Source organism: Streptomyces sp. NPDC025651 (assembly GCF_055558735.1).
This window is the reverse complement of the sequence record NZ_JBVHLZ010000003.1, coordinates 749,217-804,956: the sequence shown is the minus strand read 5'-3', so window position 1 is coordinate 804,956 and position 55,740 is coordinate 749,217. Positions and strand designations below refer to the sequence as shown.

Below are 55,740 nucleotides of genomic sequence, written 5' to 3'. Positions count from 1 at the left end.
GTAGCCCCGCAGTCGCTCTATGGCGGTGTGGATGCGGGGCTGGTCACCGATGAAGCCGATGCGGCGGTGGCCGTGCGCGATGAGGTGCGCGACGCCGTCCCGCGCCCCGCCGAAGCTGTCGGAGAGCACCACGTCGGCGTCGATCTTCCCGGCGGGCCGGTCGACGAAGACGGTGGCGACACCGGCGGCGATCTCCGGTTCCAGATAGCGGTGGTCGTCACCCGCGGGGATCACCACGAGGCCGTCGACGCGCCGCGCGCACAGCGCGAGCACCAACTCCTGCTCGCGGTCCGGGTCCTCGGCGCTCGACCCGTTGATGAGCAGCGCGCCGTGCGCGCGGGCGACCTCCTCGACGGCGCGGCTCAGCGGGCCGTAGAAGGGGTCGGCCAGGTCTTCCAGGACGAGGCCGATGCTGGCGGTGCGGCCCTTGCGCAGCACGCGGGCGCTGTCGTTGCGGCGGAAGCCGAGGGCCTCGATGGCCTCCTGGACACGGCGTTCGGTGTCGGGCGTGACGCCCGGCTCGCCGTTGACGACCCGCGAGACCGTCTTCAGGCCGACTCCCGCGCGCGCGGCGACGTCCTTCATGGTCGGACGGTTGCCGTAACGGTTCTCGGGTCGTCGGGCGGCGGTCTCGGCCACGGTGCGCTGTCCTGTCCTGTCGTCGACGCGGGTCACTCATCGGCGTTTCTGGTCTGTCGAGGGTCACGCCAAGGGTCTTCCCTCGGCCTTCCCCCGCGCTTCCCCGGGACCCGTCATGAGCATGTGGCGTCGAGCATAGGGCCTGGACAACGTTGTCAGATGCAAGGAAGACTGTCCTTCGCACTCTCCGGCCTGCCGATACACCAGGAGAACCGACACAGATGCACATGGACCTCGTCGCCGCACTCGACATCGGCGGCACCAAGATCGCCGGAGCCCTGGTGGACGGCCACGGCCGGATCCTCCTGCGCGCCCAGCGGCCGACGCCCGCGCGCGAGGACGGCGACGTCGTGATGCGCGCGGTCGAGGAGGTCCTCGCTGAGCTGACGGCCAGTGAGCTGTGGGCCCGTACGACCGCCGTGGGCATCGGCAGTGCGGGCCCCGTCGACGCGTCGGCGGGCACGGTCAGCCCGGTCAACGTCCCCGGCTGGCGCGGCTATCCGCTGGTGGCGCGGGTCCGCGCGGTGACCGGTGGGCTCCCCGTCGAACTGGTCGGCGACGGCGTGGCGATGACGGCGGCCGAACACTGGCAGGGCGCGGCCCGCGGCCACGACAGCGCGCTGTGCATGGTGGTCTCGACGGGCGTCGGCGGTGGCCTTGTCCTCGGCGGCAAACTGCACCCGGGCCCCACGGGCAACGCCGGTCACATCGGGCACATCAGCGTGGATCTGGACGGCGACGCCTGCCCGTGCGGGGCACGCGGCTGCGTCGAGCGGATAGCCAGCGGCCCGAACATCGCGCGCCGCGCCCTGGAGCGCGGCTGGGTCCCGGGGCCCGACGGTGACGCGTCGGCGGCCGCGGTGGCCACCGCCGCCCGTGCGGGCGACCCGGTCGCCCTCGCCTCCTTCGAACGCGCGGCCCAGGCCCTGGCCGCCGGAATCGCGGCCACGGCCACGCTCGTCGAGATCGACATCGCCGTGATCGGCGGGGGAGTGGCGAAGTCCGGCGACATCCTGTTCACCCCGCTCCGCCGCGCCCTGCGCGAGTACGCGACGCTCTCCTTCACCCGCCGCCTGACGGTGGCCCCCGCCCTGATGGGCACGGACGCGGGCCTGGTGGGAGCGGCGGCGGCAGCGCTGGGCGGCGGGCGGAGCGCGGCGGTGGAGCTGGGGTCCGCGGTGGGGGGCTGAGGGGGTTCCGGGCGCCGCGCCCCTCGTCCTGGATCGCACGCGGCAAGCGAGCCCCCGGTGGACCGGCCCGGGGCAAGTGGGCATTGCCCCGGGCCGGTTGTCAGCGCGTGACAGCCGTCCCGGCCGCCGTCACCCGTGCGACCGCGTCCGGCGCCGGGACCGCCGGCGTGACGGCACGTGACGTCAGGACCGCTGGCGCAACGACACCTGGCGCGCAACGACACCAGGCGTCAGGGCCGCCGACGTACCGGCCTTCGGCGTCACGACCGCTCGCGTGACGACTGCCGGTGTCGGGACCGTCGACGTCACGGCCGTCGACGTCGCGGCCGTCGGCGTCAGCACGTCAGCGTCGCCTCCCCCCAGTCCGCATGGTCGGCGTAGATGCCGTCGCCGCCGTCGGTGACGACGAGGCGTACGACCTGGGCGCCGGTCACGTCCGCGGAGAGAGGCTGCGCCGGCATGGCGTTGGTGAGCACGCCGGTCGACGCCACCTTCTTGTCGTCCGCCCACACCTCGAACGCGACCGTGCCGTCCGCGCGCGTCTCGTCGTCGACACCGACCTCGGCGGTGACCTTCTCGCACGCCCGGCCCGCGTAGTAGGCCACGGAGCTCTCCGCGTGCGCGCCGAGCCCCTTCGCGTACACCTTCTCGCCGATGGTGATCGGCCTGCCGTCACCGGCCGCGCCCTCGCCGTTGCTGGTGTTCCGCTCGACGGGCCCCCAGCCGTTGGTCATCGACAGCCACGGCAGGTCGCCGAGCCCCGAGGCGCCCGCGGGCGGGGCGACGGCCACGCGTACGGACAGCGGCAGGACGTTCTCGGCGCGTACGCCGGTGGGTGAGCGGTACGTCGACTTCAGCGTCAGGTCGTACGTCCCCGGTGCCGTGCCCGCGGGTGCGGTGATCTGCCACGACGTGCGCAGGGACGTGCCGGTCGGGAGCGACCGCGCGGTGGTCGGCGAGGTCGCCCTGACCCGCCAGCCGTCGGGGGCGGTCAGCGAGGCGGTCACCTGGCGGGCGGCGGCGCGGCCGAGGTTGGTGACCGACGTGGTGACCGGTGTGGCCTTGCCCGCCTCGAAGAAGTCGCCGCCGTCCAGGCCGAGTTCGACCGCAGGCGGGTACGTGCTCCACTTGCCGTCGGCCGACACGCGCAGCAGCACGGTGCCGTGCGCGGGGACGGTCGCCGAGATGCCGCCCGCGGTCTGGTAGCTCTTGTGCCGCCACAGGTCGCGCAGCGAGTACCCGGCGGCGTCGGGCAGGCCGACGGCCTTGGCGGTGGTGGCGATGCGCTGCGCGCGGTCGGTCTCGTTGAAGAGTGCGACGGCGCGGCTGCCGTCCTTCATCTCCTTGGAGACGACCCAGCGCCCGTTCTCCGACGACACGACCTCGCCCTGCTTGCCGAGCGCGTCCTGGTCGACCGCGATGACTTCTTCGTTGCCGAGGATCTCGAAGGTCTCCGGGGAGGCCTTGCGCAGGTCGGACCCGATCAGCAGCGGCGCCGCCATGATCGACCACATGGAGAAGTGCGTGCGGTACTCGGTGTCCGTCATGCCGCCGTTGCCGACCTCGAGCATGTCCGGGTCGTTCCAGTGGCCGGGCCCCGCGTACTTCGCGAGCGGCAGGTTGCGCTTCATGATCGACACCATGGAGCCCCAGTTGTCACTGATGTCACCGGTGGTGCGCCACAGATGGCCGACGTCGGCCGCCCACTCCCATGGCTTGTTCTCGCCCCATTCGCAGATGCTGTACACGATGGGCCTGCCGGTGGTCTCCGAGGCGGCCTTCAGCGCGTCGCGCATCGCGATGTACCGCTGCTTGGCGTCCACGCCCTGGTTGTTGCAGTTGTCGTACTTGAGGTAGTCGACGCCCCAGTCCGCGAACTGCTGTGCGTCGCTGCGCTCATGGCCGAGCGCGCCGGGGAACCCGGCCTCGTTGCAGGTCTTGGTCCCCGCGCTGGTGTAGATGCCGAGCTTCAGGCCCTTGGCGTGGACGTAGTCGGCAACTGCCTTGATTCCATTGGGGAATCGCTTCGGATCGGGCACCAACTTGCCGTTGGCGTCGCGCTCGGGCAGCGCCCAGCAGTCGTCGAGGTTGACGTACTCGTAGCCGGCCTTCTTGAGGCCCTTCTCCACGAAGATGTCGGCGATCCCCTTGATCATCGCCTCGTCGAACTCGGCCCTGCAGTGGGTGGAGTTCCAGTTGTTGAAGCCCATGGGCGGGGTGAGGGCGAGCCCGTCGGGAAGTTTCACGTCGGGCTCGGCGGCGGCGCGGTCACCGGCTGTGCCGTCGGCGGCCGCGCGGTCGGCGGTGGCGCGGCCGTCGGCACCGGACTCACCGGCAGAGGCCGGGGCGGCCAGTCCACCGGCACATAACAAAGCAGTGGCCAACGATCCGACCACTCTTCGGTGGATCGTGCGGGATGGGAGATGACGCATCGTTACGTTCCTCCGTATTCGCGGAAGATGAGGGGTTTGCGCGTACGCGTCACAGCTGCGCGCTCACGGTAGGGCGTGTTGGACTCTGTTGGAAGAGGAGCGGTAACGGTTCGGACGCCCGGTGTCGGACCCCTTGACGGCGGTGCCTCTTGGGAGTGAGATCCAACCCTCGCGTTCGGTTGTGTTCGGTTGCACCCCGAGGAGGGGGACATGGCACAGTCATCGTTCAGCGGTCCGGTCGCGCCGAAAGGCATGACAGGACATCGGATGTCCCGACGGAATCTCCTGCGCGGCGCGACCGTCGGAGCGGGGGCGGTCACCCTTCCCGCGCTGCTCAGCGCCTGTGGCGAGAAGCCGGGTGGCAACAAGAACGAAGTCACCATGGGCTCCAACGCCTCGGACGCGGTGCCGAAGAAGGCGTTCCAGGACGCCTTCGACGCGTACAAGAAGAAGACCGGCAAGACCGTCGAGGTCCACACCACAGAGCACAACGAATTCCAGCAGAACATCACGCGCTATCTGCGGGCCACACCGGATGACGTCTTCATGTGGTTCGCCGGATACCGCATGCAGTACTTCGCGGAGAGGGATCTGCTGACCGACATCAGTGATGTGTGGAAGGGCTTCAGCGGCTTCTCCGAGGCGCTGAAGGACCAGTCCACCCACGAGGGCAAGCAGTACTTCGTTCCGTACTACTACTATCCGTGGGCCGTCTTCCACCGCAAGAGTCTCTTCGAGAAACAGGGGTACGAACAGGCCAAGACCTGGGACGAGTTCATCGCCCTCGCCAAGAAGATGCACAAGGACGGGATTCCGGTCGCCTTCTGCGACAAGGACGGCTGGCCCGCGATGGGCACCTTCGACTACATCAACCTTCGCCTGAACGGATACGAATTCCACAAGAGCCTGATGGCGGGCGACGAGGCCTGGACCGACACCAAGGTCAAGAAGGTCTTCGACCTGTGGCGCGAACTCATGCCGTACTACCAAAAGGGCGCCCTCGGTCGTACCTGGGAGGAGGCAGGGCAGGGCCTGCAGCGGCGCAAGACGGGCATGGCCGTCTTCGGGATGCCGCACCCGGGCCAGCAGTTCCCCGCGGACGAGCGCGACGACATCGACTTCTTCGCCTTCCCCGAGATCGATCCCGCGTACGGTCAGGACGCGGTGGAGGCGCCGATCGACGGATTCCTGATCGCCAGGAAGGCCAAGAACATCGACGCGGCCAAGGACCTCCTGAAATGGCTCGGAACCCCCGAGGCCGAGGACGTCTATCTGGCCGGCGACCCGAACAACGTCGCGGTCAACGACGGCGCCGACACCTCCAAGTACAGCCCGCTGCAGAAGAAGTCGGCCGAGCTGGTCTCGGGCGCCAAGCAGATCTCGCAGTTCCTCGACCGGGACACCCGCCCCGACTTCGCGCAGACCGTCATGATCAAGGCCCTGCAGGACTTCATCGACGACCCGAAGAACGTCGACGGCCTGGTCAACAGCATCGAACGGCAGAAGAAGGACATCTTCGCGCAGGACGCCGGCTGACCATGGGCGCACCGCGTACCGCACCGACGAAACGCACCGAGCAGTCGCCGCCGCGTACCGGGCAGGGTCGGCGCGGCGCGAAGCGAAAAGGACGGCGGGGCGGCCCGGCCCGCTTCACACGCCGCGACGTACTCGTCCTCGGCCTGCTCCTTGGCCTTCCGATCCTGATCGAGGCGGTGGTGATCTGGGGCCCGACACTGGCCTCGATCGGACTGTCCTTCACCTCATGGGACGGCATCGGTGACATTCACTGGGTGGGCGGAAAGAACTACGAGAGCCTCGTCGAGAACTATCCCGCCTTTTGGCCGGCCGTCCGCCACAACCTCCTCTGGACAGCCTTCCTCGGCCTGGTGGCAACGCCGTTCGGCCTCTTCCTCGCGGTCCTCATCGACCGCGGCGTGCGGTTCAGCCGCTTCTACCAGTCCGTGCTCTACATGCCGGTGGTGCTCTCGCTCGCCGTGGTCGGCTTCATGGCGCAACTGCTCCTCGGCACCGACCAGGGTGTCATCAACACCCTTCTGGGCAACGAAAAGGACCCCGTCGACTGGCTCGGCAATTCCGACCTCAACATCTGGATGATGATGATCGCCGCGAGCTGGCGGCACACCGGCTACGTGATGATCCTCTATCTCGCCGGTCTGAAATCCGTGGACCCCGCCCTCAAGGAGGCGGCCGCGATCGACGGCGCGAACACCCGGCAGACCTTCTTCCGCGTCGTGTTCCCGACGCTGCGTCCCGTCAATGTCATCGTCGGGGTGATCACGGTCATCGAGGCGCTGCGCGCCTTCGACATCGTGTACGCGGTGAACAAGGGCCGCAACGGCCTGGAGCTGCTCTCCGTCCTCATCACCGACAACATCATCGGCGAGGCGAGCCGCATCGGATTCGGCTCGGCCATCGCGGTCGTCCTGCTCACCGTATCCCTGGGATTCATCGTGACGTTCCTGGTCCAAGAGCTGCGAGGTGCGCGCGACCGATGACGGCAGACCTGCGCACGGCATCCCCGGACCGCCGCCCGCCCACCAAGCCCCCGACATCCGAGCGGCCTCGACGCCCGCCCCGCCGCGGCAGGTTCGGCGTACCGCTCTTCCTCTCCGCGGTCTCCCTCGCCTTCCTGGCGCCGCTTCTCCTCGCCGTCTACGCGTCGCTGCGTCCGTACGAGGAGACGGCAGAGCACGGCTACTTCTCCTGGCCCGACCGGCTCTCCTTCGACTACTACCGCGAGGCCTACACCGAATCCGGTATGGGCAAGTACTTCACGAATACGCTCCTGATCGCCGTGCCCGCGGTGATCGTGACGCTGTTCCTCGCGTCGTTCGTGGCGTTCGCGGTGTCGCGGCTGAGGATCCGCGGCGGAATGCTCCTCCTGATGCTCTTCACGGCGGGCAACCTGCTGCCTCCCCAGGTTCTCGTGACCCCGCTGTACGCCCTCTTCCTGAAGATCCCGCTGCCCTGGTGGATGTCCGACTCGCTCACCCTTTACGACTCCTTCTGGGCGCTGATCCTCGTCAACGTCGGTTTCCAGATCGGCTTCTGCGTCTTCGTCCTCTCCAACTTCATGCGGACGCTCCCGAAGGAGATCCTGGAAGCGGCGATCGTGGACGGCGCGGGAGTCTGGACCCAGTTCTGGCGCGTCACGCTCCCTTTGTGCCGCCCGGCGCTCGCGGCCCTGGCCACGCTCGAATTCACCTGGATCTACAACGACTTTCTCTGGGCCCTGATCTTCATCTCGAACCCGGAAAAGCTCCCGATCACGTCCTCGCTGAACAACCTCAGGGGCCAGTTCTTCACCGACCACAACCTGCTGGCGGCGGGCTCGGTCCTGGTGGCGCTCCCCACGGTCCTGGTGTTCCTGCTGCTGCAGAGGCACTTCATCGCGGGGCTCACCCTGGGGGCGGGGAAGGGGTGACGAGCCGCTGTCTCGGTCGTACGAGCGGATGTCGTTTCGCGGATGCGGGCTCGACCCGCGCCCTCCCATGACGCCGCCGCGGCAACCTCATCTCCGGCTCTGAACCCGCTCGTTCGACGTATCGCCGTGCCCCGCGGCCGCCGCGGGCGTACCGGTCGTCGGGCTCGTCCGGGCGCCCTGGCACCTCGACGGCGACCACGTGCGCGACGGCGACCTCACCCCTGCCGCCGGTGTCATCAGAGCGAATCGCCCTGCCTGCGCCGCATCTTGGCCGACATGACCGCGGAGCAGACACGACCGAGGAGTACGCGCGTCAGGTCGGCCACGCCGACCTGATCAGGGAGTCGGTGGACCGCCTCACGGGCGAGGGCCCGCCGGGCTGACGCCGTCTGCCGTGTACCGCGGCTGCGTACGGGGGCTCATGCGCGGGCGTATGCGTACGGGGAGCCGCCCGGCGCACCACGCGCCGAGCCGCCCCCCTCGGGCCCCAAGTCCCGGGCCCAGCCCCCTCAAGCCCTCGCAGGCCTGATCCGATGCGCCGTGAGAATCCCCGCCGCGGCCAGCGCCCCGGTCAGCGTGAACGTCGCCGTCAGCGCGACCGACACCGACGAGCCGTGCGCGTCGGACAGGGCGACCGCCGCGCCCCCGAGACCACTGAGGACGGCGACCGCCAGGGTCTGTGCCAGCTGCATCGAGCCGCTCGCCTCGCCCTGCCGGTCGGCCGGAGCCTGCTCCATGGCGTCGGTGGTCGCGGCGTTGAAGGCCACGCCCATGCCCGCGCCGCCGATCGCCCAGCCCGCCACGGCGGTCAGCGCGGGCGTCGCGTCGACCAGGACGCCCAGGGCCATCACCGCGATCCCCGCGAGCAGCACCGCGAACCCCACGGCGATCGGCACCGCCCTGGACCGGCCGCTCCACCGGCTGTCGGCCCTGCCCTGCCAGGCCGCCCCGAGCACCCATGTGATCGCGCCGGCCGACAGACCGAGCCCGGCCTCCGTGGCGCTCAACTCGCGCAGTTCGACCAGGCCGAGGGGCAGGAAGGCCTCGCTCCCGAAGTAGGCGCCGCACAGCAGGAAGCGCAGGACGACACCCGTCGGAACGCCGCGCCGGACGGTGAGCGTGCCCGTCGGCGTGACCGAGCGCAGCGCCGGCACGGCCACGGCGCCGCCGACGAGAACGAGCGCGACCAGCAAGGGGAGTTGACGCAGTTCGAGCCCTGCGAGCAGGACTCCGGTACCGGCGGCGAGCAGCACGCTGCGGGCCACGGGCGTGGCCCACCACGGCCCGTCACTCTGGGGCGCGGGCCGGTCGGGACCGCCGAGCCGGCGCAGTGGGGGCAGCGTGAGGACGCCGGCCAGGACGACCAGCGGAAGCAGCAGCACGAACACGCCGCGCCAGGAGACGTGGTCCGAGATCAGGGCGGCGATCGTCGGACCGATCAGGGACGGGACGGTCCAGCCGCCCGACACGAGCGCGAACATCCGGGCGCGCAGCCGCTGCGGGTAGGCGAGCGCGATCGCGGTGTACGCGAGCGCCATGACGGCGCCGACGCCGAGCCCCTGCAGGAAGCGCCCGGCGAGGAACAGGGGCCAGTTCGCCGCGGAGCCGGCCACCGCGCACCCGACGGCGAAGACGGCGAGGCCGAGTGCCAACGGCCGTGCGGGGCCGCGCCGGTCGGCGGCGCGGCCTGCGGCGACGGTGCCGATGAGGTTGGCCAGCATCAGCGCGGACAGGCCCCAACCGTAGGCGCCCAGGCCGCCGAGTCTGCCCGCGATCTCCGGCAGGACGGTGGCCACGCCCATCGACTCGAAGGCGACGAGGCCGACCGAGAGGACGATGCCCCAGGTCAGCGCGGCGTAGGGCGCGCGGAACACGCTGTCGCGGGCGCTTTGGCGGGCAACGCCGGGAGCGCCCTTGTGCACGCTCTCGGTGTCCTCGTCGCTCTCGGCGCGCGCATCGCTCCCCTCGACGTTCTCGCGTACGGCTGTGGGCTCGGTGAGCACATGGTCGGCGGCCGACTCCTGCTCGGACAAGGCAGCCCCTCCTTATGTTTCGATCCGGAACGGAACGAAATCACATGCTACCTATACTGCTCTCCATGGCAACCCCCGACTCCGCTTCCCGTGCCGCCCGCCCGGCGGGGCGCCCTCGCGACAGCCGGCTGGACGAGGCGATCCTGACGGCGACGCAGGAGTTGCTGGAGGAGGGCGGCTATCCCGGCCTGACCATGGAGGCGGTGGCGCGGCGCGCGGGCACGACGAAGCCGGCGATCAGGCGCCGCTGGCCGTCGCGTCAGCACCTGGTCATCGCGGCCCTGGCCGACACGATGGGCACGGCGCCGACGCCCGACACCGGGTGCACGCACTGCGATCTGATCGAGGGCATCGACACCCTCAGCCGTGCCTTCGGCGGCAGCCTCGGCCGCCGTACGCTGCCCGCGCTGATGGCCGAGCTGGCCGACGACCCCGAGCTGGACCGCGTCTTCACCGAGACGATCTTCCATCCCCGGCGGGTCACCACCGAGGCGGCGCTGCGGCGCGGCATCGAGCGGGGCGACATCCGTCCCGACGCCGACATCGACCTGCTCCTGGACATGCTCGGCGCCACGACGTACCACCGGGTCCTCTTCGGGCACCTGCCCGTCACGGACTCACTCGCCCATGACGTGGTGATGACGGTCATGGGCGGTGCGGCGACGCCGAGTTGGCGCGACCACTACCAGCGCCACCACAAGCCCGCGAAGCCCCGAAGGCGCCCGCTGCGTACGGGCTGACGCAGCGGCGGGGCCCTGCGGGTCAGTCCTCGATGCCCCGGTCGTCACCTGATGCGAGCATCGCCGCTCCCAACGTCGGTGCCGGTGACAGGACCGGGGTGAGGCTCGTGATACGCAGAATGCGCAGCGTCAGCGGGTGTGCGCAGACGACGCGGAGCCGGCCGCCTCGGGCTCTCACCCGCCGGTGGACGCGCATCAGCAAGGAGACCCCGGAACAGTCGAAGAAGGCGACCCGGCTGAGGTCGACGACCACGACCGGCTCCGGGCCCGCGGCCACGGCGTCCAGCAGCGACACCAGCCGCTGGTAGGCGACGAGGTCGATCTCGCCGTGCAGTTCGACGACGACTGCGTGGTCGAGTCCGTACACCCGCAGAGGTTGATCGGAGTGTTCGCCCACGTTCTCGGTCAGTTGGTCCTGCTGCATCCATCCCCCCAGCGCCGACGCCGACGCACCCCAGGAGGGGTGCGGTGCAACGGGAGTGCCAGTCGTAAGAGGTCGCCGGGGGCTGGGGCGCCTGTCGGGTCACGCTAGCGGGCACCGGCGCACTCTGGAGTGCGGGAACGATTCACGGAAGTGCCTCGCCACACGTTGGGGTGAATATGGGGCAATCCTCTTGACAGTTTCCAGGGTCATTCCCTTGGAGTTCAGAGCGGCACGGCGAGCCGGTCGGGGGTTGACCCTGACCCTGCGTCAGGGTCGGAGGGTGGGCGCATGACGAACCACAGCACTTCCCCGGCCCGGCTCGCGCCGCCGGTCGGAGGGTTTCAAGAGATCGACGGCCGCCGCATCTTCGTGCACCGGGCGGGCAGCGGCGGACCGGCCGCGGTGTTCCTGCCGGGCGCCGGGGCGGTCGGCCTGGACTACTTCGGCGTACAGCAGGAGGTCGCGCGGTTCACCGCCGCCGTCCTGTACGACCGCGGCGGCACCGGCTTCAGCGATCCCCTGCCGCTGCCGCGCCATGCCGCCGACGTCGCCGCCGAACTGCGCGAGCTGCTGCGCGCCCAGAACGTCGACGGTCCCTACGTGCTCGTGGCGCACTCCCTCGGCGGCTTCTACGCGCACCGGTTCGCGCAGCTGTATCCGCAGGACGTGGCCGGACTCGTCTGGATGGACGCCTTCCACCGCGACTGGGACGACGCCATGCCTCCCGAGGCGAGCCTGGCCGCGGTCGAGCGAATGTCCCCGGACCGGGAGCGGTTGGTACGGATGCGACCCGCCCTGCGCGAGATGGCCGCCGAGTTGCTCGCGGACTACCCGGAGCACGTGCGCCGGACGCTGACCGAGGCCAGGACGAGCGACCAGTGGACCGACGTCGGGATCGCCGAGCGCTCCGAACTGGCCTCGCTCGCCACCGAGTTGCGGGCCGGGCCGGGCATTCCCGACGTCCCGGTGGTCGCTCTCACGGTGGTGGGTGTCGACCCCGGTCAGCGGGCGCTGACGTCGGAGCGGACGTTGCGGGGAATGATCGACGGCAGGACGAGACTGGACGCGGCCCTGGTCGACGCGGTCTCGCACGGGGAGCAGCGCGTCATCTCCGACACCGCGCATCACCGGCTCTGCTTCGACCGGCCCGACGCCGTGGTCCAGGCGGTCCGTGACGTCGTCGATCGTGCCCGCCCGTAGACTCACCGGCACGACCACGCCGTACGAAGAACCGAGGGGGACGGTGCTCACGATCAGCCGGCTCGCGGCGACCGCAGGCGTGACCGTGCGCACCGTCCGTCACTACCACCACGTCGGCCTGCTGCCCGAGCCCGAACGCGACGCCTCCGGCTACCGCCGCTACGGCGCGCAAGCGGCGGTGGACCTCATCCGGATCCGAACCCTCGCCGACGCCGGTGTGCCCCTGGCCCGCATCGACGCGCTCCTGCACGCGCAGCCGGCCGAGTTCGCCGCCGCCGTCACGGACATCGACGCCGCACTGCAGCGCAAGATCGACCAACTCACCGAGAACCGCCGCAGGATCGCCGAACTGGCCGGCGGCGAAAGGCTCGTGCTGCCTCCCGAGGTGGTCGCCGTCCTGGAGCGGATGCGCGGCCTCGGGGTCAGCGAACGCAGGGTACGGCTCGAACGCGACGCGTGGATCCTGATGCAGGCGCTGGACCCGCAGATCGTGCCGCAGCGGATCCGGGAAAAGAACGCCGGCTTCGACGACCCCGAGACGACGCGCCTGTACCTCGCCTGCGATCAGGCGGTCGACTGGGATCCGGACGATCCACGCCTGGCCCTGCTCATCGACGACCTGGACGCATGGGAGGCCGAGCACGAACGGGACGGCAGCCGCCCGGGACACGTGAAGCTGGTGTCCTCCCAGATCTCGGACGCGTCACCGGCCTGGCGACGCCTCATGGAAGCCCTCGCCCACCGCTCCGAGCGCCGCCGCCGCGCCGCGCACGCCGACTGACCCCGGCCGACCTGCCCGGCTCCGCTCCCATCAGCGTCTGGTTTCCATGGCAGGGTGTTGCGGGCAAGCCACAGGGGGCCAACAGAAGAGGGGGAACCGTGATCGTCTGGATCAACGGCGCGTTCGGTGCGGGCAAGACCAGCGCCGCACGGGAACTGATCGAGCTGATCCCGAACAGCACACTCTTCGACCCGGAGGTCATCGGCGGCGCGCTGCCCTATCTGCTGCCGCCCAAGCGCCTTGCCGAGGTGAGCGATTATCAGGACCTGCCCATCTGGCGTCGGCTCGTCGTCGACACGGCGGCCGCACTCCACGGCGAAGTGGGCGGCGTGCTCGTGGTGCCGATGACACTGCTGCGCCAGGAGTACCGCGACGAGATCTTCGGCGGTCTCGCCTCCCGCAGGATCCCGGTGCGCCACGTCGTGCTCGCCCCGGACGAAACGATCCTGCGCGAGCGAATAGCCGGCCGCGACGTGCCACCGGAGCTGCCCGACGGCGACGTACGCGTACGGCAGTGGTCCTTCGACCACATCGAGCCCTACCGCACCGCCCTCAACGGCTGGCTCGGCGCGGACGCCCATCGCATCGACACCAGCGACCTCACCCCCTACGAGACCGCCGAACGGCTCGCCGACGCGGTCCGCACGGGCGCCGCCTCCGTCTGCGACATCGTGCAGACACCGGAACCCACCGCGGAGACCCTCGCCGCCGGGGTGCTCCTCTTCGACGAGCAGGACCGCGTGCTGCTCGTCGACCCGACGTACAAGGCCGGATGGGAGTTCCCCGGCGGCGTCGTCGAGCCCGGCGAGGCCCCCGCGCGCGCGGGGGTGCGCGAGGTCGCCGAGGAGACGGGCATCCAACTCACCGGCACGCCCCGCCTGTTGGTCGCCGACTGGGAGCCGCCCCACCCGCCCGGCTACGGCGGGATGCGGCTGCTCTTCGACGGCGGCAGGCTCGACAGCGGCGAGGTCCGCATGCTGCTGCCGGGGCCCGAACTGCGCGCCTGGCGCTTCGCCACCGAGGACGAGGCCGCCGGCCTGCTGCCCGCCGTGCGCTACGAACGGCTGCGCTGGGCACTGCGCGCACGCGAGCGCGGGGCCACGCTCTACCTGGAGGCGGGCGTCCCCGTCGAAGGAGCGTCTGGAGCCGAGGGAGCGGTGGGAGCAGTGGGAGCAGTGGGAGTCGAGGGAGTCGAGGGAATCGGCGGGACCGGGCGTGCCGAAGGGCTCGACAGGCTCGACGGATAACGGACGGGAGTCCGCCGACGCCCGCAGCACCGCCGACGCCCGCTCCCGCACCGGATCCCCGTGCCCGCAGCACGCCACCTCGTGCGGCCATGAAAAGGAGCCCCGCCCGAAGGCGGGGCTCCTCGGCCGTCGGCAGAGCGCCCCTCCAGGGGCGTTGCCGGGGCGGTCAGTTCGCCGCGTACTTCTGGAGGAACAGCGCCTCCGCCACCGAGAGGCGCTCCAACTCCTCAGGAGAAACGCTCTCGTTGACCGCGTGGATCTGCGCCTCCGGCTCGCTCAGACCGATCAGCAGGATCTCCGCGTTCGGGTACAGCGACGAGAGGGTGTTGCACAGCGGGATCGAGCCGCCCTGGCCCGCGTACTGCATCTCCTCGCCCGGGTAGGCCTCGCCCATCGCCTCGGCCATCGCGGCGTACGCCGGGCTGGTGGTGTCCGCGCGGAACGGCTGGCCCTGCCCGATCTGCTCCGTGCGCACCCGCGCGCCCCACGGGGTGTGCGCCTCAAGGTGCGCCTGCAGCAGCTTCGTCGCCTCGGCCGCGTCCACGCCCGGCGGCACCCGCAGGCTGATCAGCGCCCGCGCGGCCGCCTGCACCGACGGCGTCGCGCCGATCACCGGCGGGCAGTCGATGCCGAGGACCGTGACGGCCGGGCGCGCCCAGATGCGGTCGGCGACGGTGCCATCGCCGATCAGCTCGACGCCGTCGAGGACCTTCGCGTCCCTGCGGAAGTCGGCCTCCTCGTACTGCAGACCGTCCCAGACGGTGTCGCTCGTCAGACCGTCGATCGTCGTCGAGCCGTCCTCGGCGCGCAGCGAGTCCAGCGTGCGCACCAGCGCGCCGAGCGCGTCCGGGGCCGCGCCGCCGAACTGCCCCGAGTGCAGGTTGCCTTCGAGGGTGTCGACGCTGACGCGTACCAGGGTCATGCCGCGCAGCGTCGACGTCACCGTCGGCAGGCCGACCCGGAAGTTGCCCGCGTCACCGATGACGATCGTGTCGGCCGTGAGCAGCTCGGGGTGCGCCTCGGCGTACCGCTCCAGGCCGCCCGTGCCCTGCTCCTCCGAGCCCTCCGCGATCACCTTCACGCTCACCGGGACGCCGCCGTTCGCCTTCAGGGCGCGCAGCGCGAGCAGGTGCATGATGACGCCGCCCTTGCAGTCGGCGCTGCCCCGGCCGTACCAGCGGCCGTCGCGCTCGGTCAGCTCGAAGGGGGGCGTGGCCCACGCGGCCTCGTCGAGCGGCGGCTGGACGTCGTAGTGCGCGTACAGCAGGACGGTCGGGGCGCCCTCGGGGCCCGGCAGGAAGCCGTACACCGACTGGGTGCCGTCCGGGGTGTCGAGCAGCGCGACGTCCTGGAAGCCCTCGGTGCGGAGTGCGTTCGCCACCCAGTTCGCGGCGGCCTCGCTCTCGCTCTTGGGGAACTGGTCGAAGTCCGCCACCGACTTGAAGGCCACCAGTTCGGTGAGCTCCGCCTTCGCCTTCGGCATCAGTGAGGCGACGGTCTCGGCGATCGGATTCCGCGACATGGGCACGCTCCTCGTAGGTGCGACGTTGTACGTGTGGGTACATGTGATCCTCCCACAGGAGGGACCCGAGGGCCTCCGCCGTAGGATGCCTGAGGAAAGCGCGGCCAACAGCGGGATCAGGAGCGGTAGACCAACGTGAGCAGCGAGAACTCAGCGGACGACACCCGGCACGTGTGGGACGTCGTCGTGGTCGGAGCCGGCCCCGCGGGCGCCTCCGCGGCCTACGCGGCGGCGGTCGCGGGACGCAGCGTGCTGCTCCTGGAGAAGGCCGAACTGCCCCGGTACAAGACATGCGGCGGCGGCATCATCGGCCCCTCCCGCGACTCCCTGCCGCCCGGCTTCGAGCTGCCCTTCCGCGACCGCGTGCACGCGGTGACGTTCTCCCTCGACGGCAAGTTCACCCGCACCCGCCGCTCCCGGCAGATGCTCTTCGGTCTGATCAACCGCTCCGAGTTCGACCAGCAGCTCGTCGAGCACGCGCAGAAGGCGGGCGCCGAGCTGCGCACCGGCGTCACCGTCGCGCGCGTGGAGCAGCACGGCCCCGAGGTGCCGGACCGGCGCACGGTCGCGGTCGTGCTGCAGGGCGGCGAGACGCTCCTCGCCCGCGCCGTGGTCGGAGCGGACGGCAGCGCCAGCCGCATAGGAGCACATGTCGGAGTGAAGCTCGACCAGGTCGACCTGGGCCTGGAGGCCGAGATCCCGGTGCCGGAGACGGTCGCCGAGGACTGGGCGGGCCGGGTGCTCATCGACTGGGGCCCGATGCCGGGCAGTTACGGCTGGGTGTTCCCCAAGGGCGACACCCTCACCGTCGGTGTGATCTCCGCGCGCGGCGAAGGCGCGGCCACCAAGCGGTACTTGGAGGACTTCATCGCCCGCCTCGGCCTCGCGGGCTTCGAGCCGAGCATCTCCTCGGGGCATCTGACGCGCTGCCGCAGCGACGACTCGCCGCTCTCGCGCGGCCGGGTCCTGGTGTGCGGTGACGCGGCGGGGCTCCTGGAGCCGTGGACCCGCGAGGGCATCTCCTTCGCGCTGCGCTCCGGGCGGCTCGCGGGGGAGTGGGCGGTGCGGATCGGCGAGGCGCACGACGCGGTGGACGCCCGCCGCCAGGCGCTGAACTACGCCTTCGCCATCAAGGCGGGCCTCGGCGTCGAGATGAGCGTGGGGCGCCGCATGCTGGAGGTCTTCGAGCGCCGCCCGGGCGTGCTGCACGCGGCGATCACGGGCTTCCGCCCCGCGTGGAACGCCTTCGCGAAGATCACGCGCGGCTCGACGACGCTGGGTGAGCTGGTCCGCACGCACCCGCTGGCGGGACGGGCGCTGAGCGCGCTGGACCGCTGAGGTCGCTTCTTTCAGGGGGTCACTTCTTCCTGCCGCTCTTCTTCGCGTCCAGCACGGTGATGCGGAAGACGGGGTGGTCGGGCGCGGCCGCCAGGATCTCCTCGTCGGAGGACTGGGCGGTCACGCCCTTGAAGTACTGGCTGACCTGCCATCCCCACCGCTCCAGATAGCCGCGCAGCAGCGGCGGCTTCTCGGCGTCGGGCACCTCCACGGCGGTGAACTCCCGCACCTTGCGCCCCACCCGCAGCTCTCCGCCGCCGGCCGCGCGCATGTTGCGCACCCACTGGGAGTGCCCGCGCGCCGATACGAGGTACTGCCCCTGTTCGCCTCCGCCCGTGCCCTTGCCCGCGTGCGTGTACGGGTTGACGGGGATGCGCTGCATCTTGCCGCTCTTGCGGCCCGGTACGGAGAGCTCGGCGCTGCCCATCAGGCTGACGCCGCGCCGCGCGAGCCAGCCGATCACGCTGTTGAGGCGGACGTTGAGGGGGCTGCCCTTGAGGTAGTAGCGGGACGAGGGCTGGGCCGGGGTCGGGGCCGGGGCTGCGGACGTCGACGACATGAGGTCCTCCAGGGGAGCGGTTGGGAGAGCACTGCTCTCGCTTGAGAGCAGTGTGCACGAGAGCGGTGACCCAAAGCAAGAGCAGTGCTCTCTAAAAGTTGCCGTGCTCTCGAAATGGGTCGCTGCTCTCATCTGTGTGCACCGCTCCGCCTTCGTGACACACTGGCGCCCATGAGTAGTGCGAGCAGCAGCGCCAGCGGTAAGGCGAGCAGCAGGACCAGCGGCAGTGCCGCCAAGGGGGCCCGCGCCCGCGCCCGCGAAGAAGTGACGGCGGCGATCAAGGACGAGGCCCGCAGGCAGCTGGCGGACGACGGCGCCGCCAAGCTCTCCCTGCGCGCCGTCGCGCGTGAACTCGGCATGGTCTCCTCCGCGCTGTACCGCTACTTCCCCAGCCGCGACGACCTCCTGACCGCGCTGATCATCGACGCGTACGACTCCCTCGGCGCCGCCGCCGAGGCCGCGCACGCGGGAGCCGCCGGGCAGGAGCCCGTGCGGCGGTGGACGGCGGTGTGCGAGGCGGTGCGTACGTGGGCGCTGGCGCATCCCCATGAGTACGCGCTCATCTACGGCTCGCCCGTCCCCGGCTACAGCGCACCGGACTCCACGGTCCGGGCCGCCGCGCGCGTGGGGCAGCAGCTCATCGACATCGTCCGCGACGCCCACCAGGGCCGGGGCATCGCGGTGCCGCCCCTGCCCGCCGGGATGGGCGCCGAGGCCGAGCGGCTCGCGGCGGACGTCGCCCCCGACCTCCCGCCGGCGGTGGCCGCCGCGATGGTCGCCGCGTGGGCGCAGCTCTTCGGCCTGGTGGGCTTCGAGGTGTTCGGCCAGTTCAACCGCCTCGTCGAGGACCGCGAGGCGTTCTTCTCCCACGCGGTGACGCAACTCGCGCATGGCGTAGGGCTGTTGTCGCGCCGTTGATCGGAGCGGGCGCGGCCCTCGGGCTCATCCTCTCCTTCGGGCGACCCAGCAGCAGATGTTCTGGGCGACCCGGCAGCAGATGCCGGCCATCGGCGGCGGCCGAGGTCCTGCTCAGCCTGAGCCGACCGCGCCAGTGCCGTGTACTACCGCAGGAGTACGCGTGATCGCCACGCCCGTCGGACGCCCCGGCCGCCGCCCGGCGTCTAGCGTGACCGTCATGGACGAGCGGCGCGAACGCAGGCCGGGCACGGGCGGCCCGCCCTGGTGGAACTGGAGCCCCTGGAACCGGAACCCCTGGAACTGGAACGCAGGGAACTGGAACCCCGGAGGCGCCGAGGCCTCCGGAGGCGCCGAGGCCGCCGGAAACCCCGGAAACCCCGGAAACCCCGGAAGTCCCGAGGCCCCCGGAAACCCCGCGCCCGCAGACCGCACGGACCCTCGCCTGCCCTGGCTCACGACGCTCGCGCTCACCGCCTTCGTGCAGATCGGCTCCAGTTTCGCGGAGCACGGCCAGCCGGGCCGAGTGGACCTCGACGTCTTCGGCAGGGTGCTGCTCCTCCTGGCCACGGCGGTCCTCCTGCTGCGCCACCGCCACCCCGTCCTCGTCGCCTACACGGCCGCCGCGGCCACGCTGGTCTACATCGGTGCCGGATTCCCGTACGGGCCGATCTTCCTGGCCATCGCCGTGAGCTGCTTCGCGGCCGTCGTCGCGGGGCACCGGCGCGCGGCCTGGGGAGCGGTCGGTGTGCTCTGGGCGGGGCATCTGCTGATCGCGCACTGGCTCTACCGCCGGCTGCCGCCCGGCGACGACGGCGCCGTCCGCTCCTGGGGCGAGGAACTCGTGGTCGCCGTCTGGGTCGTGGCGATCGTCGCCGTCTCCGAACTCGGCCGTCTGCGCCGCGAACAGTGGGTCAAGGAGCGTGCCGAGCGGGCGCAGGCGGCCCGGCGGCGCGCGGACGAGGAGCGGCTGCGGATGGCGCGTGAACTGCACGACGTCCTCGCGCACAGCATCTCCGTCATCAACGTCCAGGCGGGCGTGGGCCTCGCCCTGCTCGACTCCGACCCCGAACAGGCCCGCACCGCGCTGACCACCATCAAGGCCGCGAGCAAGGAGGCGCTGGGGGAGGTGCGCCAGGTCCTCGACACCCTGCGGGCCCCGGGCGACGCGCCCCGCGCGCCCGCGCCCGGCCTCGACCGCCTGCCCGAACTCGTCGAACAGGCGAAGAGCACGGGCCTGACCGTCGACGTCACCACCGAAGGCACCCGTGCGAAGGTGCCGCCCGGCACGGACCTCGCCGCGTTCCGCATCGTCCAGGAGGCGCTGACGAACGTCGTGCGCCACTCCGGATCACGCCACGCGCGCGTGCTCGTGCACTACGAACCGGCCGCCCTCGCCCTGCGCGTCGACGACGACGGGCCCGCCACCGGCGCGGACGCGGGCGGCAGCGGCAACGGACTTGCCGGGATGCGGGAGCGCGCCGCGGCCCTTGATGGCACGATCGAGGCGGGCCCGCGCCCGGACGGCGGCTTCCGCGTGACCGCCGTGCTGCCCCTGCCGCCGGGCGGCAGCGGTGCCAAGGCCCGCACCGCACCTCGGGAGGACCAGTGATCCGCGTACTGCTCGCCGACGACCAGTCCCTGGTCAGGGCCGGGTTCAAGGCGCTCCTCGACGCCCAGCCGGACATCGCGGTGGCAGGGGAGGCCGCGGACGGCGAGGAAGCGGTGCGGATGGTGCGGGAGCTGCGCCCCGACGTGGTCCTGATGGACATCCGGATGCCGCTGCTCGACGGGCTCGCCGCCACGCGCAGGATCACCGACGAGCCCGGCCTGGACGGCGTGAAGGTCGTCATGCTCACCACCTTCGAACTCGACGAGTACGTCTTCGAGGCGATCCGCTCGGGCGCCTCGGGCTTCCTCGTCAAGGACACCGAGCCGGACGAACTGCTGCGCGCGGTAAGGGCGGTGGTCGAGGGAGACGCGCTGCTCTCGCCGGGCGTGACCCGCCGTCTCATCGCCGAGTTCGCGGCCCGGTCCAAGGAGCCCGCGGCCGCCGACTCCCTCGGTGAACTCACCGAGCGGGAACGGGAGGTGATGGCCCTGGTCGGCATCGGCCTGTCGAACGAGGAGATCGCCCGCCGCCTGGTCGTCAGCCCTCTCACCGCGAAGACGCACGTGAGCAGGGCCATGGTGAAGCTGGGTGCCCGCGACCGGGCCCAACTGGTCGTCCTGGCCTACGAGTCGGGCCTGGTGCGGCCGGGCTGGCTGGGCTGAGCGGACGTGCCGCGGCGGCCGGACCGGCTGGGCTGATCGTACGCGCGGCGCCGACGCGCGAGGCCCGCCGCCCGGCGGTGCCGCAGCAGGACCGTCACCACGGCGGCGACGAAGACGACCGCCGCGGCGACGGCGCCCGCCCGGTGCAGCAGGCCCTTCGAGGGCGACGTCACGCCGAAGAAGTCGGCGGGCGCGGAGACGGCCACGAACACGGCGGCCGCGAGCCCCGTCGCGACGACCAGGGCATAGCCGATCTCCACGGTGTTCGCGTCGCGCTCGGCCTGCGTCCTGCGCCCCATCCGCCCAGTGTCGGGCGCGAGCCCCCGCCGGGCAAGCAACGTCCCGGCGGGGGCGGCGTGTTGGGGACCGGACCGGTCAGTCGCGGACGGCCACCTTCTTCTGCTCCGCCACCTTCTCCTGCTCCGCCACCTCCTCGGGTGCGGACCTGGCGACGACGACCGTCTCCTGTGTACGCCGCGAACGCAGCCCCGTCAGGGTGATGAGGAGTCCGGCGACCGCGATCGACGTCACCACGATCAGGCCGGGCCGGAAGCTGTCCAGGACGGCCTGCGGCGAGGAGTCCCCGTCGTGGGAGGAGGCGGTGACCACGGCCGTGACGACGGCGAGGAAGATCGCGCCGCCTACCTGGATCGAGGTGTTGAGCAGCCCGGAGACCATGCCCTGCTCGTCGTCGTGCACGCCGTTGGTGGCCTGGATGTTGAGCGAGGGGAAGACCAGGGCGCACGCGAAGCCGAGCAGGATCATGGACGGCAGCACCACGGACGCGTACGCCGGAGTCAGGCTGATCCGCAGGAACAGCACGTACGAGGCGACGAGCAGCACGAAGCCGACCACGATGACGCGCGGCGTGCCGAAGCGGTCGATGACCGAGCCGACCTTCGTCGACGACAGGGCGACGAGCGCGCCCGCGGGCAGGAAGGCGAGCGCGGTCTGAAGGGCGGACCAGCCGAGCAGCGACTGGAAGTACTGCGTGGCCAGGAACTGGAAGGAGACGTATCCGCCGAAGAACGTCATCGCGCCCAGATGGGCCCGCAGTTGGGGCCCCGAGCGCAGCACGCCGAGGCGGATCAGCGGGCTCGCGGTGCGCAGTTCGATGCGTACGAAGACGGCGAGCAGGGCGGCCGCGACGAGGAACGACAGGAGGGTGCGGGCCGAGGCCCAGCCCACCTCGGGGGCTTCCACCACGGTGAAGACGAGGAGCAGCATGGCCGCCGTGCCGGTGACGGCGCCCGGCACGTCGTAGCCGCCCTTGTTCTCCTCGCGGGCGCTGCGCGGGATCAGCCTGATGCCGGCGATCAGCGCGAGGAGCGCGATCGGCGCGGGCAGCAGCATGGTCAGGCGCCAGCTGGCCTCGGTGAGCAGTCCTGACAGGACGAGGCCCATGGAGAAGCCGGTGGCGGCGCAGGTGGTGTAGATGGTGAGCGCGCGGTTGCGGACCGGGCCCTCGGCGAACGTCGTGGTGATGATGGACAGACCCGCGGGTGCGGTGAACGCGGCGCTCAGCCCCTTGATGAAGCGGCTGGCGATGAGCAGCGGCCCGGAGCCGACGAATCCGCCGAGCAGCGAGGCGAGCGCGAAGACGGCGAGCGCGATGAGGAAGACCCGGCGGCGGCCGAGCAGGTCGGCGGCCCGTCCGCCGAGGAGCAGCAGTCCTCCGTAGCCGAGGATGTAGCCGCTGACGACCCACTGCAGGGTCGAGGTGGAGAGGTCCAGTTCGGAGCCGATGGAGGGCAGGGCGACACCGACCATCGACACGTCGAGCGCGTCGAGGAACATCGCGGCGCAGAGCACCAGCAGAGTGCCCCACAGGCGCGGGGTCCAGCGCTCCGGGGACGTGGAGGCAGCTGTGAGCGGAGAAGTCATGAGGAGTAAGGTACATGCACATGCATTGGATGCAAGTGCATTTAATGACGGTGCAACAAACAGGTGAATCTCTGCTAACGTGCGGTGTCATGGCGGCGAAAACGGCCGAGCAGGGGCTCGTGGATCAGTGGCGGGGCATCCTCGCGGTGCATGCGCGCACGTTGTGCGAGCTCGACCGCGAGCTGCATCCGCACGGCCTGGGCGCGAGCGACTTCGAGGTGCTCGACGTCCTCGCGGAGGGCTCGTCGGACGACGGCGGCTGTACGTTCCGCGTGCAGGAGATCTCCGCGCAGGTCCATCTGAGCCAGAGCGCGCTCTCCCGCCTCATCGGGCGCCTGGAGAAGGACGGCCTCGTGGAGCGCGGCATGTGCAGCGAGGACCGGCGGGGCGTGCGTGTCTCGCTGACCGACAAGGGGCGCGCCCTGCACCGCGAGGTGCGGCCCTTGCAGCGGGCGGTCCTCAAACGGATGCTCGACGGCCCCGGCGAGTGCGACGCCTGAGTGCCCGGACGCAGCCGGTGAGGCTCGGGCCGACCGCCGGCGCAGGGCCGACCGCCGGCGCAGGGCGAGCGGCCGCTGGTGCCTGACGATCGACCGCCGACGCCTGACGATCGACCGTCAGCGCATGACGATCGCCGACCTCTCCCGCCACAGCGCGGCCAGCGACGCGTCGCCCGTCACCTCGGGAAACGGCAGCCGGTTCCACAGCGCCAGATAGAGCCGGGCCGCCTGCCCCGACACCTCGCAGTCGGCCGGCGCCGTCGCGCCGCGCTCCGCGACCGGCGGCCCGTCGGAGAGGCGCACGGTCCAACTCCACTCCTGCGCCGCGTCGGTGGTGCGTACGCGCAGCACGCGCGGCACGTCGCTGCGCACCCGGCTCTTCTCGCGGGCGTGGAAGCCGAGCAGCAACTCCTCGATGCCGTCCACGGCCGACGCGGTGCCGATCGGCGACAGCGCGTCGCCCCGCGCGGACTCGGCGTCCACCCGGTGGACCGTCGTCTCGTTCGCCTGCCGCCGCGCCCAGAAGGCCAGCGGCGAGGGGGAGGGCAGGAACGCCCAGCACTCGACGTCGGGCGGCGCGGTGGTGAGCGTCTCGACGAGCGTGGCGTGCCCCTCGCGGAACCAGTCGACGAGCGCGTCCCCGTCCAGGTCGGGCAGTTCACCGCCGAGTCGGTACGAGGTGCGCCGCTCCGCGACGAACGCCGTGGCCCAGCGGTGCACCATCCCGGTGTGCCGCAACAGGTCCCGCACCTGCCACTCCGGACAGGTCGGAACCTTGGTGTCGGGTCCGGCCTCCTCGGCGGCGCGGGCGAGCAACTGGCCTTCCCTGTCCACTACTTGAATGTGCTCGGAAATCTCCATGCGGGAGATTGTGTCCGATCGCGCGCGCTGGAACCGGAACCTCCGCGTGATGTCAGACCGTTTCCGTACGCTCCGTACGCCGTGTCGCGAAGCCGATGAGCGCGGCGACGGCGGCGAGCAGCGCGACGCTCGTCAGCGCCGCGGGCAGCGAGTACCAGTCCGCCATGAAGCCGATCAGCGGCGGCCCGACGAGCATGCCGCCGTAGCCGAGCGTCGACGCGGTGGCGACCCCGTCGGGCCCGGAGAGCGCACCCGCGCGTTCCACCGCCACGGGGAAGATGTTGGCCAGGCCGAGCCCGGTGACGACGAGACCGGCGAGGGCGAGCCCGGCCGACGGGGCGAGCGCGCCGAGCAGCATCCCGGCGCACGCCGTCGCGCCGCCGCCCACCACCGTGCGGGTCCCGCCGAGCCGTTCGAGGAGCGCGGTGCCGGAGAGCCTGCCGATGGTCATGGCGAAGGCGAAGCACGAGTACCCCGCGGCGGCGACGCCCGGGTGCGTGTGCAGGTCCTCCTCCAGGTGGAGCGGAACCCAGTCGGCGATGGCGCCCTCGCCGTAGGCGGTGCACAGCGCGATGAGCCCGAAGACCAGCACGAGCCCTCGCGTGCGGCGCTCCACGCGGCCTGAACGGCCGGGCTCCGCACGGGTGTCGGCGGATTCTCGCGCGGCAACGGATTCTCGTGCGCCGGCGGGCCCTCGTACGTCGACGGATTCCGGTACGTACGAGGAGGCCGCGTGCCGCAGCAGCGCGGGCGCCGTCACCGCGGTGACCGTCAGGCCGAGGACGGTGACGCCGAGCAGATGGCGGGTGGGGGAGAGGTGGGCGGCGACCAGGCCGCCGAGCCCCGCACCGAGCATCCCGCCCAGGCTGAACGCCGCGTGGAAGCCGGGCATCACGGGCCGGTTCAGCGCGCGCACCAGATCCACGGCGGCGCTGTTCATCGCGACGCCGATGCCGCCGTACGAGGCGCCGAAGAACAGCAGCACAAGACCGAGGACGAGAACCGAGTCCGTCAGCGGGGGCAGCGCGACGCTCAGAGGGAGCAGCACCCCGAAGGCCACGGTCATCGGAATGCTGCCGTAGCGCCCGCAGAGCCGTCCGGTGAGCGTCATGGTGACCACCGCCCCGGCCGAGACCGCGAGCAGGGCGAGCCCGAGTTCGCCGGCCGAGGCGCTGGTCTGGTCCTTGATGGCGGGGATGCGGGCGACCCACCCGGCGAAGACGAAGCCGTCGAGGGCGAAGAAGACGGTGAGGGTGATGCGGAGCCCGCGGAGGCCGGGCGGGGCGGACCGCGGCGCTGCGGTCCCGATTTTGTTTCGTAGCGGCACAAAGTCAGAGTAGGGGTGCGCGCGGGCCGCGTACAAGACGGTGCTGTCGGACGCACGGGACTGGCTCGGGGAGGAACGGACGGATGACGGGTGAACGGCGATGCCGTCTACGGATCATGGGAGACTCGCCCTCATGAACGGCAAGGCTGACCCCCGTGCCGAGGGGGAAGTGACCACGCGTACCCGCCTGGAGCGAGGGCGCGGCGCGTTGGGGCCCGCGCTCGAACTGGTCCACACCGGGCGCGCGCCGACCCGTGCCGTGCTCACCGCCGAGCTGGGTGTAACGCGTGCCACGGCGGGCGCCGTCGCCGCCGAGCTGGAGGCGCTCGGGCTGATCCGGATCGACGCGAAGCCGAGCGCCGCGGCCGGTTCGCAGGGCAGGCCGTCGCACCGGCTCTCCGTCGCCGAGTCGGGCCCGGTGGCGCTCGCCGCGCAGGTGCACGCCGACGGGTTCCGGGCCGCGCTGGTCGGCATCGGCGGGCGCATCGTGGCGACCGCGCCGGGCTGTGAGACCGTCGACGCCGACCCCGCGCAGGTCCTCGGTGCCGTCGTGGACGCGGGAGCGCGGCTGCTGCGCGAGACGGGCAGGCGCTGTGTGGGCGCGGGCCTCGCCGTGCCGTCCGCGGTGGCCGAGCCGGAGGGCACCGCCCTCAACCCGCTGCACCTGGCGTGGCCCGCGGGCGCCCACGTCAGGGAGATCTTCGCCGCGTGCGTGCGCGACGCGGGCATCGAGGGTCCGGCCTTCGCGGGCAACGACGTGAACCTCGCCGCGCTCGCCGAGCACCGCCACGGCGCGGGCCGTGGCGCCAGGGACCTGCTGTGCGTGGCGACCGGGCACCGGGGTGTCGGCGGCGCGCTGGTCCTCGACGGCCGCCTGCACACCGGGAGTTCGGGTCTCGCCCTGGAGGTCGGCCACGTCGTCGTGAACCCCGAGGGGCGCCCCTGCCACTGCGGCAGCCGGGGCTGCCTGGACGTCGAGACGGACCCCCTCGCCTTCCTCGCGGCGGCCGGGCACGAGCCGGGTCCCGAGGGGCTGCTCGTGCAGGCCCGCGAACTGCTCCGCGGCGCGTACGGTGACCCGGCCGTGCGCTCCGCCGCCGAGGCGCTGATCGACCGGCTCGGCCTGGGGCTCGCGGGCCTGGTCAACATCCTCAATCCGGACCGGATCATCCTGGGCGGTCTGCACCGCGCCCTGCTGGAGGCGGATCCCGAGCGGCTGCGGGCCGTCGTCGCGGACCGCAGCCTGTGGGGGCGCAGCGGCGGCGTGCCGATCCTCGCCTGCACGCTGGACCACAACAGCCTGGTGGGGGCCGCCGAGCTGGCCTGGCAGCCGGTGCTCGACGACCCCCTGGGGGCGCTGGGTTAGACGGGCTGGACCACTTCGTCCGTGGCCTTGTCCGCCGTCTCGGCACGCTCACGCGGGGCGGTGGCCGTGGCCGATCCGGCCCGGCGGCGGGCCAGGTCGGGCACCAGCGTGAGGAGGCCGAGCACGGCGAGTCCCGCGCCGATCCACAGCGGCGCCCGCAGGCCGAAGCGGTCGATGGCGGGGCCGCCGACGGACGTGGCGATGATGATGCCGAGGGTGATGAAGGACGAGTGGACGGTGTTCACCAGCGGCCGCGCGTTGCCGGTGCGCTGGACGCGGATCGCCATGGCCGGGTTCATCGTGACGCCGACCAGGCCGATGCCCAGCATGAACACGACGGCGGGGACGGTCAGTTGGGCGAGGAGCGCGAAGCCGACGAGGAAGGCCAGGTTCAGCGCGAGGCCCGTCAGGAGTACGGGGACGGCATGGCGGTCGGCCAGCCTGCCGACGACCGTGTTGCCGATGACGGTGGCGGCGCCGTACGCGATGAGCAGGAGCGGGACGGTCCCGGTGGAGAAGCCCGTGATCTCGGTGAGGATCGGGTTGAGGTAGCTGAAGGCGGCGAACGTGGCGCCGATGATGAACGTGCTGGTGGTCAGGACCAGCCACAGGCGCGGGTTGCGGAAGGCGCCCAGTTCCTGGCGGAGGTCGCCGCTCTGGGAGGCCGTGCCGTCGGCGCTCGGCACGCCGGCGAGCGTGGCGAGGGCGGCGAGCACGGTCAGGAGGGTGATGGCCCAGAACGCGGCGCGCCAGCCCAGGTGTTCACCGATGACGGTGGCGAGCGGCAGGCCGAGCAGCGTGCCCAGCATCAGCCCGTTGAGCACCACCGCCACGGCGCGGCCCCGCACTTCGGGCCGGGTGATGCCCGAGCCGAGCGAGATGGCGACGCCGAAGAAGGCCTGTGAGGCGGCGCCGGTGAGCAGGCGGGCCACCAGCATGGTGCGGTAGTCGGGGGCGAGGGCGGCGAGCACGTTGCCCGTGAGGAAGATGCCGAACAGCACCATGAGGGCCGACTTCTGACGCATCCTCAGCAGGGTGACGGTGAGGACCGGGCCGCCGAGGGCCATCGCCGCGGCGAACGCGGTGATGAGGTAGCCGATCTCGGGAATGGTGGCGTCCAGTCCCTCGGCCATCTGCGGCATCAGTCCTGCGACCACGAATTCACTGGTCACCATGGCGAAGATGCCGAGGGCCAGTACGTATACGGCGCGAGGCATGGGGGTGGGCTCCTGTCGTGCGCGAGTATTGGATGGATCAGTACAAAAAAAGGGCATGGAGAGGCGCGAGGTGGTGCGAAGAGCGAAGAGGCGCACCTGGGGAGGGGGTGGCGTCGGGCGCGGAAGGCTACCGGGCCGTCAACGTGTCAAGGGTGGTCTCGGCGATGCCTTCCAGGGTGGCGCGGTCGGCGCCGCCCTGCGCGGAGACGCGCATGCCGCCGATGACGGCGTTGACGTACCGGGCGAGGGTGTCCGGGTCCCGCTTCGAGGTGATGTCGCCGTCGCTCTGCCCGGCCAGGATCGCGGCGCGCAGCGCGGTGAGGCGCGTCGCGAGGTCGCGCTCCAGCATTGCGGCGGCCTCGGGGTCGCGCCCGGCGAGTTCGACGGTCGTGTTGACCGTGAGGCAGCCGATGCTGTGGCCGTTGTGGCGGTGCTCGAACTCGCCGTCGATGACGCGGACGAGCAGGGCGCGGATCCGCTCCGTCGCCGTCCGCCCGGCATCCTCCAGGATCTCGATCTGGCCGGCGTTCATGGTGTCCATGTAGCGGGTGAGGGCCCGCCGGAACAGGTCGTGCTTGCTGCTGAACGTGTTGTAAATGCTGCTGCGGCCCAGGCCGGTGGCTTCGCACAGGTCCTGGGTCGAGGTGGCCTCGTAGCCGTTCGCCCAGAAGGCATGCATCGCCGCGTCCAGGGCCCGCTCCTCGTCGAAAGTCCTCGGTCGGGCCATGTCGGTACCGTACAGGTTTTGGAACGCACGGTGCAATATCTCTTCGGTGCCGGTGCCGGTGCCGGTGCCGGTGCCGGTGCCGGTGCCGGTGCTGGTGCTGGTGCTGGTGCCGCGCCGCCTCCCCCGAGGGCTAGGCCCACTCCACCCCGAACGCCCGCCCCGGGTTCACCGTCAGGATGCGCGTCACCGTCTCCGCGCCCACCGCGAGCTCCAGGCGGGGGCGGACCCTGTGGAGCAGGTGCGGCATGCCGGGGCCGCCGTTCACCGACCGTGCGGTCGACGTCGTCGTGTCGCCGCCGAGGAGGAGGCGGTCGGCGAAGCCCGCCTCGGCCAGGGCGTGGACGGCGTCCGGCATGCGCCAGTCCGTGGCGTGGTTCGCGCGCGAGGGCCCGTCGAAGGCCAGGTACGCGCCGGACCGCGCCGCCTGGAGGTGGGCGGTGAGGTCGGGGGAGCGGTTGAGGTGGCCGAGGACCACTCGGTGCGGAGGAACCGCCAACTCGCCGCAGAGCAGGTCGAGTACGTCCGGTGCGCCGGTGCCCAGCTCCAGGTGGACGGCGATCGTCGCGCCCGTCGCGTGGTGCGCCTCGGCCGCCGCCGTCATCGTCCGGCGGGCGTGGGCGTCGAGCCCGTGGAAACCGCCCGCGACCTTGATCAGCCCGGCCCGCACCCCCGACTGCCCGATGCCTTCCGTGAGTTCGCGGATGAAGAGACCCGCGAGGTCGAAGGCGCCGATGGCTCCGATGGCTCCGATGGTGCGGAGCCGGTCGAGGAACTCCCCTGTGTAGTGCGCGGCTTGGTGCAGTCCCGTCGCCGCGACCAGGTGCACCCCCGTGGCCCTCGACAGTTCCGGCAGGAACTCGGCGCGCCGCCCCATGCCGTGCGGTGTCCACTGCACCACGCTCTGTCCGCCCGCCGCACGAAACGCCGCAAGCTCGTCCGCCGCCGCCTGTGCCGAGTCCAGCTCCTGGCCCGGCAGTTGAGGACTGCGGAGGAAGAGGTGGTCGTGGGCGTCGCAGACGCCGAGCTCCGTCGGGACGACGTCCCCGAGTACCGTCCGCACGGCGCTCGGGGACATCGCGGGCTCGGGCCGTGTCACCACTGCCGCCCGCGCGGCAGCTTCTCGCGCTCCGGTGCCGACACGTGCAGCACCTGGAAGACGTCGTCGGCCTCCGTGGGCGCCTCGTGCTCCCAGAGCGAGAAGTGCACCGCCTCCCAGATACGAGGATCGATGGCCACCATGGCGCTCACCGCTCCGTCCTGACGGGCCAGCCTCGCGGCCTCCGAGGCGAGTTCGGCCGCCAGTTCCGGCAGGGGCGCCGGTGCCGGAATGCGGTGGCGGCGACGCACGGCCGTGCGCGGCACGGCTCCGGCCGCGCTCCCTTCCTCGTACGCGAGGGTCGTCCAGTGCTGCACCTCGGGCCGCCCGAAGTCGTCGGAGAGCCCCCGGAAACCGGGGCCCCAGAGGAAGGAGTTCATGCCCTCCGCGGTGTTCCACAGGTAGAACGGCGCGTACTGGTTCACGGGCGAGCCGTCCCTGCCGCGCTCGCGCATCAGGTACGCCTTGAAGCCGAGCCCGGCGAAGTCGTCCAGAAGGTGGCCCTTGGACGCGACGCGGTGGCGTATGACCTCCATGTCGTAGTCGGCGGGCAGGGTGATCTCGTACTGCATGGCGTGCATCGTGTACTCCCGTTGGCGCAGGTTCAGTCGGGGCAGGTCTCGGTGTCGACCAGGGCGCCCCATTCGGCGGTCGTCCCGTCCTCGGCCGCCTCGACCACGGCCAGGTGTGTCATGAACGTGCGCGGCCCCGCGCCGTGCCAGTGCGCCTCGCCGGGCTCGATCCAGACGGTGTCGCCCGCCCGGATCGGCTCGACCGGCCCCCCTTCCCGCTGCACGAGCCCCTCGCCCTCGGTGACGTGCAGGACCTGGCCGTGCGGGTGGCGGTGCCAGGCCGTGCGGGCGCCCGGCGTGAAGTGGACACTGAACATCCGCAGCCGGGAAGGGGGTTCGGGCGCGGCGATCTCGTCCAGCCAGACGGCTCCGGTGAAGTGCTCGGCGGGGCCGCGCACGCTGTCGGGCCGGTTCCGGGTGATGTGCAACGTACGGATCCTTATCGCGTGGTGGTGGGGGGCTGAGGGGTGGTGCGGGCGGCCGCGAGGAGTGCGAGCAGACCGCGCACCGCGGCGTCGAACGCGGCGGGGGACGCGGACGAGCGGGCCAGGACATAGCCGCCCTGCACCGTCGCGACCACCGCGGAAGCGGTCTCCCGGGGGTCGATCGAGGCGATGAACTCGCCCCGCGCGCGGCCCTCCTCGACGATCCCGGCGAGCCGCTCGCGCAGCCAGTCGAGCGTCTCGGTGACGGGCGCGCGCAGCTCGTCGCTGGCGATGACGTCCGGGTCCATGGTGAGCCGCCCGACCGGGCAGCCCCGCAGCACGTCGCGCTCGCGCAGCAGATACGCCTCGACGCGCTCGTACGCCGACCCGGAGCCGCCGAGGACCGCCTCGGCGGTGGCGCGCATCTCGTCCGCCGTGCGCCGGATCGCCGCGAGCGCCAGGTCGGGCTTGCCCGCGAAGTGGTGGTACATGCTGCCCTGCCCCGCGCCCGCGTGCTGCTGGATGGCCTTGGGGCTCGTGCCGACGTAACCCCGCTCCCACAGGAGCTCGCGGGTGGACTCGATCAGACGCTCCGGAGTGCTCATGCACGCACTGTACATACTAGTAGGTACAGAGATCCACCGGTCGCGGGAGCAGGCGTGTGCACCGCGTGTACTCCCGGGGTGGTACGCGGGGTGCCGCTGGCCGTACGACGACGTGAGGGCTCTGCCGGGGCGAGTTTGGAGGCGTCGCAGAAACATCGCTTCGAAGGAGCTGACTTCCGATGCAGACCCTGGCGCACTGGGACGGCGGGCCCGGCCCGTGGATCCTCTTCTTCCCGCTGATCTGGGCGGCCGTCGTGATCGGCGTGGTCACCCTGCTGCGCCGCACCGTCCGGCGCGGCCGCCGCGGCCCGTTCCGCGCTGCCGAAGGCCCCGCCGCCGTCGACCACAACTCGCCCATCGCCGTGCTCGGCCGCCGCTTCGCCTCCGGCGAGATCGACGAGGACGAGTACTGGCGCCGACTGACCGTCCTCAACGAGGAGTTCGGCCACGCCTCCAAGGGCGGTGCGGCATGAACACCACGACCGGACCGGCCACCCGGACCGTGCACACGGACGCGGCCCGCGTCGCCGACGCCGTGAAGGTCTACGGCAGCGGGGACACCGCCGTACGGGCCCTGGACGGGGTGAGCGTCGGCTTCCGTGCCGGACGCTTCACCGCGATCATGGGCCCGTCGGGCTCGGGCAAGTCCACGCTGATGCACTGCGCGGCGGGCCTGGACACGCTCACCTCCGGCGCCGCCTTCATCGGCGACACGGAGCTCGGCTCCCTGGACGACCGGCGTCTGACGCTGCTGCGCCGCGACCGCGTCGGCTTCGTCTTCCAGGCCTTCAACCTGGTGCCGACGCTGACCGTCGCCGAGAACATCACCCTGCCCATGGACCTCGCGGGCATCCGCGGCGACCACGAGTGGACGGACGCCCTCGTCGACGTCGTCGGGCTGCGCGACCGGCTGCACCACCGACCCTCCGAGCTCTCCGGCGGACAGCAGCAACGCGTCGCCGTGGCGCGGGCGTTCGCCGGGCGGCCCGACGTCGTCTTCGCCGACGAGCCGACCGGCAACCTCGACTCGCGCTCCGGCGAGGAGGTGCTGAACCTGCTCGGCAGGGCGGTGCGCCGGATGGGCCGCACCGTCGTCATGGTCACCCACGACCCGGTGGCCGCCGCCCACGCCGACGAGGTCGTCTTCCTCGCCGACGGCCGCCTCGTGGACCGTATGGAGGCCCCGACGGCGGACCTGGTCCTCGACCGGATGAAGGCGCTGGACACGAGGCCGCCCGCCGCGCACTCCGCCACACGGCCCGACCCGGGGCCCGGCGCGCGGCCGCGGGGGAAGGAGGCGTCGTCATGAGCGCCCCGAGTGCACTGCGCGCCTCCGCGCGCCTGAGCCTGTCCTCGCTGCGCGGCCACAAGCGCCGCTTCGCCGGTACGTTCCTCGCCGTCCTGCTCGGCGTCGCGTTCCTGGCGGGCACCCTCGTCATGGGCGACACCCTGCGCGCGAGCTTCGACACGATGTTCGGCAACGCGACGAGCGGCACCGACGCCGTCGTCCGCAGCGCCGACACCGTCACCACGCCCGACGACGGTCAGGGCACCCGCAAGCCCGTCGGCACCGACCTCGTCAAGGCGATCGAGAAGAGCGACGCGGTGGCCGCCGCCGCGCCCAGCATCCAGGGCGCGGCCCAGCTCCTCGGCGAGGACGGCGAGGCCATCGGCGGCCAGGGCCCGCCCACGCTCGCCGGCAACTGGATCGACGACGCCGACCTGAACGCGTACCAACTCGCCGAAGGCCGTGCCCCGTCGAAGTCCGGCGAGGTCGTCGTCAACCGCGGCGCCGCGAAGTCCGGCGGCCTGGAGGTCGGCGACACGACGACGCTGCGCACCCCCGACCCGGTCGAGGTGGAGATCGTCGGCCTCGCGACCTTCGGCGGCGAGGACGGCATGGCGCAGACCACCTTCACCGGCATGACCCAGGCCGACGCCGAGAAGTACCTCACCCCGAAGCCCGGCGAGGCCTCCTCCATCCAGGTGCGGGCGGGACCCGGCGTGAGCGAGCAGGAGCTCGTCGACGCGCTGACTCCCGTACTCCCCAAGGGAGTCGAGGCCATCACCGGCGAGGCGTCGGCGGCGGAGAACACGGACAACGTCTCCGGGCAGTTCCTGTCCCTGTTCACCGGTTTCCTGCTGGTCTTCTCCGGCGTGGCGCTGCTCGTCGCCACCTTCAGCATCCACAACACCTTCGCGATCGTCGTCGCCCAGCGCACCCGCGAGAACGCGCTGCTCCGCGCGCTCGGCGCCTCGCGTCGCCAGGTCACCGCGTCGACCCTCGTCGAGGCGAGCGTCGTCGCCGTGGTGGCGTCGGCCGCGGGCCTCGCGGGCGGCATCGGCATCGCGGCGGGTCTGCAGGAACTCTTCCCCGCCATCGGATTCCCCTTTCCCGAGGGCGACTTGGTGATCAGCGCGCTGTCCATGCTCCTGCCGCTCGCCGTCGGTGTCGTGGTCTGCCTGGGCTCCGCGCTGCTGCCCGCCGTGCGGGCCGGGCGCACCGCGCCGCTCGCCGCACTGCGCGAGACCGCGGTCGACCACTCCGGGGCTTCGCGCGGCCGCGCCGTCACCGGCGCCGCACTCGCGCTCCTCGCCGTGGGGCTCGCCCTGATCGGCGTCCTGGTCAGCCCGTCGGTCTGGGCGGCCGGCGCGGGGGCGGTCCTGGCCCTGGCCTCCTTCGTGGTGCTCGGCCCGGTCGCCGCCACGCGTGCGGTACGCCTGCTCGGCGGGCCCCTGGACCGGCTGCGCGGTGTCACGGGCGGACTCGCGCGGCGCAACGCCCTGCGCAGCCCCAAGCGGACCGCGGCCACCGCGAGCGCGCTGATGGTCGGCGTCGCCGTCGTCTCCCTCTTCACGGTCTTCGGCGCCTCGCTGAAGGCCACGATGGACCAGACCGTCAGCCGCTCCTTCGCGGGCGACGTCGCGGTGAGCACCCCCGGCTTCGGCGCGGGCGGCAGCGGCCTCAGCCCGAAGCTGGCCCCGGCGCTCGCCGAGCGGCCGGAGGTCGAGACCGCCGTGGGCCTCGGCAAGGGCGCCGCGGAGGTCAACGGCGAGGGCCGCGCCCTGACCGTCACCGATCCGGTGCCGTTCGCGAGGTCCTTCGACCTCGGCAGGGTGGAGGGCTCGCTCGACGAGCTCGGCGACGACGGCATCGCGATCACCCGCTCGGAGGCGGAGAAGCGGGACCTGAAGGTCGGCGCCAAGGCCGAACTGGCCTTCGCCGACGGCAAGAAGGAGACGTTCACCGTCCGTGCCGTCTTCGGCCGCTCGGAGCTCGCCGGTGACTACGTCATCGACCGCGAGGCCTGGGCGCCGCACCGCATGCAGGACGCCGACAGCCTGGTCTCGGTCACCTTCAAGGACGGCGTGAGCACGGCCGAGGGCAAGGCCGCGGTGGCCAAGACCGCGCAGGACTACGGCAATCCGGACGTGCAGACCCGTGAGGAGTACGCGCGGTCGTCGGCGAGCGGCATCGACATGATGCTCACCCTCATCTACGCCCTGCTCGCCCTCGCGGTGCTCATCGCCCTGCTCGGCATCGCCAACACACTGACCCTCGCGATCCACGAACGGACCCGCGAACTGGGCCTGTTGCGCGCGGTCGGACAGACCAGGGCGCAGCTGCGGGCCATGGTCCGCTGGGAGTCGGTGCTCGTCGCCGCCTTCGGCACGGCGGGCGGGCTCGGGCTCGGCGGCTTCCTCGGCTGGGTCCTCGTCAGGGCGTCGGACGGCGCGAGCGACAGCGACTTCGCGTTCGCCGTGCCGCCGGTGCAGCTCGTGGTGGTCGCCCTGGTGGGCCTGGCCGCGGGAGCCTTGGCGGGCCTGCGCCCGGCCCGGCGGGCGGCGCGCCTCGATGTGCTGCGGGCCATCGCCGCCGAGTGACGCCCGGCGAGGCGACGTGCGAAGCCGCGTACGAAGGACAGGGCACGGAACGTGTCACCGCCCGGTCAGCCGACAACGGCCGACCGGGCGGGAGTCTTTCCGATCGCCCCGTACACGGGGTACGAGGGCAGGGCCACCGCCGGTGACGGTGCGGGGAGCGTGAACCACACGATCTTCCCCGCGTCGCCCTGTGGGCGTACGCCCCAGCTCTCGCTCACCGCCGCGACCATCGCGAGCCCGCGGCCACAGGTGGCGAAGGGCTCCGCGTCACGCAGCTGGGGCAGCCGGGGATCGTGGTCGTGGACGGAGACCATGAGGCGGTCGAGCAGCAGCTCGATCTCCACCGTGCACACCTTGTCCGGCTCGGCATGCCGGTGGACGTTGGTGAGCAGCTCGGTCACGCCGAGGGCGGCCTGGTCTATCAACGGATCGAGATGCCAGTAGCGCAACTGCGCAGAGACGATTCTGCGGACCTGGCCGATCCGCGACGGCAGGGCTTGGAGCTCTACCGTGCAATGCCTGCTTGGCTGGCTGATCACGGCTGCGACTCCCCGAATTGAGGTCCGGAAGAAGACGACGTTCGGATCCAGCAGGGGCCGCGTGGTCTGCCGCCTGCTGTATGGCCGGCGGGCTGGTTCGCAGCGTCATCGCCGGTTAACCCAGAGTGATGTTGTGAGACCAGAGTGACCCAGGGGGTGCGTGCGTGCAACTCGCGCGCGGTGCCGCGGCGCCCGCTCAGCCTTGCGGCCGACGGTGCTCCGTGGCGCTGCGCACCGCTTCGATGAACCTGCGCACCGTCGGCGGCCCGGCCTCGCCGGGCCCCGGTTCGTGCTCGCCGAGGGTGAGGCTGTAGCGCGTGCCGTTGACTTCGGCGAGGGCCCGGTCGTCCGCGGCGAACCACGGCTTGCCCGTGCGCACCGCCTGCACCGGCGCGCTGTCGATCTCCTTGCCGTAGCTGGTGAGCAACTCCAGCCTGCCGTCCGCGATGCGGACCTGGCCCGCTCGCGTGAGGGAGCGCAAACGCCGCCCGATCCGCACGCCTGTTGCCGTGAACTCCGGCTCCGCCATGCCGCTTCGCCCCCTTGTGGCTTCGGTGAATCGGTCCGCAGGGACTGGCGTCCCGTGCGGTGCAGTCTGCACGCACGCGGCGTCGAGCACCAGTGCGCATGGCGACGTCACGCCAGGTCGTGAGGGCCGCCGCCGAGGCCGCCCCCGCCCCTTGCCCGACCGCTGCGCCAGCAGTGCCTTTGAGGTGCTCAAAGGTGTGTTTATGCAGGTGAGAAGCGTGCGGAGGGTGTTTAAGATCGAGGTGTACGGCCGCGTCGAATCGCGTCCGGCACGACGCGAAGGAGCCCCGCGGTGAGCACCCCACAGCAGGATCGAGTCGACCAGCCGATGCCCACACTCGACGTCGACCACAGCGACGCGGAGTACCGTGCCTGGCTGAAAGAAGCCGTCCGAAAGGTGCAGGCCGACGCCAACCGCTCGGCCGACACCCACCTCCTGCGCTTCCCCCTGCCCGAGCGGTGGGGCATCGACCTGTACCTCAAGGACGAGTCGACGCACCCGACCGGCAGTCTCAAGCACCGCCTCGCCCGCTCGCTCTTCCTCTACGGCCTGTGCAACGGCTGGATCAGGCCAGGCCGCCCGGTGATCGAGGCGTCCAGCGGCTCGACGGCCGTCTCCGAGGCGTACTTCGCGAAGCTGATCGGGGTGCCCTTCATCGCGGTGATGCCGCGCACGACCAGCGCCGAGAAGTGCCGACTGATCGAATTCCATGGCGGCCGGTGCCACTTCGTGGACGACTCGCGCACGATGTACGCCGAGTCGGCCGCCCTCGCCGTCGAGACCGGCGGTCACTACATGGACCAGTTCACCTACGCGGAACGGGCCACGGACTGGCGCGGCAACAACAACATCGCCGAATCGATGTTCCAGCAGCTGAGGTTGGAGCGCTACCCCGACCCGGCCTGGATCGTCGCCACGGCCGGCACCGGCGGCACGTCGGCGACCATCGCGCGCTACGTGCACTACAACCAGCACGACACCCGCATCTGTGTCGCCGACCCGGAGAACTCCTGTTTCTTCGACGGCTGGACGAAGAACGACCCGGACGCGACGAGTGACTGCGGCTCCCGCATCGAGGGGATCGGCAGGCCCCGCATGGAGCCGAGCTTCGTGCCCGGCGCGATCGACCGCATGATGAAGGTGCCGGACGCGGCCTCCGTCGCCGCGGTGCGCGCCCTGGAGCGGGCCATCGGCCGCAAGGCGGGCGGCTCGACGGGGACGGGCCTGTGGAGCGCCCTGAAGATCGTCGCCGAGATGGTGGCCGAGGGCCGCACCGGCAGCGTCGTCACCCTCATCTGCGACGGCGGCGACCGCTATCTGGACAAGTACTACTCGGACGCGTGGCTGGCCGAACAGGGCCTGGACATCGCGCCGTACGGGCAGGCGATCGACACGCTCCTGACGACCGGGGCCTGGCCCGAGTAGCGGCTCCCGGGCCCCGGCCTAGGCCCTGGCCTCGGCGAGCCTGCGGTCGAGGCCCGTGACGGCGTCGCGGAACGCCCGGTCGAGGCCCGCGCGGCCGAGCCGCAGCGTGGCGCGGAAGGGCGCGGGGCCGTCCGCCGCGAACGTCCACTGCACGCGGGTGCCGGTGCCGGCCGGGGCCAGCCGCCACTCCTCGACGAGAGCCCGCGGTCCGGGCGCGTTGGTCGCGTCGACGCGGTAGGCGTACCGCTCGGGTTCGTCGCACGCGAGGATCGACTCCTGGAAACGGGTGCCGCCCTTGAGGCGGACCTCGCGGCCCCTGCCGCCGTCCGTCGGCCTGCACAGGGTGACCGCGGTGAACCACTGGGGCCAGCCCGCCACGTCCTCGGCGAGCGCGCGGTACACGGCTTGTGGGGACGCGCTCACCTCGCGCGCGAAGACCAGGCGCAGCGGAGCGGAGTCCACGAAATCGAGCCCCACAGGGCTCAGTCGGCGTGCCATCGAGCTCTTCCCCCCAGCGAGACGGAACGGGACGGTCGCGGTCGACCGGGCGCCGTCACCATAGCTGGCGGAGCGTCAGATGTCTGTGCGGGCCTCGGGGTTCGCGGCTCCGCCGAGGGAGCCGTCGGCGTCCCGGGCGATGCTCTCGGCGTCCGTGGCGGTGCTCGCGGGCTCCTCGGCCGGCCCCCGCTCGCCCGTGACCACCAGCCGGTTCAGGTGCTCGGAGATCTCCGAACGCGCCTCCGGGGGCAGCCCCGCGTCCGTCACCAGCGTGTCGACCTGCGCGAGCGTGGCGAACGAACTCAGGCCCACCGTCCCCCACTTGGTGTGGTCCGCGACCACCACCACGCGCCGTGCGGACTGCACGAGGCGCCGGTTCGTCTCCGCCTCGGCGAGGTTCGGCGTCGACAGGCCGGCCTCCAGCGATATGCCGTGCACTCCCAGGAAGAGCACGTCGAAGTGGAGCGCCCCGATCGCCTGGTCCGCGACCGGACCGACCAGTGAGTCCGAGGGGGTGCGCACACCACCGGTCAGGACCACCGTCGCCGCGCCCTGGCGCTGCCCGGAGGTGCGCTGCGCGGAGTGGAAGACGTCCGCCACGCGCACGGAGTTGGTCACGACCGTCAGGTCCGGGACGTCCAGGAGGTGGTGCGCCAACGCGTACGTCGTCGTGCCCCCGGACAGGGCGATCGCCGTGCCGGGTGTCACCAGGGATGCCGCGGTCCGCGCGATGTCCTCCTTGGCGGTCAGCTCCAGGCCCGACTTGGCCTCGAACCCCGGCTCGTGCGTGCTCGCCTCGACCACCGGGACCGCGCCGCCGTGGACCTTCTCCAGGACGCCCTGGCGGGCCAGCGCGTCGAGGTCACGGCGGACCGTCATGTCGGACACGCCCAGTTTCCGGGTGAGTTCGTTGACGCGGACCCCGCCCCGGCGGCGCACCTCGTCGAGGATCAGGGCACGGCGCTGCTCGGCGAGGAGGTTCTGGTTGTCGCTCACGCCCGGTACGGCCCTTCTGCCTCGTCACGCCCCGTCGCGCCCGCCCGGCGCGCTGCCTCATCCTCGCATGTGCCGCCGACAGCCGTGCCACCGCCCGCGAGCCGCGCACGGCCCGGAACGGGGAGATTGCGTGACGACGGGTGCGCCGGAGGCCCGGACCCGAGATCCTTGTCCCCGTCACCACGCGCGTCGGGGGAAGCGGAACAAACGGGGGAAGCGGAACAGTGGAGCGTGCCACGCAGGACGAGACCGCCCTGGAACTCCTGGTCCACGGAGTAGGGGGGACCACACCGGAGGAGATGCTGGGCGACCCGCGCACCGTGCGGATCTCCGGCGACGACACCGCGGCCGTCTTCCGCCGCGCCGAGGACGCCGACGCCGAACGGCGTCCCGACGACTACCGCGGCAAACCGGTCCCCGAGGCGTACGTCTGGTGCAACCTGACCTCCGGCAACGGCTCCCGCGCCCTGTGGCTCCTGCTGCTGCCCTTCATGGTCGTCAACCTCGCCCACTGGATGCGTCCCACCTCGCGCCACCGCAGGCGCCTCGTGCGCACCTACGGCATCCTCGTGCGCCTGGTCGGCCTCACCCTCACCGTGCTGCTCGTCGCCGCCGCCTGCGAGGTCGCGCTCGACCTGACCGCCTGGCAGTGCGCGGGCACCCCCGAGTGCGCCGCCGACCGCGCCTGGCTCGGCTTCCTCGCCACCGACGCCTCCGGCCACGGCGGTTGGTGGTCCCAGCCCGGACGCCGCCTCGCCCTCGCCGCGGCCGTGCCCGCCGCGCTCACCGGCCTGCTCTGGTACCTCTCCCACCGCACCTGGAGTGCGTACGAGTCCCAGCAGCCGCTGCCCCACCAGCCCGACCCCGAGGAGGAGACAAGCCGCACCGCGCTCGGCAGGCCGGGGTTCTGGTACGGCCGCCGCCTGGTGGCGCGGCTGCGCGCCGCCCACACGGCCGCGGGCCTGCTCACCGTCGCCGCGGCGGTCGGCACATCGGCGGCGCGGCACGACCGGCGCGGCGGCGGCCCCGCCCTGCTCGACGTGCTCGGCTGGGCGCTCGACTCGACGCTCTTCCTCGGCGCGGGCGTTGTCGTCTGGGTGGTGCTCCGCAGGGGCCGCAGCGAGAACAGGCTCGACCGCGAGCTGGACAGGACCCTGGTGCGCTGGCTGCCGCTGAGCGCGCTCGTCCTGCTCGTCCTCACCCTGCTGTACGCCGGGTGGTCGCGCCCCGGCTGGCGCTCCGAGGGCAGGCTGCCGGGCGACGCCACGTTCGGCGGCATCGCCCTCGTCCAGGGGCTCCTGGTCATCGGCCTCGCGGTGGTCGCCCACCTCCTGTACCGCAGCTCGCCCGACTCCCGCACCGCCATCAGGGGATTCGGCGGACCGGCCACGGCGATGCTGTCCTGCGCGCTCGGCGGCGTGATGTCCGGCGGCGGCGCCCAGCGCGTCTCCGACTGGCTGGACGGCAGCCAGGGCTCCATCGAAGGACCGCCCGTCCTGCTCACCTGGCAGGCGTCCGTGATCCCGCCGCTCCTGGTGGTCGTCGCGGCGCTGTGCGGCTGGTTCGGCTTCCGCACGGTGCAGCGCAAGCGGCGCGAGATGGAGCGGATGCCGCTGGACTACCCCGACGAGCGCAAGGACTCCACCCGCACCCGCCGCATCGCGGGCACCCGCGCGCGTGCCGCCCTCACCGACCGCGCGCCCCTGCTCGTCGGCATCATCTCCGCCGTGACGCTGCTCCTTGGCGCCGGAGCCCTCACCTGCGCCTGGCTCACGGGGGAGACCCCCGGCCAGGCCGCCCAGGGCACCCCCGACATCCTGGAAGGCGCGGCCGAGACCGCGCAGGCCCTCGGCTCCTGGCTGATCGGCTTCGGCTTCATACTCTTCGTCACCTGGGGCCGCCGCGCCTACAAGGACCCCTCGGCCCGCCGCACCATCGGCATCCTCTGGGACGTCGGAACGTTCTGGCCGCGCGCCGCCCACCCCTTCGCCCCGCCCTGCTACGCCGAGCGCGCGGTGCCCGACCTGACCTGGCGCATGGCCACCTGGACGCGCGCCACGCAGGCCACCGGCGGCCGCCTCGTCCTCTCCGGCCACTCCCAGGGCAGCGTCCTCGCGGCGGCCGCCGCCTGGCAGCTGCGCCCCTCGGTCCGCAGGCGCGTCGCCCTGCTCACCTACGGCTCGCCCCTGGAGCGCCTCTACGGCCGCTGGTTCCCCGCCCACTTCGGCCCGGCGGCCCTGATGTCCCTGCACCGCGAGGTCGACTGCTGGCGCAACCTGCACCGCACCACCGACCCGATCGGCGGCCCCATCAACCTCCACGGCGACTGCGGCCCCCAGGTCGACCGCGCCGCCCTCAAGGACCCCCTCGCCTACGGCCGTACGGAGGCCCACCCGCTGCCCGCGCCGATCCTCGGGCACGGCGACTACCAGGCCGACCCGGCCTTCGCCGAGGAGCGCGCGCGGCTGCTCGCCCGCCTCAAGCCGGAGGTGCCGTCTCCGAGGCCCTCGGCGAAGGACACGGTCACACCAGGTCCGGCAGATCCTCCGGATACAGCAGGGTGAGGTCGTCGGTGCTCGGCTCGGCGAGCTGGGCGACCCGGCCCGCGTGCCGCTCCACCATCGCCTCGAAGGTCTGCCGCGCGGTGCGGCCGTTGCCGAACGCGGGCCCCTTGGGGAGCGCGGTGAAGTACTTCAGGAGCGCCTCGGGCGCGCCCGTGCCCAGGCGGTACTCGTGCTCCTCGGACTGCTGCTCCACGATCCGGAGCAGCTCCTCGGGGACGTAGTCGCTGAAGGTGATGGTCCGTGAGAACCGGGACGCCACACCGGGGTTGACGGAGAGGAAGCGCTCCATCTCCGCGGTGTAGCCCGCGACGATCACCACGACGGCCTCGCGGTGGTCCTCCATCAGCTTCACCAGCGTGTCGATGGCCTCACGGCCGAAGTCGCGCCCGGAGTCCTCGGGCGACAGGGCGTACGCCTCGTCGATGAACAGCACACCGCCGCGCGCCCGGTCGAACGCCTCCTGGGTGCGGATCGCCGTCGAGCCGATGTGCTCGCCGACCAGGTCCACGCGCGAGACCTCCACGAGGTGGCCGCGCTCCAGGACGCCGAGGGAGGCGAGGATCTCGCCGTAGAGGCGGGCGACGGTCGTCTTGCCCGTGCCGGGGGAGCCCGTGAAGACCAGATGGCGCCGCACGGACGCGGCCTTGAGCCCGGCCTGCTGCCTGCGGCGGCCCACCTCGATCATGTCGGTCAGGGCGCGCACCTCGCGCTTGACGCTGTCGAGGCCGACCAGGGCGTCGAGTTCGCCGAGAACTTCCTTGGAGTCGCGGGAGGCCTTCTCGGCCGAGGGCGGCGCCGGCTGCGGCGCCTGCTGGGCGGGCACCGAGCCGAGCAGGCCGACGGTCTGCGTGGCCGTCTGCACCGCGGGCGTCTCCTGCGCGGCCGGCGCGGGGGTGCGCAGGCCGCCGCTCTCGTCGCTGGCGCAGTCCTCGACGAGCGGCCCCTCCTCGGAGAACTCGAAGCCGCCGCGCGCGCACCGCTCGGTGCGGCACTTCTTCAGCGTCGTACGACAGCCGTCGATGACGTGGAAGCCGTAGCCGCCGCTGGCGCTGACCCGGCAGCCGTGGAAGCTGCCGCGGCCGCCCGCGGAGACGTAGAACCCGGCCTCGGCGGGCGAGGTGACCGTGCAGCGTTCGATGGTGGGGTCCGCGCCCTTGGTGACGATCACGCCCGTCTGCACGGTGTCGATCGTGCAGTTGGCGAGCGTGCCGCCGCTGCCGTGGTCGCGGAACCACGCGCCCGTGGCGACCTCACGGATGCGGCAGTCGTCGAGCTGGGCGGTCGCCCCGTCGCTCACCGACACCGCGGTGTTGCGCACCTGGGAGAGGTCGCTGTCGACGACGTCGGCGCGCGAGCCGCGGTCCAGGACGAACAGCGCGTCCGGCACGTCGCGCACCCGGCACGACTCCAGGACGGCGGTCGCGCCGTCACTGACCCAGACCGCCGGATAGTCGCCCGTACTGTCGTGGATCTCGCACTGGTTGGCGTCCACGCGCGTGCCCGGGTCCCACACCGACAGGCCGTTGCGCCCGAACCGGCGCACCGTGGAGCGGGTGAGCGTGAGCACGGAGCGCGAGCGCAGGTCGATCGCGTTCTCCGGGATGTCGTGGATCGTGCAGTCGGCGAGGGTGAGGACGGCGTCCGTGTCGAGCGTGACGCCGTCGGACGTGGTGCGGTGCACGGCGCAGTCCGTCAGGTGCGCCGCGGCCCGCGCGCTGATCTGCACCCCCGAGCCCTTGACCTCGTACACCTCACAGCCGATGGCCTCAAGGCCCGTGTGCTCGCCGGTCACCGCGAGCCCGGCGCCCGAGGCGTGGTGCACCCGGCAGCGCTCCAGGCGGGGGTGCGCGCCGCCGCGCACCGCGACGCCGGACTGGCCCGCCGCGACGATCTCGCACTCCTCGAAGACACCGCCGCCGCCGTCGAGCACCGCGATGCCGATGCCGCCGGGGTTGTCGACGGTGCAGCGGCGCACGGTGGGGCGCGCGCCGCCGCGCACCTCGATGCCGGCCGCGGAGCGGGTCACCACGCGGATGTCGGCGAGCTCGGGGGCGCCGTCCTCGACGAGCAGCGCGGGCGCGGAGGAGTCCTGGCCCTCGACGTGCAGGTCCTGGACGACCGCGGAGGCGCGGACGGTGAGCGGCACCCCGTCGGACGGCGCGATGCGCACGGAGCCCGGTGAGCCCTCGGGGCCGCGCAGCGTCACCGCGCGCTGGACGACGAGGTTCTCGCGGTAGGTGCCTGCGGCGACGGTCAACACGTCCCCGTCGCCCGCGGCCTCCAAGGCGGCGGCGAGCGATGCGTATTCGCCGGTGCGGCGCCGCCACCGCGACGTGCCGGTGTGCGTCACCTGGACCGTGCCCTGTGCCATGGAGTTGCTCTGCCCCCACCTCGTCGTACGCGGGATCCTGCGTCGATGTGCCGTGTCGATGCGCAAGGAGCCGAAGGGTTCGGCCGGACCACCGTAGCGCGCGCGAGGGCGGGGAGTTGACCCGATGGGCAGGCTCTCACCTGCGTGGCCGGGCCGTGGAGCACTCGTGAGCGGTCAGGAACCGGTGCCGGTCCTGCCCCAGTCGGGGCCCGCCTTGGCCCAGGCCTGGTCGAGCCGGGCGTAGCGTCCCCGCATGACGCGCCACAGGACGAACCTGCGGGCGCCCTCGACGAGGGCGACGCTCATCGTGGCCGCGCCGAATCCGGCGATGACCGCGTGTGTGGTCGCGGTCGCGCTGTCCAGCGGGCGGCCCACGACCCGGCCCTCCTCGTCGGTCCACAGCCTGAAGTGGTCGCCGGTGGTGGGGGACTTGAGGTCGGAGAGGACGACACCGGTGCGCACCGCGCCGTTGGGCGCCGTCCAGCGCGCGTGCACGCGGCTGTGCGCGTCGCGCGCCGACGAGGTCTCGGGGTCGGGGTCGAGCGGGGGAGATTCGGCCTTGCGCAGGACGGTGCCGGTGATCGCGTGGCGCTCCTCGCGCTGCTGGCGCACCGAGGCGAGAAGGGCTTCCCGCGACAGGCTCGTCGTGAGCGCGCCGACGACCGGGACGGCCACGACGATCGCCACCAGGGCGGCCAAGGCCAGCCAGGCCTCGACGAGGTCGGTCCTGCGGCGCAGCGGGTTGTGCCGCCACCGCCAGAGTCCGACGATTGCTCGCACTGCCCTGCACCCCCTTCCGCGTCCGTCTTCACCAGGAACGGCACGGCCCACGCGCGGGTGGCGAGAAGGGAGAGCGAAATCACCCTTCACGTCCACGAGGCTCAACGTCCGTGCCCCGCAGTCGAGTTCCCCCGCCGGGCGCCGATCAATCGAGGACCGTGAACGTGTCGCCGACGCGAATGACACCGGTCGATTCGGGCACCAGATTCTGCCCGAAGACGAGCCGGCCGCCGACGCGGCGGCGGCGGCGCGCGAGCGTGCGCGTCGGCTCCTTGCCGCGCCACGCGCCGCCAGCCGTCCTCGGCCCGGGGCGGTGTGGGTAGTTCAGCGCCTCACGCGAGAAGAGCGCGGTGAGCGGCAGCGGGAAGCCGTCCGCGAAGGCGACCGTCCCGCCCTTCTCGCCGTACGCGGGATCGGCCGGACGGCGGGTCGCGGGGGCGTCGGCGGGCGCGGACACGCGAAGGCCGCCGCCGGGCAACAGCTCGGCGGCGACCAAGGCCGTGCGCGGACGCGGCCGTCGGACACGGCCGTGGGACGAGGCCGTTGAGAGACGAAGTCCGTCGTCGGCCGGCATCCGTCGTCGGTCACCCGCGAGTCCGTCCCCATGGCTCCACGACGGCCTCACGCGGTGCGTGCCCCCTGGCCGCCTTGGGCGGGTGGACGTGGATGGACCGCAGCGCCGGCTGCGACATGCGGTCACCCTGCCGGCGCGCGCCGACAGGAAGCCCGCGGCCGGATCAGTACCCGCGGTACTGCTGGCGGTTGTACGGATCCTCGTACGGGGCCGGGGCGGGGCGCGGCGCCGCGGGGCGCATGGCCTCGTAACCGGTACCGGTGGCCGGCCGCTGCGGCTGGGCGCCCGGGTAGCCGCGCGGGCCCGCGGCCTGCTGCGGGATGTACGGCGCGGGGGCCTGCTGCAGCGGTGCGGGCTGCGGGGCCTGGGCGTAGCCGTACGCCGGGTTGGGGTGGGAGGGCGCGGCCGGGAGCGCGGGCAGCGCGGCCGGAAGCGCGGGCAGATGACTGCCTGTGTCGTACGCGGAGGGGACCCGAATCGGGGCGATCTGGGGCGTGCCCCGCTCGGCGACGAGCGAGTCGTAGATCGGAGTGTCCGGGAAGGACGGCGCGGAGTAGTAACCGCCGCCATAGGTGGAGCGGGGGGAGGTCATGCTCCATAAGTTAAGCCCTTGATGTGCTGGTTGGGGAGACCGATAAGAGGGTTGTTTTACGTGTCGGCAGGGACTGCGGATCCCCAATGCGAGCGAACGTGGGAAAATCGGTCGCCGGACGGTGTTGGGATCGTGTAAAGGCCGAGTTCCTGGAGGGTTACCGGGGGTTGACCGCGGGGGCCGCGGGACACGGCCATGGGCCCCTTCGCGGTCCGGGTAATAGGTTGGCCATGAACGGAAACGGCGGCCCTGCCGGACGCGGCGACTTGCGATGGGGGCGGACATGACAATGCCTAAAGGATCGAATGTTCCCGTACCGGCACCTGCGGTACGGGTCGAATTGGGATGGGGTTCCGGAGGCGGAGTACCGGACGCCGACGCGTCGGCGCTGTTGTTGGCCTCTTCCGGAAAGGTGCGTTCGGACGCGGACTTCGTCTTTTACAACCAGCCGGCGCACGCCTCCGGGGCGGTGCGGCACGAGGGCAAACAGCGCTCCGGCGCAGGTGTCACGGACGTGCTGACGGTCGACCTCGCGCGCGTGGAGCCCGAGATCGAGACCGTGGTGCTCGCCGCGTCGGCCGACGGCGGCACCTTCGGGCAGGTGCCCGGCCTCCACATCCGCGTGCTCGACGTGGCGAGCGGCGCCGAACTCGCGCGCTACGACAGCGCGGACGCGACCGTGGAGACCGCCTTCGTCCTCGGCGAGCTCTACCGCCGCCAGGGCGCGTGGAAGTTCCGCGCGGTCGGGCAGGGGTACGGCAGCGGGCTCGAAGGCCTCGCGACGGACTACGGCATCTCGGTGGACGAGCCACAGCAGGCGGCGCCCGCCCCCGCTGCCGCTCCGGCCCCTCCGCCACCGGCTCCCGCGACCCCGGCCGTCAACCCCGCTCCGGCCCCACCGCCGCCGCCCGCCCCGCCGGTTGCCGCCCCCGCCGAGCCCGTGCGCCTGACCAAAGTCACCCTGACGAAGGACGCCCCGTCCGTCTCGCTGACGAAGCAGGGCGGCACATCGGGCGGCATGCGCGTGAACCTCAACTGGGAGGTGCGCAAGCAGTTCAAGGGCTGGGGCGCGAAGCTCGGCAGGGCCGTCGCCATGCACGCCGACCTGGATCTCGACCTCTGCGCGCTCTACGAACTCTCCGACGGCCGCAAGGGAGTCGTCCAGGCGCTCGGCAACGCCTTCGGGGCGCTGCACCAGCCCCCGTACATCCTGCTCGACGGCGACGACCGCACCGGCGCCGTCGCCACCGGCGAGAACCTCACCATCAACCTCGACCACATCAAGGACTTCCGCCGCATCGTCATCTTCGTGACGATCTACGAAGGCGCCCGCAGCTTCGCCGACCTCAACGCGACGGTCACCCTCCAGCCCCAGCACGGCGCCCCGGTCGACTTCTCGCTGGACGAGTGCACGGTCCCCTCCACGGTGTGCGCCCTCGCCCTGCTCACCAACAACGGCGGCGACCTCGTCGTCCAGCGCGAGGCCCGCTACCTGGTCCCCGAGCGCGGGGTGAGCCCGCAGCGCACCATCGACTACGCCTACGGCTGGGGCATGAACTGGACGCCCGGCAGGAAGTGACCCCTCAGCGCTGCTCGGGCGCGGGCTCCGCGGCGGTGTCCGGTCGTGCGTACGTACGTCCTTTCCACGCCGCACCGCGCCCCCTGTAGTGCTGCACCGCCGAGTCCACCGTCATCAGCAGGTACAGGAACGCGGTGCCGGGCAGCAGCGGGGCGAGCCAGAAGGTCTGCCGGTAGTAGCGGAGCATCGGCAGATACGTCGCGGTCATCACCAGCCACGCGAGTCCACCGGCCGCCGCGGCCGCCGCGTCCCCCGTGGCCAGGCCCGCGGCCAGCGCCACCGGGGGAGCGAGGTAGACCACCGCGAGTCCGGCGACCGTGCCGACGAGGAGCAGCGGGTTGTGCCGCAGCTGCGCGTAGGCGCTGCGGGACACCATCCGCCACAGGTCTCCCAGGCGTGGATAGGGCCGCACGCTGTCGACGCGCTCGGCGAGACCGAGCCAGATGCGGCCGCCGGAGCGCTTCACCGCCCGGGCGAGCGCCACGTCGTCGATCACCGCGTGCCGGATGGCGTCGGGGATCCGCGCCCGCTCCGCCGCCTCCGCGCGCAGCAGCACGCAGCCGCCCGCCGCGGCGGCCGTCCGCCCGTTCGCGCGGGCGATCCGGCGGAAGGGATAGAGCTGCGCGAAGAAGTAGACGAAGGCGGGTACCACCAGGCGCTCCCACACGCAGGCCACCCGCAGCCGGGCCATCTGTGAGACGAGGTCGAAGCCGCCCGTGCCCGCCGCGGCCACCAACTGCCGCAGGCTGTCCGGCTCATGGGCGATGTCCGCGTCGGTCAGGAGCAGGTACTCGGGGTCACGCGCGCGTGCCAGGCCGATGCCGTGGCGCACCGCCCAGAGCTTGCCGGTCCACCCCGGGGGCGGCTCGCCGGGGGAGCCGACGGTCAGCGGCAGGCCGCCGTGCCGTTCGGCCAGCGCGCGGGCCAGCTCGCCCGTGCTGTCCGAACTGCCGTCGTCGACAAGGAAGATCTCGGCCCGCCCCGGGTACTCCTGCGCGAGCAGCGACGGCAGGCTGTCCGGCAGCACGGCCGCCTCGTCCCGCGCGGGCACGACGACACAGACGGACGGCCACCGCTCGGGATCCCGGCGCGGTGGCAGACGCACGTCCGTACGCCAGAAGAAGCCCTGCCCCAACAGCAGCCACAGCCACGCGGCAAGCGATCCGGTGGCGATCCACGCAACGGCGCTCATCCGCCGAAGTCTGCCCCACGGGACGGTGCCTGTGGGGCGCATCGACTATGGTGACCGGGTGAAGATCGCGCTCATGGACTCCGGCATCGGACTGCTCGCCGCGGCGGCCGCGGTACGTCGCCTGCGGCCCGACGCCGATCTCGTGCTCTCCTCGGACCCTGACGGCATGCCGTGGGGACCGCGCACCGCGCAGGACCTCACCGAGCGTGCCGTCGCCGTCGCCGAGGCCGCCGCGGCCCACCGCCCCGACGCGCTGATCGTGGCCTGCAACACCGCTTCCGTGCACGCCCTGCCCACGATCCGGGCCCGGCTCGAGCCCGGCATCCCGGTCATCGGGACCGTGCCCGCGATCAAGCCGGCCGCCGCGAGCGGTGGACCCGTGGCCATCTGGGCCACGCCCGCCACCACCGGCAGCCCCTACCAGCGCGGCCTCATCGAGGAGTTCGCGAGCGGCGTCGCGGTCACCGAGGTGCCCTGCCCGGGCCTCGCCGACGCCGTGCAGTACGCGGACGAGAAGGCCATCGACGAGACGATCGCCGCCGCTGCTGCCCTCACCCCGCCCGACGTAAGGGCCGTCGTCCTGGGCTGCACCCATTACGAGCTGGTCGCCGAGCGTATTCGCGCCGCCCTTCAGCAGCCGGGCCTGCCGCCCCTCGTCCTGCACGGCTCGGCCGGTGCGGTGGCGGCCCAGGCGCTGCGCAGGACCGGCGCCCGGCCCGTCGCGCAAGCCACGGCCGCGACGCCCGCTCTCACCGTGCTGCTCAGCGGGCGCGAGGAGGAGCTCCCGCGCGCGGCGCTCACGTACGCGGAGGGGCGCGCGCTCGCGGCGGTCAGCCCGGCGCTCTGAGCCGCGAGGTCCGGCGCTCTGAGCTGCGAAGCCCGGCGCGCGCCGTGACCGCGCCCCGGGATTCCGGGGCTGAGCTCTTGCGGGACGCCGTTACCCGGACAGGTGGTAACCCACCGCGACGCGGTGCCCTCACACCGATATCTGAGTAGTCTCGAAGGCATGAGGGACCAAGCCCCCGAAGAGCGGGCCGTGGCCGAGAGCCCGCCCGACGTCTGGACCGGCCGCGCGACCAACCGCGTGCAGTGGCTGCTGGCGTGCGCCGGTGCCGCCTGCATGGCGCTCGGCATCGAGCTCGCGGTGGACTCCATGTGGACCTCGGGCATCGCGCCTCTGGTCATGTCCGTCGTGGGGTGCATCGCCGCCGGGCTCCTGATGCTCTTCGGGACGCTCGCCTTCGTCCATGTGGCGGTGAAGGTCGACAAGGACTCCCTGGAGGTGCGCTGCGGCCATCTGGGCCTGCCGCGCCGGCACATCCCGCTCTCCCACGTCGTCGGCGCGGACTTCGCGCCCGCCGTCACGCCCCGGCAGTGGGGCGGCTGGGGCTACCGCTGGCGGCCCGAGAAGGGCACCGCCGTCGTGGTCCGGCGCGGTGAGGGCCTGGTGCTCAGTCTGGGCGACGGCCACAAGTTCACGGTGACGGTGGACGACGCCGAGGCGGCCGTCCGCGCCATCAGACACCGTCTCGCCCTCTCCGGCAACGCCGCCTGAACCTCCTGGTCACGCCTTCACGACGGCTCCTGGTCGCGCCTTCACGACCGGCTCCTGGCCACGCCCTCACGTCCAACGTGACGCCCCGCCGTCCGGTGGTGGCTCGTCGCCGAGCGGCCGCGCCGTCGCGATGCCCGCGAGCAGCCCCGCCGCCGTCGTCACCGTCGTCACGCTCAGCGCGTTGCCCACCGCCGCCACGGCCGTCAGCGCAGTCAGCGCCGCGCCCGCCGACAGCACCACCTGCGTCGAGCGGGGCGAGCGCCACAGTGCGTACAGGAGCCAGCAGAAGACCGCCGCCAGCAGTGCCATCCCCACGAGGCCCTGCTCCGAGGCCTGCTGCAGCGGCGCCGAGTGCGGCTTCCCGTCCGCCAGGAGATCGTCGGTGACGACCGGGCTGACCTCGCTGAACCGGCCGGGCCCCACCCCCATGGCGGGCTCGCGCTCCGCGAGCCCCGCCGCGTCCCGCCACAGCAGGACGCGCTGGCGGCCCAGCTGACCCTCCAAGGGGGCCGTCAGACCGTCCGGCAGCGTGTCCTCGGCCACGGCCAAGGACACCCCGGTGACCAGCACCGCCGCTGCCGCGAGCCCGGCGATGCCCAGCGCCCTGGCGCGCACCCGTGCCGCGGCGAGCGAGCAGAGCAGTACCACGACGCATCCGGCGAAGCCCGCCGGTGAGCCGAGCGCCGCCGCGGCACCGGAGATGCCCGCGGCCAGCAGCCGCAGGGTGAGGCGGGCACCCGCGGTCCTCGCCGCCCACGCGGCACAGCAGGCCGCGCCCGCCGCCAGGATCAGCAGCGCCGCCGTGGCACCGGTGTGCCCGAGGGGAGAGGCGGGGCCGAGCGTCAGGCGGGGTGCCGCCACGGCGAGGCCGAGCCCCGCGAGCGCGCCCACGCACGGGGCGGCGACCGGCAGCAGTGCCCCACAGATCCGTCCGCCCGCGTAGCCCGCGGCGACGGCGAGGATCGCGAGGAGCATCCCCTCGGGATGTCCGCCGTGCACTCCCGCGGTGATCAGCGACCAGGCGGCGCACACGCCGAGGAGCGCCCCGCCCGCGGCGTCGGACGCACCGCGCCGCTCGCGCGCCCCCGCCGGACCGGCCGTCGCGGCCGTACCCGTTGACCTCACCCCGTCGCCCCCCGGTCCATGACGGGCCCCGAACGGCGCGATCCGGTTCTCCGTGGCGCGAACCGGTCGTACGTCAGGGACTCGGGCACACGCTAACCGCTGGTGCCGCGCTGGGGGACCAGTTGTGCAGGAACGATACGGCGGACGTGCTTCCCGGGGTCCCCGCAGCCCCGGGCCACCACGCTGTCCGGCCCCAGGTGACGCGCCGTACACTCCCCGAGTGACCGCCACCACCACTCCCGTAGACGAGCCGGCCCAGCTCGATCCGCAGCCCGCGCAGGCCTCCCGTGCCCTGCGGATCCTGCGACGGCTCGTGCCCGCCGCCGCGGCGGCCCTCTCCGGAGTGCTGCTCTACGTCAGTTTTCCGCCACGCACCCTCTGGTGGCTGGCGCTCCCGGCCTTCGCGGTCCTCGCCTGGTGTCTGCACGGCCGCACCTGGAAGGCGGGCCTCGGCCTCGGCTACCTCTTCGGCCTCGGCTTCCTGCTGCCGCTTCTCGTGTGGACCGGCGTCGAGGTCGGCCCCGGCCCGTGGCTGGCGCTCGCCGCCGTCGAGGCGGTCTTCGTCGCCCTGGTGGGCGCGGGCATCGCGGCCGTCTCACGCCTGCCCGGGTATCCGCTCTGGGCGGCGGCCCTGTGGATCGCGGGAGAGGCGGCACGCGCGCGTGTGCCCTTCAACGGCTTCCCCTGGGGGAAGCTCGCCTTCGGTCAGGCCGACGGCGTCTTCCTGCCGCTCGCCGCGCTCGGCGGCACGCCCGTGCTCGGGTTCGCGGTCGTCCTGTGCGGCTTCGGGGTCCACGAGCTCGTACGGCAGGTCCGCGACGTACGCGAGGGCCGGGTCGTGCGCCGCGGGGCCGCGGCCGTCGCGCTGCTGTCGGTGGCCGTCCCCCTCGTCGGCGCCTTCGCCGCGCGTCCGCTCGTCAGCGACACGGCGGAGGACGGCACCGTGACCGTCGCCGCGATCCAGGGCAACGTCCCGCGCGCGGGGCTCGGCTTCAACGCACAGCGCCGCGCCGTCCTCGACCACCACGTGCGCGAGACCAAGCGCCTGGCCGCGCGGGTGAAGGCGGGCGAGGTCGCACGGCCCGACCTGGTCCTGTGGCCGGAGAACTCCTCCGACATCGACCCGTTCACCAACCCCGACGCACGCCAGGAGATCGAGGACGCGGTCAAGGCCATCGGCGTACCCGTCTCGGTCGGCGGCGTCGTCGAGACCAAGGACAGCAAGCTCTACAACGAGCAGATCCTGTGGGACCCGAAGAAGGGCCCCACGGACACCTACGACAAGCGGCAGATCCAGCCCTTCGGCGAGTACATCCCGCTGCGCTCCCTCATCAGCGTCTTCAGCAGCGACGTCGGCATGGTGCGCCAGGACTTCAGCCGCGGCGGCGAGCCGGGCGTCTTCACCATGGCGGGCACCAGGGTGGGCATCGCGACCTGCTACGAGGCCGCGTTCGACTGGGCGGTGCGCGACACCGTCACCAACGGTGCGCAGATCCTCTCGGTGCCCAGCAACAACGCCACCTTCGACCGCAGCGAGATGACCTACCAGCAGCTCGCGATGTCCCGGATCCGCGCGGTCGAGCACAGCCGCGCCGTCGCCGTCCCGGTCACCAGCGGCGTCAGCGCCGTGATCATGCCGGACGGCGAGGTCGTCGCGAAGACCAAGTGGTTCACCGCCGACTCGCTCGTCGAAGAGGTGCCGCTGCGCTCCTCGCAGACGCCCGCGACCCGCCTCGGCGTGCTGCCCGAAGGGATCCTGGTGCTGATCGCCGCGGGCGGACTCGGCTGGGCCGCCACGCGGGCGGTGCGGGCGAAGCGGACGGCGGGGGAGTAGACGGGGAGTAGCGCGAGTCGGGAGGAGCGGGAGTCGGGGGCGGCGGGAGTAACGGGAGTAACAACCCACCCCGGCAAGGACGGTGGCCATGCACCGTTAGGGTCGGGCCATGGCAACTCCTGACTTCATCCGCACGATCAGGGCCGACGCCGGCCAGCAACTGCTCTGGCTCCCCGGAGTCACCGCCGTCGTCTTCGACGACGAGGGAAGAGTGCTGCTCGGGCGGCGCTCCGACAACGGCAGGTGGTCGGTGATCGGCGGAATCCCGGACCCGGGCGAGCAGCCCGCGGAGTGCGCGGTGCGCGAGGTGTACGAGGAGACGGCGGTGCGCTGCGTGGCCGAGCGCGTGGTCCTGGTGCAGGCGCTCGAACCGGTCACGTACCCCAACGGCGACACGTGCCAGTACATGGACGTCACCCTGCGCTGCCGCGCCGTCGGAGGCGAGGCGCGCGTCAACGACGACGAGTCGCTCGACGTGGCCTGGTTCGCGGTCGACGCACTGCCCGACCTGCACGAGTTCTCGATGTCCCGGATCAAGCAGGCGCTGGCGGACGGGCCCACGTGGTTCGAACCGGCCGCAGCCACGCAGTAAGCCACAGACCCCACGTCGGTGCGGTGGCGCTGCGACAGCGAGGGCTGCGCCACCGCTCGGGTTCCTGTCCGCGCGCTTCCCGCAGCGCGCGACGGCGGGGGCGGTGGCCGCGCTCAGCGCGCTCGACGCCGCGGTGGTCGTGACCGCGCTCGCGCGGCTCGTGGGCTGAACCCTGTGGCTGCCCGGCTCTCCGTTAGCCTGAGGGCACGATGAACCGTTTGAGCACGTCATGGGGTGCGTACGACCTCACCCGCTTCCCGGAGGACCCCCGCGACCAGCTGCGCGCCTGGTCGGCGGCCGACGCCTATCTGCTGCGGCACCTCGCGGGCGAGGAGGGGACCGACGCCGTCGACCTCTCCGGCACCGTCGCCGTCGTCGGCGACCGCTGGGGCGCCCTGACCACCGCGCTCGCCGGGCACGCGCGCGTGCCGGTGCAGATCACCGACTCCTACCTCGCCCAGGAGGCGACCCGGGCCAATCTGGCGCGGGCCGGCCACGCGCCGGACGCGGCGCGGCTCCTGACGACCAGGGACACTCCGCCCGCGCGCGTCGACGTGCTCCTCGTGCGCGTACCCAAGAGCCTCGCGCTCCTGGAGGACCAGCTGCACCGGATCGCGCCCGCCGTGCACGAGGGCACCGTCGTCGTCGGCACCGGCATGGTCACCGAGATCCACACGTCGACGCTGGAGCTCTTCGAGCGGATCATCGGGCCGACCAGGACCTCGCTGGCCCGGCAGAAGGCGCGGCTCGTCTTCTGCGCCCCGGACCCGGCGCGCGCCCCCGGAGCCAGCCCCTGGCCCGGCCGTTACGTCCTGCCCGCCGACTCCGGGGCCGGCGCGGGCCTGACCGTCGTCAACCACGCGGGGATCTTCTGCGCCGACCGGCTCGACATCGGCACCCGCTTCTTCCTCAAGCACCTGCCGCGCGCCCGCGGCGGCGCTCACGTCGTCGACCTCGGCTGCGGCAACGGCGTGCTCGGCACCGCCGTGTCCGTCGCCGCCCCCGACGCCACGGTCACCTTCATCGACGAGTCGTTCCAGGCCGTCGCCTCCGCCGAGGCCACCTTCCGTGCCAACGCCGCCGAGGGGGCCAAGGCGCACTTCACGGCCGGCGACGCCCTCGCCGCCGTGCCACCGGGGACGGTGGACCTCGTCCTGAACAACCCGCCCTTCCACAGCCACCAGGCCACCACCGGCGCGACCGCGCGGCGGATGTTCTCCGGCGCCCGCGCCGCCCTGCGCCCCGGCGGCGAGCTGTGGGTCATCGGCAACCGCCACCTCGGCTACCACGTCAAGCTCCGCAAGCTCTTCGGCAACGCCCAAGTCGTGGCGAGCGACCCGAAGTTCGTGGTGCTGCGGGCGGTGAAGGGCGGCAGCTGACACTGTCCGCGGCAAGGCCGGTCCGACTCCCGTGCTCCGCGGGTACCGTGGAGCGCATGGGGACGCCGCGGTCGGCTCACCGGGCGGAGGGTCTGCATGGGTGGGGACGGCACCGGGGGCGCGGGGCAGTTGCCCAAGCTGCGCCTCGACGAACTGCTCGACGAGTTGCAGGTGAGGATCAGCGCGGTCCGCGGCACCAGGGACCGGTTGCACGGCCTGCTCGAAGCCGTGCTGTCCGTGGGCAGGGAGCTCGATCTCCCGCAGGTCCTGCGGCGCATCGCCGAGGCCGCGGTCGTCCTGGTCGACGCCGAGTACGGCGCGCTCGGGGTGATCGGGCAGGGCCAGCGGCTCGACGAGTTCCTGCCGGTCGGGATGAGCGCCGAACTCCGGGCGCAGATCGGTGACCTGCCGT

General features: G+C 72.5%; 51 protein-coding genes and 1 pseudogene (2 of these 52 running past the window's edge). 26 read left to right on the top strand and 26 right to left on the bottom strand.

All coding sequences use genetic code 11. The features are described 5' to 3' along the window. Positions 1 to 639: the 5' portion of a LacI family DNA-binding transcriptional regulator gene (locus ACZ4D5_RS15835; protein ID WP_467773038.1), read on the bottom strand. It extends 402 nt beyond the left edge of the window; 639 of the gene's 1,041 nt are visible here — the first part of the coding sequence; the start codon lies at positions 637 to 639; its stop codon lies off the left edge, out of view. A 221-nt stretch (positions 640 to 860) separates the two neighbouring features. Between ACZ4D5_RS15835 and ACZ4D5_RS15830 the strand changes: the two genes are divergently transcribed. Beyond that, on the top strand, positions 861 to 1,829 hold the full coding sequence (locus ACZ4D5_RS15830) for an ROK family protein (protein WP_467772932.1): 969 nt from the start codon (positions 861 to 863) through the stop codon (positions 1,827 to 1,829). Between the two features lie 335 nt (positions 1,830 to 2,164). On the opposite strand, the gene ACZ4D5_RS15825 is transcribed toward ACZ4D5_RS15830, so the two are convergent. Further along, a complete protein-coding gene (locus ACZ4D5_RS15825; protein ID WP_467772931.1) occupies positions 2,165 to 4,261 on the bottom strand; it encodes an NPCBM/NEW2 domain-containing protein in 2,097 nt (698 codons plus the stop codon). A 267-nt stretch (positions 4,262 to 4,528) separates the two neighbouring features. Between ACZ4D5_RS15825 and ACZ4D5_RS15820 the strand changes: the two genes are divergently transcribed. The 3 genes from ACZ4D5_RS15820 to ACZ4D5_RS15810 are packed head-to-tail and all read left to right on the top strand — an operon-like array spanning position 4,529 to position 7,706. After that, entirely contained in the window at positions 4,529 to 5,797 is a 1,269-nt protein-coding gene (locus ACZ4D5_RS15820; protein WP_467772930.1) for an ABC transporter substrate-binding protein, read from the top strand. Positions 5,798 to 5,799: 2 nt separating this feature from the next. Next, positions 5,800 to 6,777, top strand: a complete 978-nt coding sequence (locus ACZ4D5_RS15815; RefSeq protein WP_467772929.1) for a carbohydrate ABC transporter permease — start codon at positions 5,800 to 5,802, stop codon at positions 6,775 to 6,777. Continuing rightward, positions 6,774 to 7,706 carry a carbohydrate ABC transporter permease gene (locus ACZ4D5_RS15810; protein WP_467772928.1) on the top strand — a complete coding sequence of 311 codons (933 nt, stop codon included), beginning with the start codon at positions 6,774 to 6,776 and terminating at the stop codon, positions 7,704 to 7,706. Before ACZ4D5_RS15815 ends, ACZ4D5_RS15810 begins: the two co-directional genes overlap by 4 nt. Positions 7,707 to 8,215: 509 nt before the next feature. On the opposite strand, the gene ACZ4D5_RS15805 is transcribed toward ACZ4D5_RS15810, so the two are convergent. Next, complete coding sequence (locus ACZ4D5_RS15805) at positions 8,216 to 9,739, bottom strand: MFS transporter (protein WP_467772927.1); 1,524 nt, start codon at positions 9,737 to 9,739, stop codon at positions 8,216 to 8,218. A gap of 65 nt (positions 9,740 to 9,804) precedes the next feature. On the opposite strand from ACZ4D5_RS15805, the gene ACZ4D5_RS15800 reads away from it, so the two are divergent. Then, positions 9,805 to 10,479, top strand: a complete 675-nt coding sequence (locus tag ACZ4D5_RS15800) for a TetR/AcrR family transcriptional regulator (protein ID WP_467772926.1) — start codon at positions 9,805 to 9,807, stop codon at positions 10,477 to 10,479. Between the two features lie 22 nt (positions 10,480 to 10,501). Here the strand turns inward: ACZ4D5_RS15800 and ACZ4D5_RS15795 are convergent, their stop codons facing one another. Next, a complete protein-coding gene (locus ACZ4D5_RS15795) occupies positions 10,502 to 10,903 on the bottom strand; it encodes an STAS domain-containing protein (protein WP_467772925.1) in 402 nt (133 codons plus the stop codon). 288 nt (positions 10,904 to 11,191) lie between these two features. Between ACZ4D5_RS15795 and ACZ4D5_RS15790 the strand changes: the two genes are divergently transcribed. The 3 genes from ACZ4D5_RS15790 (at position 11,192) to ACZ4D5_RS15780 (ending at position 14,131) form a co-directional block, all read left to right on the top strand. Next, entirely contained in the window at positions 11,192 to 12,103 is a 912-nt protein-coding gene (locus ACZ4D5_RS15790) for an alpha/beta fold hydrolase (protein ID WP_467772924.1), read from the top strand. Beyond that, positions 12,090 to 12,884 carry a MerR family transcriptional regulator gene (locus ACZ4D5_RS15785; RefSeq protein ID WP_467772923.1) on the top strand — a complete coding sequence of 265 codons (795 nt, stop codon included), beginning with the start codon at positions 12,090 to 12,092 and terminating at the stop codon, positions 12,882 to 12,884. The genes ACZ4D5_RS15790 and ACZ4D5_RS15785 overlap by 14 nt, the downstream gene beginning before the upstream one ends. Positions 12,885 to 12,982: 98 nt before the next feature. Further along, complete coding sequence (locus ACZ4D5_RS15780; RefSeq protein ID WP_467772922.1) at positions 12,983 to 14,131, top strand: NUDIX hydrolase; 1,149 nt, start codon at positions 12,983 to 12,985, stop codon at positions 14,129 to 14,131. A gap of 166 nt (positions 14,132 to 14,297) precedes the next feature. Here ACZ4D5_RS15780 and ACZ4D5_RS15775 read toward each other — a convergent pair whose 3' ends face one another. Continuing rightward, complete coding sequence (locus ACZ4D5_RS15775) at positions 14,298 to 15,653, bottom strand: M20/M25/M40 family metallo-hydrolase (protein ID WP_467772921.1); 1,356 nt, start codon at positions 15,651 to 15,653, stop codon at positions 14,298 to 14,300. A gap of 135 nt (positions 15,654 to 15,788) precedes the next feature. Here ACZ4D5_RS15775 and ACZ4D5_RS15770 point away from each other — a divergent pair, with 135 nt between their 5' ends. Continuing rightward, positions 15,789 to 16,991 carry a geranylgeranyl reductase family protein gene (locus tag ACZ4D5_RS15770; RefSeq protein WP_467772920.1) on the top strand — a complete coding sequence of 401 codons (1,203 nt, stop codon included), beginning with the start codon at positions 15,789 to 15,791 and terminating at the stop codon, positions 16,989 to 16,991. Positions 16,992 to 17,010: 19 nt separating this feature from the next. On the opposite strand, the gene ACZ4D5_RS15765 is transcribed toward ACZ4D5_RS15770, so the two are convergent. Then, positions 17,011 to 17,550: a nitroreductase family deazaflavin-dependent oxidoreductase gene (locus tag ACZ4D5_RS15765; protein WP_467772919.1), complete on the bottom strand. Its 540-nt coding sequence runs from the start codon at positions 17,548 to 17,550 to the stop codon at positions 17,011 to 17,013. Between the two features lie 171 nt (positions 17,551 to 17,721). Here ACZ4D5_RS15765 and ACZ4D5_RS15760 point away from each other — a divergent pair, with 171 nt between their 5' ends. From ACZ4D5_RS15760 to ACZ4D5_RS15750, 3 genes are all read left to right on the top strand, one after another. After that, positions 17,722 to 18,468 (top strand): TetR/AcrR family transcriptional regulator, encoded by a 747-nt coding sequence (locus tag ACZ4D5_RS15760; RefSeq protein WP_467772918.1) that lies wholly within the window; start codon positions 17,722 to 17,724, stop codon positions 18,466 to 18,468. 217 nt (positions 18,469 to 18,685) lie between these two features. Next, positions 18,686 to 20,077, top strand: coding sequence for a sensor histidine kinase (locus ACZ4D5_RS15755; protein WP_467773037.1), 1,392 nt, complete (start codon positions 18,686 to 18,688; stop codon positions 20,075 to 20,077). After that, the gene (locus tag ACZ4D5_RS15750; protein WP_467772917.1) at positions 20,074 to 20,739 is read left to right on the top strand and encodes a response regulator; all 666 of its coding nucleotides are present in this window, start codon (positions 20,074 to 20,076) and stop codon (positions 20,737 to 20,739) included. The genes ACZ4D5_RS15755 and ACZ4D5_RS15750 overlap by 4 nt, the downstream gene beginning before the upstream one ends. Here ACZ4D5_RS15750 and ACZ4D5_RS15745 read toward each other — a convergent pair. Continuing rightward, complete coding sequence (locus ACZ4D5_RS15745) at positions 20,700 to 21,038, bottom strand: DUF6332 family protein (RefSeq protein WP_467772916.1); 339 nt, start codon at positions 21,036 to 21,038, stop codon at positions 20,700 to 20,702. The two genes, ACZ4D5_RS15750 and ACZ4D5_RS15745, sit on opposite strands and share 40 nt — an antisense overlap. A gap of 76 nt (positions 21,039 to 21,114) precedes the next feature. After that, a complete protein-coding gene (locus ACZ4D5_RS15740) occupies positions 21,115 to 22,623 on the bottom strand; it encodes an MFS transporter (protein ID WP_467772915.1) in 1,509 nt (502 codons plus the stop codon). Positions 22,624 to 22,712: 89 nt separating this feature from the next. On the opposite strand from ACZ4D5_RS15740, the gene ACZ4D5_RS15735 reads away from it, so the two are divergent. Further along, positions 22,713 to 23,123 carry a MarR family winged helix-turn-helix transcriptional regulator gene (locus ACZ4D5_RS15735; RefSeq protein ID WP_467772914.1) on the top strand — a complete coding sequence of 137 codons (411 nt, stop codon included), beginning with the start codon at positions 22,713 to 22,715 and terminating at the stop codon, positions 23,121 to 23,123. Between the two features lie 117 nt (positions 23,124 to 23,240). Here ACZ4D5_RS15735 and ACZ4D5_RS15730 read toward each other — a convergent pair whose 3' ends face one another. Beyond that, entirely contained in the window at positions 23,241 to 23,984 is a 744-nt protein-coding gene (locus ACZ4D5_RS15730) for a maleylpyruvate isomerase family mycothiol-dependent enzyme (RefSeq protein ID WP_467772913.1), read from the bottom strand. A gap of 52 nt (positions 23,985 to 24,036) precedes the next feature. After that, on the bottom strand, positions 24,037 to 25,311 hold the full coding sequence (locus ACZ4D5_RS15725; RefSeq protein WP_467772912.1) for an MFS transporter: 1,275 nt from the start codon (positions 25,309 to 25,311) through the stop codon (positions 24,037 to 24,039). 133 nt (positions 25,312 to 25,444) lie between these two features. Between ACZ4D5_RS15725 and ACZ4D5_RS15720 the strand changes: the two genes are divergently transcribed. Beyond that, positions 25,445 to 26,677, top strand: coding sequence for an ROK family protein (locus ACZ4D5_RS15720; RefSeq protein ID WP_467772911.1), 1,233 nt, complete (start codon positions 25,445 to 25,447; stop codon positions 26,675 to 26,677). Here the strand turns inward: ACZ4D5_RS15720 and ACZ4D5_RS15715 are convergent. The 6 genes from ACZ4D5_RS15715 to ACZ4D5_RS15690 form a co-directional block, all read right to left on the bottom strand. Further along, positions 26,674 to 27,894, bottom strand: coding sequence for an MFS transporter (locus tag ACZ4D5_RS15715; RefSeq protein ID WP_467772910.1), 1,221 nt, complete (start codon positions 27,892 to 27,894; stop codon positions 26,674 to 26,676). The two genes, ACZ4D5_RS15720 and ACZ4D5_RS15715, sit on opposite strands and share 4 nt — an antisense overlap. Before the next feature lie 127 nt (positions 27,895 to 28,021). Next, entirely contained in the window at positions 28,022 to 28,621 is a 600-nt protein-coding gene (locus tag ACZ4D5_RS15710; RefSeq protein ID WP_467772909.1) for a TetR/AcrR family transcriptional regulator, read from the bottom strand. A 130-nt stretch (positions 28,622 to 28,751) separates the two neighbouring features. Then, positions 28,752 to 29,696, bottom strand: coding sequence for a phosphotriesterase family protein (locus ACZ4D5_RS15705; RefSeq protein WP_467772908.1), 945 nt, complete (start codon positions 29,694 to 29,696; stop codon positions 28,752 to 28,754). Positions 29,697 to 29,713: 17 nt separating this feature from the next. Next, entirely contained in the window at positions 29,714 to 30,298 is a 585-nt protein-coding gene (locus ACZ4D5_RS15700) for a DUF4865 family protein (protein ID WP_467772907.1), read from the bottom strand. Between the two features lie 23 nt (positions 30,299 to 30,321). After that, positions 30,322 to 30,717, bottom strand: coding sequence for a (R)-mandelonitrile lyase (locus ACZ4D5_RS15695; RefSeq protein WP_467772906.1), 396 nt, complete (start codon positions 30,715 to 30,717; stop codon positions 30,322 to 30,324). Positions 30,718 to 30,728: 11 nt separating this feature from the next. After that, on the bottom strand, positions 30,729 to 31,319 hold the full coding sequence (locus ACZ4D5_RS15690; protein ID WP_467772905.1) for a TetR/AcrR family transcriptional regulator: 591 nt from the start codon (positions 31,317 to 31,319) through the stop codon (positions 30,729 to 30,731). A gap of 179 nt (positions 31,320 to 31,498) precedes the next feature. Between ACZ4D5_RS15690 and ACZ4D5_RS15685 the strand changes: the two genes are divergently transcribed. Genes ACZ4D5_RS15685 through ACZ4D5_RS15675 form a run of 3 tightly spaced genes read left to right on the top strand, consistent with a single transcriptional unit; the run spans position 31,499 to position 35,204 of the window. Continuing rightward, positions 31,499 to 31,792 (top strand): SHOCT domain-containing protein, encoded by a 294-nt coding sequence (locus tag ACZ4D5_RS15685; RefSeq protein ID WP_467772904.1) that lies wholly within the window; start codon positions 31,499 to 31,501, stop codon positions 31,790 to 31,792. Next, on the top strand, positions 31,789 to 32,628 hold the full coding sequence (locus ACZ4D5_RS15680) for an ABC transporter ATP-binding protein (protein WP_467772903.1): 840 nt from the start codon (positions 31,789 to 31,791) through the stop codon (positions 32,626 to 32,628). The genes ACZ4D5_RS15685 and ACZ4D5_RS15680 overlap by 4 nt, the downstream gene beginning before the upstream one ends. 14 nt (positions 32,629 to 32,642) lie before the next feature. Continuing rightward, positions 32,643 to 35,204, top strand: a complete 2,562-nt coding sequence (locus ACZ4D5_RS15675) for an ABC transporter permease (protein ID WP_467773036.1) — start codon at positions 32,643 to 32,645, stop codon at positions 35,202 to 35,204. A 65-nt stretch (positions 35,205 to 35,269) separates the two neighbouring features. Here the strand turns inward: ACZ4D5_RS15675 and ACZ4D5_RS15670 are convergent, their stop codons facing one another. Together ACZ4D5_RS15670 and ACZ4D5_RS15665 are read right to left on the bottom strand one after the other, a co-directional pair. Further along, the gene (locus ACZ4D5_RS15670) at positions 35,270 to 35,743 is read right to left on the bottom strand and encodes an ATP-binding protein (protein WP_467772902.1); all 474 of its coding nucleotides are present in this window, start codon (positions 35,741 to 35,743) and stop codon (positions 35,270 to 35,272) included. 196 nt (positions 35,744 to 35,939) lie between these two features. Further along, positions 35,940 to 36,272 (bottom strand): hypothetical protein, encoded by a 333-nt coding sequence (locus ACZ4D5_RS15665; protein WP_467772901.1) that lies wholly within the window; start codon positions 36,270 to 36,272, stop codon positions 35,940 to 35,942. Positions 36,273 to 36,599: 327 nt separating this feature from the next. Here ACZ4D5_RS15665 and cds1 point away from each other — a divergent pair, with 327 nt between their 5' ends. Beyond that, a complete protein-coding gene (gene cds1 / locus ACZ4D5_RS15660; protein ID WP_467773035.1) occupies positions 36,600 to 37,697 on the top strand; it encodes an L-cysteine desulfhydrase Cds1 in 1,098 nt (365 codons plus the stop codon). A gap of 18 nt (positions 37,698 to 37,715) precedes the next feature. Here cds1 and ACZ4D5_RS15655 read toward each other — a convergent pair whose 3' ends face one another. After that, on the bottom strand, positions 37,716 to 38,195 hold the full coding sequence (locus tag ACZ4D5_RS15655; protein WP_467772900.1) for an SRPBCC family protein: 480 nt from the start codon (positions 38,193 to 38,195) through the stop codon (positions 37,716 to 37,718). Positions 38,196 to 38,270: 75 nt separating this feature from the next. Beyond that, a complete protein-coding gene (locus ACZ4D5_RS15650; protein ID WP_467772899.1) occupies positions 38,271 to 39,191 on the bottom strand; it encodes a DeoR/GlpR family DNA-binding transcription regulator in 921 nt (306 codons plus the stop codon). Positions 39,192 to 39,490: 299 nt separating this feature from the next. On the opposite strand from ACZ4D5_RS15650, the gene ACZ4D5_RS15645 reads away from it, so the two are divergent. Then, positions 39,491 to 41,755 carry a hypothetical protein gene (locus ACZ4D5_RS15645; protein ID WP_467773034.1) on the top strand — a complete coding sequence of 755 codons (2,265 nt, stop codon included), beginning with the start codon at positions 39,491 to 39,493 and terminating at the stop codon, positions 41,753 to 41,755. Here the strand turns inward: ACZ4D5_RS15645 and ACZ4D5_RS15640 are convergent. From ACZ4D5_RS15640 to ACZ4D5_RS15625, 4 genes and pseudogenes are all read right to left on the bottom strand, one after another. Next, positions 41,715 to 44,126 (bottom strand): right-handed parallel beta-helix repeat-containing protein, encoded by a 2,412-nt coding sequence (locus ACZ4D5_RS15640; RefSeq protein ID WP_467772898.1) that lies wholly within the window; start codon positions 44,124 to 44,126, stop codon positions 41,715 to 41,717. The genes ACZ4D5_RS15645 and ACZ4D5_RS15640 overlap by 41 nt on opposite strands. Positions 44,127 to 44,300: 174 nt before the next feature. Beyond that, positions 44,301 to 44,906 carry an Rv1733c family protein gene (locus ACZ4D5_RS15635; RefSeq protein ID WP_467772897.1) on the bottom strand — a complete coding sequence of 202 codons (606 nt, stop codon included), beginning with the start codon at positions 44,904 to 44,906 and terminating at the stop codon, positions 44,301 to 44,303. A gap of 145 nt (positions 44,907 to 45,051) precedes the next feature. Then, positions 45,052 to 45,598, bottom strand: a pseudogene (locus ACZ4D5_RS15630) (MOSC N-terminal beta barrel domain-containing protein). A gap of 45 nt (positions 45,599 to 45,643) precedes the next feature. Continuing rightward, entirely contained in the window at positions 45,644 to 46,072 is a 429-nt protein-coding gene (locus tag ACZ4D5_RS15625) for a DUF6643 family protein (protein WP_467772896.1), read from the bottom strand. A 271-nt stretch (positions 46,073 to 46,343) separates the two neighbouring features. Here ACZ4D5_RS15625 and ACZ4D5_RS15620 point away from each other — a divergent pair, with 271 nt between their 5' ends. Beyond that, the gene (locus ACZ4D5_RS15620; RefSeq protein WP_467772895.1) at positions 46,344 to 47,651 is read left to right on the top strand and encodes a TerD family protein; all 1,308 of its coding nucleotides are present in this window, start codon (positions 46,344 to 46,346) and stop codon (positions 47,649 to 47,651) included. Between the two features lie 4 nt (positions 47,652 to 47,655). Here the strand turns inward: ACZ4D5_RS15620 and ACZ4D5_RS15615 are convergent, their stop codons facing one another. Beyond that, complete coding sequence (locus tag ACZ4D5_RS15615; protein WP_467772894.1) at positions 47,656 to 48,843, bottom strand: glycosyltransferase; 1,188 nt, start codon at positions 48,841 to 48,843, stop codon at positions 47,656 to 47,658. 58 nt (positions 48,844 to 48,901) lie between these two features. Between ACZ4D5_RS15615 and ACZ4D5_RS15610 the strand changes: the two genes are divergently transcribed. Further along, positions 48,902 to 49,690 (top strand): glutamate racemase, encoded by a 789-nt coding sequence (locus ACZ4D5_RS15610; RefSeq protein ID WP_467772893.1) that lies wholly within the window; start codon positions 48,902 to 48,904, stop codon positions 49,688 to 49,690. A 159-nt stretch (positions 49,691 to 49,849) separates the two neighbouring features. Then, positions 49,850 to 50,398: a hypothetical protein gene (locus ACZ4D5_RS15605; protein ID WP_467772892.1), complete on the top strand. Its 549-nt coding sequence runs from the start codon at positions 49,850 to 49,852 to the stop codon at positions 50,396 to 50,398. A 66-nt stretch (positions 50,399 to 50,464) separates the two neighbouring features. On the opposite strand, the gene ACZ4D5_RS15600 is transcribed toward ACZ4D5_RS15605, so the two are convergent. Continuing rightward, entirely contained in the window at positions 50,465 to 51,523 is a 1,059-nt protein-coding gene (locus tag ACZ4D5_RS15600) for an O-antigen ligase family protein (RefSeq protein ID WP_467772891.1), read from the bottom strand. A 220-nt stretch (positions 51,524 to 51,743) separates the two neighbouring features. Here ACZ4D5_RS15600 and lnt point away from each other — a divergent pair, with 220 nt between their 5' ends. From lnt to ACZ4D5_RS15580, 4 genes are all read left to right on the top strand, one after another. Further along, positions 51,744 to 53,357 (top strand): apolipoprotein N-acyltransferase, encoded by a 1,614-nt coding sequence (lnt, locus tag ACZ4D5_RS15595; RefSeq protein ID WP_467772890.1) that lies wholly within the window; start codon positions 51,744 to 51,746, stop codon positions 53,355 to 53,357. A gap of 109 nt (positions 53,358 to 53,466) precedes the next feature. After that, positions 53,467 to 53,949 carry an NUDIX hydrolase gene (locus tag ACZ4D5_RS15590; RefSeq protein ID WP_467772889.1) on the top strand — a complete coding sequence of 161 codons (483 nt, stop codon included), beginning with the start codon at positions 53,467 to 53,469 and terminating at the stop codon, positions 53,947 to 53,949. A gap of 209 nt (positions 53,950 to 54,158) precedes the next feature. After that, positions 54,159 to 55,328, top strand: coding sequence for a methyltransferase (locus ACZ4D5_RS15585; protein ID WP_467772888.1), 1,170 nt, complete (start codon positions 54,159 to 54,161; stop codon positions 55,326 to 55,328). Between the two features lie 96 nt (positions 55,329 to 55,424). Beyond that, positions 55,425 to 55,740 carry the start of a sensor histidine kinase gene (locus ACZ4D5_RS15580; RefSeq protein ID WP_467772887.1) on the top strand. Its footprint extends 1,394 nt past the window's final position, so the window shows 316 of its 1,710 coding nt (coding positions 1-316); the start codon lies at positions 55,425 to 55,427; the stop codon falls past the right edge of the window.

Excerpts from the sequence above, each read along its gene's own strand:
- ACZ4D5_RS15830 (WP_467772932.1), top strand. The coding sequence starts at position 861 with ATGCACATGGACCTCGTCGCCGCACTCGACATCGGCGGCACCAAGATC.
- ACZ4D5_RS15825 (WP_467772931.1), bottom strand. The coding sequence starts at position 4,261 with ATGCGTCATCTCCCATCCCGCACGATCCACCGAAGAGTGGTCGGATCG.
- ACZ4D5_RS15820 (WP_467772930.1), top strand. The coding sequence starts at position 4,529 with ATGTCCCGACGGAATCTCCTGCGCGGCGCGACCGTCGGAGCGGGGGCG.
- ACZ4D5_RS15815 (WP_467772929.1), top strand. The coding sequence starts at position 5,800 with ATGGGCGCACCGCGTACCGCACCGACGAAACGCACCGAGCAGTCGCCG.
- ACZ4D5_RS15810 (WP_467772928.1), top strand. The coding sequence starts at position 6,774 with ATGACGGCAGACCTGCGCACGGCATCCCCGGACCGCCGCCCGCCCACC.
- ACZ4D5_RS15800 (WP_467772926.1), top strand. The coding sequence starts at position 9,805 with ATGGCAACCCCCGACTCCGCTTCCCGTGCCGCCCGCCCGGCGGGGCGC.
- ACZ4D5_RS15795 (WP_467772925.1), bottom strand. The coding sequence starts at position 10,903 with ATGCAGCAGGACCAACTGACCGAGAACGTGGGCGAACACTCCGATCAA.
- ACZ4D5_RS15790 (WP_467772924.1), top strand. The coding sequence starts at position 11,192 with ATGACGAACCACAGCACTTCCCCGGCCCGGCTCGCGCCGCCGGTCGGA.
- ACZ4D5_RS15775 (WP_467772921.1), bottom strand. The coding sequence starts at position 15,653 with ATGTCGCGGAATCCGATCGCCGAGACCGTCGCCTCACTGATGCCGAAG.
- ACZ4D5_RS15765 (WP_467772919.1), bottom strand. The coding sequence starts at position 17,550 with ATGTCGTCGACGTCCGCAGCCCCGGCCCCGACCCCGGCCCAGCCCTCG.
- ACZ4D5_RS15760 (WP_467772918.1), top strand. The coding sequence starts at position 17,722 with ATGAGTAGTGCGAGCAGCAGCGCCAGCGGTAAGGCGAGCAGCAGGACC.
- ACZ4D5_RS15755 (WP_467773037.1), top strand. The coding sequence starts at position 18,686 with ATGGACGAGCGGCGCGAACGCAGGCCGGGCACGGGCGGCCCGCCCTGG.
- ACZ4D5_RS15745 (WP_467772916.1), bottom strand. The coding sequence starts at position 21,038 with ATGGGGCGCAGGACGCAGGCCGAGCGCGACGCGAACACCGTGGAGATC.
- ACZ4D5_RS15740 (WP_467772915.1), bottom strand. The coding sequence starts at position 22,623 with ATGACTTCTCCGCTCACAGCTGCCTCCACGTCCCCGGAGCGCTGGACC.
- ACZ4D5_RS15735 (WP_467772914.1), top strand. The coding sequence starts at position 22,713 with ATGGCGGCGAAAACGGCCGAGCAGGGGCTCGTGGATCAGTGGCGGGGC.
- ACZ4D5_RS15730 (WP_467772913.1), bottom strand. The coding sequence starts at position 23,984 with ATGGAGATTTCCGAGCACATTCAAGTAGTGGACAGGGAAGGCCAGTTG.
- ACZ4D5_RS15720 (WP_467772911.1), top strand. The coding sequence starts at position 25,445 with ATGAACGGCAAGGCTGACCCCCGTGCCGAGGGGGAAGTGACCACGCGT.
- ACZ4D5_RS15715 (WP_467772910.1), bottom strand. The coding sequence starts at position 27,894 with ATGCCTCGCGCCGTATACGTACTGGCCCTCGGCATCTTCGCCATGGTG.
- ACZ4D5_RS15710 (WP_467772909.1), bottom strand. The coding sequence starts at position 28,621 with ATGGCCCGACCGAGGACTTTCGACGAGGAGCGGGCCCTGGACGCGGCG.
- ACZ4D5_RS15705 (WP_467772908.1), bottom strand. The coding sequence starts at position 29,696 with ATGTCCCCGAGCGCCGTGCGGACGGTACTCGGGGACGTCGTCCCGACG.
- ACZ4D5_RS15700 (WP_467772907.1), bottom strand. The coding sequence starts at position 30,298 with ATGCACGCCATGCAGTACGAGATCACCCTGCCCGCCGACTACGACATG.
- ACZ4D5_RS15690 (WP_467772905.1), bottom strand. The coding sequence starts at position 31,319 with ATGAGCACTCCGGAGCGTCTGATCGAGTCCACCCGCGAGCTCCTGTGG.
- ACZ4D5_RS15685 (WP_467772904.1), top strand. The coding sequence starts at position 31,499 with ATGCAGACCCTGGCGCACTGGGACGGCGGGCCCGGCCCGTGGATCCTC.
- ACZ4D5_RS15680 (WP_467772903.1), top strand. The coding sequence starts at position 31,789 with ATGAACACCACGACCGGACCGGCCACCCGGACCGTGCACACGGACGCG.
- ACZ4D5_RS15665 (WP_467772901.1), bottom strand. The coding sequence starts at position 36,272 with ATGGCGGAGCCGGAGTTCACGGCAACAGGCGTGCGGATCGGGCGGCGT.
- cds1 (WP_467773035.1), top strand. The coding sequence starts at position 36,600 with ATGCCCACACTCGACGTCGACCACAGCGACGCGGAGTACCGTGCCTGG.
- ACZ4D5_RS15655 (WP_467772900.1), bottom strand. The coding sequence starts at position 38,195 with ATGGCACGCCGACTGAGCCCTGTGGGGCTCGATTTCGTGGACTCCGCT.
- ACZ4D5_RS15645 (WP_467773034.1), top strand. The coding sequence starts at position 39,491 with ATGCTGGGCGACCCGCGCACCGTGCGGATCTCCGGCGACGACACCGCG.
- ACZ4D5_RS15640 (WP_467772898.1), bottom strand. The coding sequence starts at position 44,126 with ATGGCACAGGGCACGGTCCAGGTGACGCACACCGGCACGTCGCGGTGG.
- ACZ4D5_RS15625 (WP_467772896.1), bottom strand. The coding sequence starts at position 46,072 with ATGACCTCCCCCCGCTCCACCTATGGCGGCGGTTACTACTCCGCGCCG.
- ACZ4D5_RS15620 (WP_467772895.1), top strand. The coding sequence starts at position 46,344 with ATGGGGGCGGACATGACAATGCCTAAAGGATCGAATGTTCCCGTACCG.
- ACZ4D5_RS15615 (WP_467772894.1), bottom strand. The coding sequence starts at position 48,843 with ATGAGCGCCGTTGCGTGGATCGCCACCGGATCGCTTGCCGCGTGGCTG.
- ACZ4D5_RS15605 (WP_467772892.1), top strand. The coding sequence starts at position 49,850 with ATGAGGGACCAAGCCCCCGAAGAGCGGGCCGTGGCCGAGAGCCCGCCC.
- ACZ4D5_RS15590 (WP_467772889.1), top strand. The coding sequence starts at position 53,467 with ATGGCAACTCCTGACTTCATCCGCACGATCAGGGCCGACGCCGGCCAG.
- ACZ4D5_RS15585 (WP_467772888.1), top strand. The coding sequence starts at position 54,159 with ATGAACCGTTTGAGCACGTCATGGGGTGCGTACGACCTCACCCGCTTC.